At 39.8% G+C, this 46,904-nt stretch carries 38 protein-coding genes, 2 tRNA genes and 1 rRNA gene (1 of these 41 cut by a window edge); 15 read left to right on the top strand and 26 right to left on the bottom strand.

Annotated features, from left to right (window positions below; genetic code table 11):
- Window positions 1–127: ribosomal RNA gene (locus LPTSP_RS07515) — 23S ribosomal RNA — on the top strand; the annotation flags it as partial.
- 315 nt (window positions 128–442) lie between these two features.
- Here LPTSP_RS07515 and LPTSP_RS07510 read toward each other — a convergent pair.
- The 6 genes from LPTSP_RS07510 to LPTSP_RS07490 are packed head-to-tail and all read right to left on the bottom strand — an operon-like array spanning window position 443 to window position 8,694.
- Complete coding sequence (locus LPTSP_RS07510) at window positions 443–1,162, bottom strand: M48 family metallopeptidase (protein WP_282432932.1); 720 nt, start codon at window positions 1,160–1,162, stop codon at window positions 443–445.
- On the bottom strand, window positions 1,155–4,190 hold the full coding sequence (locus LPTSP_RS07505) for a type I restriction endonuclease subunit R (RefSeq protein WP_108928178.1): 3,036 nt from the start codon (window positions 4,188–4,190) through the stop codon (window positions 1,155–1,157). Before LPTSP_RS07505 ends, LPTSP_RS07510 begins: the two co-directional genes overlap by 8 nt.
- Window position 4,191: 1 nt before the next feature.
- Complete coding sequence (locus LPTSP_RS19215) at window positions 4,192–4,437, bottom strand: endonuclease NucS domain-containing protein (protein ID WP_245915501.1); 246 nt, start codon at window positions 4,435–4,437, stop codon at window positions 4,192–4,194.
- 26 nt (window positions 4,438–4,463) lie between these two features.
- Entirely contained in the window at window positions 4,464–5,117 is a 654-nt protein-coding gene (locus LPTSP_RS07500) for a restriction endonuclease (protein ID WP_217350167.1), read from the bottom strand.
- Window positions 5,114–6,298 carry a restriction endonuclease subunit S gene (locus tag LPTSP_RS07495; RefSeq protein WP_108928177.1) on the bottom strand — a complete coding sequence of 395 codons (1,185 nt, stop codon included), beginning with the start codon at window positions 6,296–6,298 and terminating at the stop codon, window positions 5,114–5,116. The genes LPTSP_RS07500 and LPTSP_RS07495 overlap by 4 nt, the downstream gene beginning before the upstream one ends.
- Window positions 6,289–8,694 carry a type I restriction-modification system subunit M gene (locus LPTSP_RS07490; RefSeq protein ID WP_108928176.1) on the bottom strand — a complete coding sequence of 802 codons (2,406 nt, stop codon included), beginning with the start codon at window positions 8,692–8,694 and terminating at the stop codon, window positions 6,289–6,291. Before LPTSP_RS07490 ends, LPTSP_RS07495 begins: the two co-directional genes overlap by 10 nt.
- A 288-nt stretch (window positions 8,695–8,982) precedes the next feature.
- On the opposite strand from LPTSP_RS07490, the gene LPTSP_RS07485 reads away from it, so the two are divergent.
- The 4 genes from LPTSP_RS07485 to LPTSP_RS07470 all read left to right on the top strand — a co-directional run bounded on the left by LPTSP_RS07485 (window position 8,983) and on the right by LPTSP_RS07470 (window position 12,004).
- Window positions 8,983–9,414 carry a type II toxin-antitoxin system RelE/ParE family toxin gene (locus LPTSP_RS07485; RefSeq protein ID WP_108928175.1) on the top strand — a complete coding sequence of 144 codons (432 nt, stop codon included), beginning with the start codon at window positions 8,983–8,985 and terminating at the stop codon, window positions 9,412–9,414.
- Window positions 9,414–9,878, top strand: coding sequence for a helix-turn-helix domain-containing protein (locus LPTSP_RS07480; RefSeq protein WP_108928174.1), 465 nt, complete (start codon window positions 9,414–9,416; stop codon window positions 9,876–9,878). The genes LPTSP_RS07485 and LPTSP_RS07480 overlap by 1 nt, the downstream gene beginning before the upstream one ends.
- A complete protein-coding gene (locus tag LPTSP_RS07475; protein ID WP_108928173.1) occupies window positions 9,875–10,309 on the top strand; it encodes a protein-export chaperone SecB in 435 nt (144 codons plus the stop codon). The genes LPTSP_RS07480 and LPTSP_RS07475 overlap by 4 nt, the downstream gene beginning before the upstream one ends.
- Before the next feature lie 270 nt (window positions 10,310–10,579).
- Window positions 10,580–12,004 (top strand): MATE family efflux transporter, encoded by a 1,425-nt coding sequence (locus LPTSP_RS07470; protein WP_108928172.1) that lies wholly within the window; start codon window positions 10,580–10,582, stop codon window positions 12,002–12,004.
- 149 nt (window positions 12,005–12,153) lie between these two features.
- Here LPTSP_RS07470 and LPTSP_RS07465 read toward each other — a convergent pair whose 3' ends face one another.
- Entirely contained in the window at window positions 12,154–12,690 is a 537-nt protein-coding gene (locus LPTSP_RS07465) for a hypothetical protein (protein WP_108928171.1), read from the bottom strand.
- 77 nt (window positions 12,691–12,767) lie between these two features.
- Between LPTSP_RS07465 and LPTSP_RS07460 the strand changes: the two genes are divergently transcribed.
- Window positions 12,768–13,493: a sterol desaturase family protein gene (locus LPTSP_RS07460; RefSeq protein ID WP_108928170.1), complete on the top strand. Its 726-nt coding sequence runs from the start codon at window positions 12,768–12,770 to the stop codon at window positions 13,491–13,493.
- Window positions 13,494–13,616: 123 nt separating this feature from the next.
- On the opposite strand, the gene LPTSP_RS07455 is transcribed toward LPTSP_RS07460, so the two are convergent.
- Both LPTSP_RS07455 and LPTSP_RS07450 read right to left on the bottom strand, forming a co-directional pair.
- Window positions 13,617–14,468: a metal-dependent hydrolase gene (locus LPTSP_RS07455; RefSeq protein WP_108928169.1), complete on the bottom strand. Its 852-nt coding sequence runs from the start codon at window positions 14,466–14,468 to the stop codon at window positions 13,617–13,619.
- Between the two features lie 296 nt (window positions 14,469–14,764).
- Entirely contained in the window at window positions 14,765–15,625 is an 861-nt protein-coding gene (locus LPTSP_RS07450; RefSeq protein WP_167396417.1) for an NmrA/HSCARG family protein, read from the bottom strand.
- A gap of 71 nt (window positions 15,626–15,696) precedes the next feature.
- Between LPTSP_RS07450 and LPTSP_RS07445 the strand changes: the two genes are divergently transcribed.
- The 3 genes from LPTSP_RS07445 to LPTSP_RS07430 all read left to right on the top strand — a co-directional run bounded on the left by LPTSP_RS07445 (window position 15,697) and on the right by LPTSP_RS07430 (window position 18,986).
- Window positions 15,697–16,284: a TetR/AcrR family transcriptional regulator gene (locus LPTSP_RS07445; RefSeq protein ID WP_167396416.1), complete on the top strand. Its 588-nt coding sequence runs from the start codon at window positions 15,697–15,699 to the stop codon at window positions 16,282–16,284.
- Window positions 16,285–16,465: 181 nt separating this feature from the next.
- The gene (locus LPTSP_RS07440; RefSeq protein WP_108928166.1) at window positions 16,466–16,873 is read left to right on the top strand and encodes a GFA family protein; all 408 of its coding nucleotides are present in this window, start codon (window positions 16,466–16,468) and stop codon (window positions 16,871–16,873) included.
- 616 nt (window positions 16,874–17,489) lie between these two features.
- The gene (locus LPTSP_RS07430) at window positions 17,490–18,986 is read left to right on the top strand and encodes an ABC-F family ATP-binding cassette domain-containing protein (RefSeq protein ID WP_108928164.1); all 1,497 of its coding nucleotides are present in this window, start codon (window positions 17,490–17,492) and stop codon (window positions 18,984–18,986) included.
- Between the two features lie 156 nt (window positions 18,987–19,142).
- Here LPTSP_RS07430 and LPTSP_RS07425 read toward each other — a convergent pair whose 3' ends face one another.
- Together LPTSP_RS07425 and LPTSP_RS07420 are read right to left on the bottom strand one after the other, a co-directional pair.
- Window positions 19,143–19,598: a DMT family transporter gene (locus tag LPTSP_RS07425; RefSeq protein ID WP_108928163.1), complete on the bottom strand. Its 456-nt coding sequence runs from the start codon at window positions 19,596–19,598 to the stop codon at window positions 19,143–19,145.
- Between the two features lie 97 nt (window positions 19,599–19,695).
- Window positions 19,696–20,829, bottom strand: coding sequence for a DNA alkylation repair protein (locus LPTSP_RS07420; protein ID WP_108928162.1), 1,134 nt, complete (start codon window positions 20,827–20,829; stop codon window positions 19,696–19,698).
- Between the two features lie 172 nt (window positions 20,830–21,001).
- Between LPTSP_RS07420 and LPTSP_RS07415 the strand changes: the two genes are divergently transcribed.
- Complete coding sequence (locus tag LPTSP_RS07415; protein WP_108928161.1) at window positions 21,002–22,075, top strand: winged helix DNA-binding domain-containing protein; 1,074 nt, start codon at window positions 21,002–21,004, stop codon at window positions 22,073–22,075.
- Here LPTSP_RS07415 and LPTSP_RS07410 read toward each other — a convergent pair.
- The 4 genes from LPTSP_RS07410 to LPTSP_RS07395 all read right to left on the bottom strand — a co-directional run bounded on the left by LPTSP_RS07410 (window position 22,072) and on the right by LPTSP_RS07395 (window position 26,834).
- The gene (locus LPTSP_RS07410; protein ID WP_108928160.1) at window positions 22,072–22,923 is read right to left on the bottom strand and encodes an alpha/beta fold hydrolase; all 852 of its coding nucleotides are present in this window, start codon (window positions 22,921–22,923) and stop codon (window positions 22,072–22,074) included. The two genes, LPTSP_RS07415 and LPTSP_RS07410, sit on opposite strands and share 4 nt — an antisense overlap.
- A gap of 64 nt (window positions 22,924–22,987) precedes the next feature.
- Window positions 22,988–23,722 carry a hypothetical protein gene (locus LPTSP_RS07405; protein ID WP_108928159.1) on the bottom strand — a complete coding sequence of 245 codons (735 nt, stop codon included), beginning with the start codon at window positions 23,720–23,722 and terminating at the stop codon, window positions 22,988–22,990.
- Between the two features lie 146 nt (window positions 23,723–23,868).
- Entirely contained in the window at window positions 23,869–25,449 is a 1,581-nt protein-coding gene (locus tag LPTSP_RS07400; protein WP_108928158.1) for an aldehyde dehydrogenase family protein, read from the bottom strand.
- Window positions 25,446–26,834 (bottom strand): proline dehydrogenase family protein, encoded by a 1,389-nt coding sequence (locus LPTSP_RS07395; RefSeq protein WP_108928157.1) that lies wholly within the window; start codon window positions 26,832–26,834, stop codon window positions 25,446–25,448. Before LPTSP_RS07395 ends, LPTSP_RS07400 begins: the two co-directional genes overlap by 4 nt.
- 126 nt (window positions 26,835–26,960) lie before the next feature.
- Here LPTSP_RS07395 and LPTSP_RS07390 point away from each other — a divergent pair, with 126 nt between their 5' ends.
- On the top strand, window positions 26,961–28,157 hold the full coding sequence (locus LPTSP_RS07390; protein WP_108928156.1) for a DUF3095 domain-containing protein: 1,197 nt from the start codon (window positions 26,961–26,963) through the stop codon (window positions 28,155–28,157).
- Window positions 28,158–28,196: 39 nt separating this feature from the next.
- Here the strand turns inward: LPTSP_RS07390 and LPTSP_RS07385 are convergent, their stop codons facing one another.
- Window positions 28,197–31,304: an efflux RND transporter permease subunit gene (locus LPTSP_RS07385; protein ID WP_108928155.1), complete on the bottom strand. Its 3,108-nt coding sequence runs from the start codon at window positions 31,302–31,304 to the stop codon at window positions 28,197–28,199.
- On the bottom strand, window positions 31,270–32,559 hold the full coding sequence (locus tag LPTSP_RS07380; RefSeq protein ID WP_108928154.1) for a TolC family protein: 1,290 nt from the start codon (window positions 32,557–32,559) through the stop codon (window positions 31,270–31,272). Before LPTSP_RS07380 ends, LPTSP_RS07385 begins: the two co-directional genes overlap by 35 nt.
- Window positions 32,560–32,628: 69 nt before the next feature.
- Here LPTSP_RS07380 and LPTSP_RS19315 point away from each other — a divergent pair, with 69 nt between their 5' ends.
- A complete protein-coding gene (locus LPTSP_RS19315) occupies window positions 32,629–32,751 on the top strand; it encodes a hypothetical protein (protein ID WP_282432931.1) in 123 nt (40 codons plus the stop codon).
- Window positions 32,752–33,056: 305 nt separating this feature from the next.
- Here the strand turns inward: LPTSP_RS19315 and LPTSP_RS07370 are convergent, their stop codons facing one another.
- Entirely contained in the window at window positions 33,057–33,572 is a 516-nt protein-coding gene (locus LPTSP_RS07370) for a TfoX/Sxy family protein (RefSeq protein WP_108928153.1), read from the bottom strand.
- Window positions 33,573–33,656: 84 nt separating this feature from the next.
- Window positions 33,657–35,927 carry an NAD(P)-binding domain-containing protein gene (locus tag LPTSP_RS07365; protein ID WP_108928152.1) on the bottom strand — a complete coding sequence of 757 codons (2,271 nt, stop codon included), beginning with the start codon at window positions 35,925–35,927 and terminating at the stop codon, window positions 33,657–33,659.
- Between the two features lie 159 nt (window positions 35,928–36,086).
- On the opposite strand from LPTSP_RS07365, the gene LPTSP_RS07360 reads away from it, so the two are divergent.
- Window positions 36,087–37,631 carry a hypothetical protein gene (locus LPTSP_RS07360; RefSeq protein WP_245915495.1) on the top strand — a complete coding sequence of 515 codons (1,545 nt, stop codon included), beginning with the start codon at window positions 36,087–36,089 and terminating at the stop codon, window positions 37,629–37,631.
- On the opposite strand, the gene LPTSP_RS07355 is transcribed toward LPTSP_RS07360, so the two are convergent.
- Window positions 37,628–38,239 (bottom strand): FMN-binding negative transcriptional regulator, encoded by a 612-nt coding sequence (locus LPTSP_RS07355; RefSeq protein ID WP_108928150.1) that lies wholly within the window; start codon window positions 38,237–38,239, stop codon window positions 37,628–37,630. The genes LPTSP_RS07360 and LPTSP_RS07355 overlap by 4 nt on opposite strands.
- Window positions 38,239–39,495: a PQQ-dependent sugar dehydrogenase gene (locus tag LPTSP_RS07350; protein WP_108928149.1), complete on the bottom strand. Its 1,257-nt coding sequence runs from the start codon at window positions 39,493–39,495 to the stop codon at window positions 38,239–38,241. Before LPTSP_RS07350 ends, LPTSP_RS07355 begins: the two co-directional genes overlap by 1 nt.
- A 103-nt stretch (window positions 39,496–39,598) precedes the next feature.
- On the opposite strand from LPTSP_RS07350, the gene LPTSP_RS07345 reads away from it, so the two are divergent.
- Window positions 39,599–41,221, top strand: a complete 1,623-nt coding sequence (locus LPTSP_RS07345) for a hypothetical protein (RefSeq protein ID WP_245915494.1) — start codon at window positions 39,599–39,601, stop codon at window positions 41,219–41,221.
- 7 nt (window positions 41,222–41,228) lie between these two features.
- Here LPTSP_RS07345 and LPTSP_RS07340 read toward each other — a convergent pair.
- A tRNA-Ala gene (locus LPTSP_RS07340) sits at window positions 41,229–41,301 on the bottom strand.
- 83 nt (window positions 41,302–41,384) lie between these two features.
- Window positions 41,385–41,458, bottom strand: a tRNA-Ile gene (locus LPTSP_RS07335).
- 104 nt (window positions 41,459–41,562) lie between these two features.
- Between LPTSP_RS07335 and LPTSP_RS07330 the strand changes: the two genes are divergently transcribed.
- The gene (locus tag LPTSP_RS07330; RefSeq protein ID WP_108928147.1) at window positions 41,563–43,893 is read left to right on the top strand and encodes a sensor histidine kinase; all 2,331 of its coding nucleotides are present in this window, start codon (window positions 41,563–41,565) and stop codon (window positions 43,891–43,893) included.
- On the opposite strand, the gene LPTSP_RS07325 is transcribed toward LPTSP_RS07330, so the two are convergent.
- From LPTSP_RS07325 to LPTSP_RS07315, 3 genes are all read right to left on the bottom strand, one after another.
- A complete protein-coding gene (locus LPTSP_RS07325; protein WP_108928206.1) occupies window positions 43,890–44,543 on the bottom strand; it encodes a response regulator in 654 nt (217 codons plus the stop codon). The genes LPTSP_RS07330 and LPTSP_RS07325 overlap by 4 nt on opposite strands.
- A gap of 91 nt (window positions 44,544–44,634) precedes the next feature.
- Window positions 44,635–45,621 carry a hypothetical protein gene (locus LPTSP_RS07320; protein WP_108928146.1) on the bottom strand — a complete coding sequence of 329 codons (987 nt, stop codon included), beginning with the start codon at window positions 45,619–45,621 and terminating at the stop codon, window positions 44,635–44,637.
- A gap of 129 nt (window positions 45,622–45,750) precedes the next feature.
- Window positions 45,751–46,904, bottom strand: partial view of an acyltransferase family protein gene (locus LPTSP_RS07315; RefSeq protein WP_108928145.1) — the 3' portion only. The gene runs 43 nt beyond the window's last position; only the last 1,154 of its 1,197 coding nucleotides appear in the window; the start codon falls outside the window, past its right edge; the stop codon is at window positions 45,751–45,753.

The raw sequence follows: 46,904 nt of genomic DNA, 5'->3' as shown, positions 1-46,904 counted from the left end.
AAGATAAGATCTCCCTGGGGGTAACCCCCTGAAGAGCCCGGGAAGATGACCCGGTTGATAGGTCACAGATGTAAGTGTGGTAACACATTGAGTCGAGTGATACTAATAGCTCGTGAGGCTTGACCATATTACGAAATTAGAACGTTATGTTCTATAGAGTAAAACCGAGAAAAGACTTACTTCTTTTTTCGGTGGTGACAACGCCAATATAGCATCCACCTTCCAAGTGGATGCTAACATGAACATCCATACAAGATGATCAGCAACAGTGTGAAATATTCGCAGTTATAACGTTTGTAGAAGTAATCTACACTTAAAGCCGATGGTGAAAGCCTTCGGCTTTTTTATTTGGTGGGGGGATGGGGATGTGTTAACGAAAATAGATTTTCGCGTGTGATACGAAGCAGAGCGATTATGTGAGTTATTTCTGTTAGAAATTTAATCAGTATTCCCAATCAATATGGCTGATCGGGAGTCGATTGAGTTTTTCTCTTAAATCTTTCCAGTTTGAGCAATACTTGCTCATCAAAGAGTTGAATCGTGGAGAATGGTTTTTTTCGAAAAAATGAAGTAGCTCATGTACGATAATATATTCAATGCATTCTTTTGGTTTTTTAACTAATTCTAAATTAAGCCAAATTTTTCGTTTTTCTCTATTACATGATCCCCATCTCGTTTTCATAATGCGGATTGAAAATTCCACGTTATTCAAATTCAATTTACGTACCCAATGATTGAAAATCGGTTCAGAAATCTGCTTAAGTTCTTTTCTATACCAATCTAGTATTAGCGTGTGCTTTTTCATTTTTGAAATTCCGGGAGGAACGCAGAGATCGATATAGGAATATTTTCTTTCAATGCTAGGTCGGGTAGAACCTTTGAAGATTCGCAATAGATATCGTCTTCCTAAGTAATAATGACTCTCTCTGGAGATGTAGTCTCTTTTCGTTTCTCTGGCTTGAGCTTTGAATTTTCTCTGTTGCTTCTTGATCCAGGAAAATTTCGAAATTGTATAGATCCGAATGGTATCCATATCCATTTCTTTGGGGGCAGAAATTCTAACCCTTCCGTTAGGCGGATATACACTTAGATGGAGATTTTGAATTTCTTTCTGGATTACTTCAATATAGACTCCACCCAATTCAAATTCGTTTTTATTCATATTCCGGCTGCTCTACCAGGATTTTAAAGATTCTTTCCACTTCTTCCGCGTTTTTGTCCAGCGCTTTGTAGAGCGCATGCTTTAGGACTCTTTCCTTTAGCTCGTTCCCTTTCCACCCGTCGGGCTTTTCAGTGAGGATTGCGGAATGAATTTTCTGAGCTAATTCTTCATTCTTTCCAAGGTTATTGTAAAGAGCTCGCAGTCCTTTTGATTTCAAACTTTTCGGAAGGTCGTCATTTTGTCCTTTGGAAACTCGCATTGCTATTGCAGCAATAGATTGAAGATACGTTTCATAGTTTAAAGCTTCAAATTTTCTTCTCTGAATCAGCGAAAATAGTAATTCACTCATCTCGCTATAGAATGCTGGATCTGACAGATGATTTTGGATGATTTTCTGGCGAATATTGTTTTCAATTGTTTCCGCCGATGCTTCATGGTCAACTTGGATTGCTTGTGGTAGAGCTTCGATGGCTTTCGCAATACCTAATTTTTCTATAATATCCAAAAGTGCCATATCATCGAAACGGGATATTTTTCTCGATTCATCGGCCTGGATATAGTGATCGATCAAGAAGTGCATATCCGCTTCATACGATTTGAGATCAATAATTTCATTACTCGCTCTTCGGATTGTTTCCCTCAAGTCGCGATAGAATTCAACTCGCTCGTGAATTCTTTCGATTTCGGTTGATGTAAAATTTGCTTCTTCGAGTTCGTTACAAATATTTGAAAAAGATCGAACTAAATTTGCAGTTAATTTGTAAAGTGAGGCTCGTCTAAATTCTGTATCTCTTAATTCTTCAGGAACTTCGGGATTTCCGCAAAAATACTGAATATAATGAAGCAGGGATTTTGGGTGTTCGACTGATTCGCAGAGTATCTCTATTTCTTCTAGTGCATTCTCTAATTTATCTTTGGCTGTCTTTAAACGATCTTTAAGGATGATTTCGCTATCTTCCCTTGTGGCATTTGTTAAATCCATTTCAGAAGTATAAACGGCGACGGCATTTTCTACTTTCTTGAATAAATCTTTATAATCTATAATATAACCGAATTGTTTCTCCTCTCCATCCAATCGATTAACCCTGCAGATTGCTTGGAAGAGTCCATGGTCCTGCATTGATTTATCTAAATAAATATAGGAGCAAGAAGGCGCATCGAAGCCGGTTAAAAGTTTATCCACCACGATTAACAATTTCATTTTCACAGGCGCCTCGATAAAGCTCTGTTTCGCATCATCTTCATAAGATTCTGTCGATTTGATCCCTAACAGATTTTTATACGTTTTATAGATAAATTCTTTTTCCGTTTCAGTATTCTCGCCGGTATCTTCCGTTCGGATATCTCCTGTAGATGGATTGTAAGAAGTAATGATAGCGGATTTATTCTTCAGTTCCGTGTTCTGAAATAGTTCGTAGTATTTACAAGCTTCATATATACTTCCTGCGACCAAAATTGCGTTTCCATACTCCGAACTTAGAATAGGTTTCGTGCTAAAATCGAAAATTATATCTTGGACGATCTTTTCCATTCTGGATTTGGAACTCAGAACCTTTTGCATCGTGCCCCATTTCTTTTTTAACTCATGTTTTTGATAATTATTGAGTCCTTTTGTCTTTGCTTGGAACCAAGTGTCCACTTTTTCCGGAGAAGAGAGTCTTTGGTCGATATCACGAGCCTCGTACATCAGATCTAATACGACTTCGTCCTCTACGGCTTCGTTGAATTTATAAGTGTGGATGTACCTTCCGAAAACTTCTAAGGTAGTTTTTTTATCTTTCTTAAGGAGCGGGGTGCCTGTAAAACCGATGAACACGGCGGTCTTTAAGATTGCCTTCATTAAAAGTTGGAGTTTTCCAGATTGGGTGCGATGGGCTTCGTCTACAAAAACGAAAAGTTCACCTTGAGGGACAACAGAGGAATTTTTGATTTCGTTTAAGAAGGCATTGAAATCATCCACATCCCTTCTTCCAAATTTATGGATCAATGAGCAGAGGAGCCTTGGTCTTGGTTGGCCTAATTGTTTTAATAGGTCCTGACCGCTACTCGTTCGATATATTTTCTCGCCTGCCTGCTCAAACACCTTTTTGATCTGCTTATCCAACTCTTCGCGGTCTGTGATGATTGCAACCCTGGCATTCGGATTGTTTTCCAAAATCCATTTTGCGAGAAATACCATCAGAATACTTTTGCCACTACCTTGGGTATGCCAGATAATCCCTCCTTCTTTTCGTTCTACAAATTTTTGGGCGGCTTTGATTGCGAAATACTGATGGGGGCGAGGAAGTTTTTTGGTACCTCCATCGAATAGAGTGAAATTATGGGTGATCTCTAAAAGTCTTTGCTTATTACAGAGTTTAAGAAAATACTTATCGATTTGGAGTCTGGATACGTCTTCGACATCTTCCTTCCATTTTAGAAAATATTTTTCTTTGGTTTCGATAGTTCCGTAACGCAAACCCTCGGTATCGTTTCCGGCAAAAATAAATTGAACTGTAGAGAAAAAATCCTGAATGAATTCTGGTCTTTGATTTAGAATGCTCTGGCGAATTCCTTCCCCGATGGAATGGGTACTGCTCTTAAGCTCGATGACTGCCAACGCAATTCCATTTACATACAATACTAAGTCCGGTCTTTTTTCTGCCCGGCCATAGACTGTCACTTCTTCTGCGATGGCAAAATCGTTCCGCGTAGGATTTTCCCAATCTATGACCGGAATGGTAAGTGTATTTTCGCCTACTTCTTCCTTGACCGGGACTCCATACCGAAGTAAAGAATAGAATTCCTTGTTTTTCTCATATAGTGTCTTTTCGTAGTTTGTAGCGGTTCTTTTCAGAATGTCCAAAGTGCGATCGATCTGAGTGTCCGGGATTTTGCATCTTTTTAAATAATCAGTCAGCAGAGTGGATTCGACATTGGAATTGCTTCGGGATTTCCAATTTCCCAGAAAAGAATATCCTAACTCTTCCTGGAAAAGGCGAACGATCCTATCCTGGGTGGTTTTCTCCGATTGTCCGATCTTGTCCATATTAACTTTTGAGCAACTTGAATTGGATTTGGTAACGATAGAATTCGATATTTTGAGTTACAGCAAGCGCTCTTTTTATTTTAGGATCATCTTCTAAAGCAATGATAATTCCTTTTACGGTCTGGTTTTCTTCGGCTAATTCTTGGAGGACAAAGCCCATATAACGTTGGATTTGTCCAACTACAGAATCGCTGGCTCTTCCTTTTTTGAGTTCGACGACCAGCAGTTCTTTTTTGTCTTTGCTAATTGCTAAAATGTCGATATTTCCACTATCTACCCGATATTGCTGGCCAACAGGCTCACTTCCTCTTCAAAAATATCGTATTTTTTCCCAAGTTCGGTTTGGCCCCAATTGGCAACGAGAAAATCTTCTAAATGTTTTTCTAATGCAAAAACATTCGGATCCTCTACAGTTTCATCTGTGGAATATAAAGTGGGGAGTTTGGGACCGACCAAAAAGGATTCGATTTCCGACGCATAACGAGAAACATCGCTCACAGTTCCGATGGATCCGGAAGAATTTCGCAATTCCTGACTCATTTCCCTACGGTCTATGACTCTTTGGTACCAATGGACTTTCCTCCGATGAGGGAGAATTGCCCCTGATTCATACCAATAATTTTCCGTCACTTCTCCAATGGCGTACCCTCCAAAGCCATTAGGAGAGAGAACGATATCTCCAATCTGGATTCCTTTGGCAATTGTATACAAGGCCCCGCAGGCGAGCCCGGCGGAAACTTTTCCTTTTTCGGGATTAGCTTGTAGATAGACTGGAATGTATTTCCGATTAAACTCTTTCCAGTTTTCCGGAAGTTTACTTGTCAGATCCTCATAGATATCGAAATCGCAACCGATGAATCCTTCACGTATGCATTGGTCTGCGTAAATACTCTTTCTTCCTAACATGATCCGGAAATATTGTTTCATACAAGGCGGATTTCTCCCGTAAGTAATTTTTGCATCATTCCTTGTTTGATCTGTTTGTATTTGGAGATCTTTTTTTCCAAGGCTTCGATTTCGGAATCTATGTCGGACAGGACTGTCGCGATGGCGGTTTGTTCTGCGAGAGTAGGGGGGAGTTTTATATCCATCTCTGAAATCGTATTCATTTTAATGTACGGAGTATTTCCAGCATTGACTTCTGTATTGATTCGATTTTTGAAGTTTGATTCCAAATATATCTTCAAATAAATCGGATTTGCTGTGAAATCGGTTAAAACATAAGTTCTTTGATAAGCGTTGAATTTCCCTTTAAAATAATGAATATAGCCCACGTTAGCTCCATTTCCAGAAATTAGTAAGGCTTCGGTATTAAAAGCGTAGTAATCGATATAATAGTATTCTTTCGCACATGTATAAAATCTATATTCGCCAGTTTCTGACATGGCATTTGCGTCTAATTTTCCTGTGGTAATTTTATTGCATACATCAGCAAGATTCTTCGTTTCCCATTCTACAGTAAACCCCGGCAATCTCCGCTTTCCTGTTAGAAGCTCTTGCATTGCTCCTTGTTTAATCTGTCGTTTTTTAGAGAGAAGAGTTTCTAATCGAGCGATCAGGGCATCGGTGTCTGAGAGGACTGTGGCAATCGCTTCTTGTTCGGCGAGAGTGGGAGGGCGCGGGATTGGATATTTTTTTAATTTTTGCCCATTGATATTTGCTTGGCCTACCGCAATACTTAAAACTAACCTACCGTGTTTTTTTGCAGGTTTTGTATTAAGGAAATAATTTAAGTATTCAGCATTAAGTAGGGAATCTGAAACTTTTATGCGAATCAGATATCCCGCGAAAATTGCGGGACGTTCGCCATTATAAATCGCTGTTTTTCCTACAAGGTCAATTGTATTGGTCCTATTGAAAAGTACATTGCCTTTATTTAATAAATACTTTTGAATCTCTGTTTCATTGTCTGTGAAGACAAGATTATCCCAATCGATCTTCCCGTCTTGGATATTGCCCATTCGCAATACTGGAATTTTACCAACGAATTTCGATTTGGTCGAAGACCCATACTCGATATTATTTATGAGGTTTCCAAGCGTTGCTACCTCCCAATCTTCCGGAATGATCCCCACTTCCGTTTGCTTATATCCCTTCCTCACTTCCATACGAACCCCATTTTTTCCAGATGGGAATTTACCTTGGATTCTAAGGATTCCACTTCGGAAAGGATATCTTTCACGGGTGTTTCATAACGTTCCGCCAGTTCTTGGATGCGTCCGGTAAGTCTTTGGCTGATCCGATTTTGTTCGGACTGGACGTCTTCGGAAAGTTGTCGGAACCATTTTTCTTCTACTACCAAAGTTTTGATTTCTTCGGTTTTTAAGGATTTGTACTTTGCTAAGATCTTGGTTTCTAATTCTTTTTCTGCATTTTTGATCTTACGGTTGGACTCGCTTTCTTTATCGGCAAACTGTAGATATGTTTCTATGGCATGTTTTTCTTCCTTGGCATCCGGATCGGAATGTATTGTTTTGAGTCGGGCCAAGGCGAGCTTAGGGGAAAGGCTGTCTTTCTCCGTCTTGCATTCAGCAAGCAGCCCTTCTTCTCCTCCTTGCTCTTCTTCCAGTTCTTCTAATTTTTGAACCAAAGTGTCCCGTTCTGATTCTAAGATTTCTATGTGACTGAGTTCTTCTTGGAAAAAAATTCGGCCGATAATCGATTTTGGGATCAGCTTTCCATCCTGACGGAGGATTTTGCCTTTTTTGTCTAACTCGGTTTCTATTTCGGTGCCGACCTTCCAACCATCTTCTACAATGAGATACACGTCATCCTGCATGGATTCCAACCAATGAGTCATGAGGTGTTGGTAGACATCATATTTATCGAGTAAAGGAATGGAGCTAAAAGTATCTAAAAGAGATTCGGAAAGTTCTTGGATAAAGAGTTTTGGTTTTGTGGTCTTTCCGATCGATTTGCAGAATTCCAGATACTCTTCTTTCCATTTCGAAAAGATTGTTCCCACTCGTTTTCCGAACTCCAGAAATTCAGGATTGGCAAAAATCGTTTTTTTGATTTCTTCTTTCGGAATCTTTAATTTCATATACCCTTTTCGGTCCTCCACAAATAGTGAATAGGAGAGACCGGGACAAATTTCCCAATAAGAATGCAACGCATCTATATCCGATTTTGGGATTCCTCCCTGGAGATGTGCTTCTATATCTTGGATGTCCTCTTCTTCTTGGCTATCGATGTATCTTGGGATATTTAAATTGTATTCCTTCTCTCGGATTTCAGATACGGGAACCCTTCTGCTATATTTGGGAAGTTCGATCTGTTTATTAAAAATATCTACAATCTTGTGGATATCCTGTTCTCGGAGTCGGTTTTTGTTTCCGTCTTTAATAAATCCTTTGGAGGCATCGATGATAAAGAGCTCTTGTCTTGTTTCGGCCTTTTCTTTATCGATGACTAGGATGCATGCTGGTATTCCTGTTCCGTAAAACAAGTTAGCAGGAAGTCCAATTATTCCTTTGATGTATCCTTTTTGGATCAGATTTTTTCGAATCTCTGCTTCTGCATTTCCTCGAAACAGAACCCCATGTGGAAGAATGATCGCTCCTTTTCCTGTACTTTTCAAAGACCGGACGGCATGGAGTAAAAATGCAAAGTCTCCGTTTTTGGAAGGGGGAATTCCGAAGTTTTTGAATCTCTCATATGGATCATTGACAGGATCTACTCCATTGCTCCAAGACTTAAAAGAAAAAGGAGGGTTGGATACAAAATAGTCGAATTGTTTTAAAGAACCTTTATCCGATAAAAAAAGCGGATTAGAAAGTGTGTTCCCTTGTCTGATGAGAGCTGATGGATTGTCGTGGAGAATCATATTCATCCTAGCTAACGACGCAGTTGCGACATCCATCTCTTGGCCATAGAGCGTTAGTTTTTTTCCCGCTTCGTCTGCGACTTTGAGGAGCAGGGAACCGGATCCAGCGGTTGGATCATACGCAGTAATATCGGAACGATTGCTGGCCGAAACTCCGATTACTTTTGCCATAATGCGACTCACTTCGGAAGGAGTATAGAATTGCCCCTTACTCTTTCCACTCTCCGTAGCAAAATGGCGCATCAGATACTCGTATGCATCCCCTAGGATATCGTCCCCATCCGCTCGATTGTTAGAAAAGTTTAAGGCTGGATTCTCGAAAATGCCAATCAGATTGGTGAGCTTATCCACCATATCTTGACCGCTTCCTAATTTGTTTACGTCATTAAAATCAGGGAAATCGGAGATTTGATTGGCCTCTCCAATGGGTCCTAGGATTTTTTTATTAATATCATCCCCAATGGTCTTTTTGCCTTTGAGAGCGATCATATCTTGAAAACTAGCTCCCTTTGGGATAACAATCGGAGAGAATTTTTCGCCTGAATAACGGTCGCTGATGTATTTCACAAAAAGCATTACAAGAACGTAATCCTTGTATTGGGACGCGTCCATTCCTCCTCGTAATTCGTCGCAGCTTGCCCAAAGAGATGAATATAATTCTGATTTTTTAATTGCCATAAGCCTGAGCTTCGATTCCCAAAAGTTTCTTTCTAGAATAGTTATAATTTCTTCGTAAGATAGACTCGCAAGGCTTTATTAAGTTTTCCTTACAAAGCGTTTCGTCCTCGTCAATTTGTGTCATTAATCATTATCATCCCTGGCCCGGACAAATTTTTGAATGTAGATTCCGGACTTCGGCGGTTAAAAAAGTAGAGACTAGGAAGGCGGTCATTTTCAAAAATTGACATAATTCAGGAGTAGGCTTGATTAAAAAAGCTTGTTTACCTATAAGTAAAGTCTAAGATTGTGGAAGCCAAGAATAGAAAAGAACATGGTGGCTGGTTAATCCAAAAAGGAAAGAGGTTCAGTATAATAGCTGCAATTGCGGAAAACGGAGATTCACCGTTCTTTGAATATTTTTCGGATTTGAAAAAGCGACTGGAAGAGCTTTCCGGCAAATCTGCCGAACTCATGAACTTTCGGAGATTAGATCACTATTTCCGAAGATTCTCTGAATCTGGACCTTGGTTTATTAATACCCAGATTAAAAAGTTAGGAGGTGAGTTATTCGAATTTAAAATTATAGAAACTGGGCTAAGGGTCTTCTTCTTTTACGATCCTGATAACCAAGCTGTAATCGTTCTTACGCACCAGTTCGTAAAAAAGCAGCAGAGAACGAAAAAGGAAGAGATAGAGAGAGCGGAGAAAATCCGTGCTTCTTTTTTAAGGAATAGATAATGATCGATAGATATGACTTCGTGTCTGATGGTTTAAGCGAATCCACTACGGCTAAGTTGGATTTGATGCGCGTGGAGACTGATGCGGTCATGCAGACCGCCGAGCTGATTTTCAATGCGATGCAGGGGGCCGGATGGAACCAAAAACAATTGGCCGCCTCTTTAGAGGTCACTCCTGGATACGTATCTCGTTTATTGAGTGGAGCTGAAAATATAACAGTAAAACAAATCTCCAGGGTATTATTTAAATTAGGAAGACATTATATACAAGAGAGTTGTCCAATCGGAACAGATTATTTTCGGCATATAAAGTTTGGATCTCAGTATAAATTTGAAAAACGAGAGCATACCCAAGAAGGACAAATTGAGAATAACGGATGGGCAATTTTACGATTTGATAAGGATAATATTGTAAAAGACCAGTCAAATGGCAATTCTTCCGATTGGATTGGTAAAGCTGTATGAATCAATCAGAAGACAAGTCTGTCAATAAAGTTCGGTTCAATTATGCCGTAATGGTTGCTTGCGAATTCCGGAGAGCTCCAATCTTAAAAGAGAATAGCAGCATAAATTTTTTCCCCACAATTTTTACGGAATCAAATGTCGAAGATGGAGTTTCCGCCCGACATTTTGGGATCCGATTGACGAATGACGATCAAACTATGGAATGTTACGTGGAATATGTTGGCGTTTTTCAAAACATAGGTGCTGGACAAACTGAGTTTGAAAGGTTCTTAAAATATAACGCTGTTGCTGTGCTAATTCCTTACGTTCGAGAAACCATCCAGGCAATTCTGCAAAGATCTGGTGTTCAATCTTCACCCTTTCCTATTATCAATGTATTTGAATTTGTAGATCAATATGAGAAGGAGCTGGAAGAAGGAAAGGTAGTATAATAGATAACTGAGTTCTTCTATTTTTCTCTCCCCCCGCTGCGTTAGTATGCAATGTGTTGATTCGGACTTTTGGAGTCCGTTTGAAATTTTGCTTCACTATCTTCAGTAGCCCGGCCCGCGAGTTTTCAACAAAAGTGCTATTATTGGTGTTTTACTCGCGGGAACGCCAAGCTGAACGAGGGTGCAAACTTCGGCTTTTTGGTTTTAAGGTGCAAAATGTTTTGTCTTTTCCAGTGAGAGGAATGAGTATGATCGCCACAGGCTATATTTATGGAAGCTATACAAAAAGATCCAAAGTTAGAACCCAAAGGAACTTCCCTTTGGAGAGAATTAAGAAAAGCGCTTACGGGAACGGAAGCGGATTACACACAGATTTCGCTCGGCAAGGCCGTTTTCCTACTATCTGTTCCGATGGTTTTGGAATTGGTCATGGAGTCTGCATTTGCAGTTGTTGATATTTATTTTGTGGGCGCTTTAGGTCCTTCTGCAGTTGCCGCAGTCGGGCTTACCGAGACATATTTGTTTCTTCTGTATTCTCTCGCCATTGGGATGTCCACTGCAGTGACCGCGATCATCGCTAGAAGGATCGGAGAAGGGGATAAGGAACAAGCCGGGATTGCCGCTGTTCAATCCGTTTTTCTCTCCATACTTGTTTCGTTACCTTTTGCTATCTTCGGAGTTTGGTTTGCGAAAGATCTTCTTTCACTCATGGGTGGAGATCCTTGGGTTGTGGAGCATGGATCTCGTTATACTCAATGGATCTTTGGCGGAAATATCGTAATCATGCTTTTGTTCGGACTCAATGCGGTTTTTAGAGGTGCGGGAGACGCAGCAATCGCAATGAGAGTTTTATGGATTTCTAATGGTCTTAATATGATCCTGGATCCGATCTTTATCTTCGGCTTTGGTCCAGTCCCGGCTATGGGCATCGAAGGTGCCGCCATCGCTACGAATATCGGAAGAGGGGTCGGAGTTCTTTTTCAAATCTATCTGCTTCTAAAAGGTGGAAAACATATCCGAGTGCTTCGTTCCCAAATTAGTATTCACTGGAAAATCATCTCAGATATAGTTCGCACTTCTCTTGGTGGGATCGGACAAACTATTATCGGAATGACTTCTTGGATCTTTCTTGTTAGGATTATTTCTGAATTTGGGAGTGAGGCGGTAGCAGGAGCTACGATCGCTCTTCGGATCATGATGTTTACTCTAATGCCTTCTTGGGGAATGTCGAACGCAGTTGCGACGTTAGTTGGCCAGAATTTAGGAGCGGGGAAACCGGATCGTGCAGAAAGGTCTGTTTGGATTGTTGGGGTATGGAATATGGTCTTTCTAATCGGAGTTTCCATCTGCTATTTTATTTTCAGAGAATCTCTTATGTCGATCTTTTCTGATGACGCGAAAGTGATCTCTATCGGTTCTGAGTGGTTAGGGATAGTTTCCTATTCCTATTTTGTATATGCTTGGTGGATGGTCAGTGTTCAGGCCTTTAACGGGGCGGGAGATACTACCACTCCTACGTTAATCAATCTTGTCTTTTTTTGGATGCTTCAAATTCCTTTTGCTTACGTTTTGGCGAAGGTTCTTTCTTTCGGATACTCTGGAGTATTTTGGGCAAGTATGATCACGGAAACTTCTGTGGGATTGTTCACTCTTTGGTTATTCCGAAAAGGTGGATGGAAGACTTCGAAGGTTTGAATTCAATTACTTGAACATCGTTGTAGTGTATGAGGCGGTAACGTGAGCATTGATTTCCGATAGGAAAATTGAAGTGACCGAAACCGCTTTTTGAATAATTAATAATACTTCATTTATAGTATTATTTTATTCCGAAGCCGGCCTATTTGCTAATCGGCTGTTATGGTCACATTTACGACACCGATAATTTGTCCCGCCTTTAAATCCGGGAACCATCCGTTATATACATTATTAAAAACTCTATAGACTACTCGAGCCTTTCCAGGAGTTGAACCGCTAATATTAAAACTATCTGAGTAGTTGGGAAAACAGTCATCTAAATCGAGGGTGCCCCAGTTGCCACCATTTGAGCCACTTGAAATTGTAACATTCGTACCTTCTTTACTTCCAAGGAAGGTTATGTTTACTATATTACAACCGGGTCCGTATGGAAGAGTACCTGAAACCGAGTAACTCCCGCTATTCCCCGCTGTAAAGATTACTGGCTCGCTAGGAAAGCTCATCCAACTGATTGGTTCTACATTTAAAGGGGGTAGACCATTTGATTCTAATAATGAGAGCAGAGGAAATAGATCTGTATCGTCGCCTTTTGCCTTTTTTTCGTATGAATCGAAAAGCAAATAAGTCCCGCATTGGACTTGTAAGAATATAAGTAAAATGTAGAAGAAGCTAGATACTCGTTTCACTTTTAATTTCCGGGATAGAATAGTTTAACATTTTCGACTATTTGCTGCAAGGTGGATTTTTAAATTCGATAAAACTTATGTATAATTTTGGAAACGAAGTAATTCTATTTCTCCAAGAAATTTCTTATACTTGGGCTGCTTTATTATTCTTGATTGAAAATCTTCTGATCTTCGCTTGTTCGGTGTATATTGGAAATCTGCTGGTTAAACGTTATGCTCATCGCCGTATTGTTCCGACCCCTCCCAAAATCGAGTCTAAGGAGATCTTATTCGCGATCTCTACTATACTCCTTAATACTATTGTTACATTGATCGGGCTTTGGCTTTGGAGAACAGGTTCTATTCGATTCCGGAATGATATTGGGGGCCTTGCGTTATTTGATATTTTGATCCTTTTTTTGCTTATGGATATAGGCATGTATGCACTGCATAGGATTGCTCATATTCGGTTTATTTATCCATTCGCTCATAGAACTCACCATGATTATGATAAACCTCGTCCTTTGACTCTATTCGTTCTCAATCCTCTGGAGGCTCTTGGTTTCGGCGCCCTTTGGTTATTGGTGATCTGCGCTTATGATTTTTCTTGGGCGGGGATGATTATTTATTTAGGATTGAATGTAGTATTCGGAGCGATCGGTCATTTAGGGGTAGAACCTTTGTCTGAAAAATGGCTTAGGTCTTCTTTGTTCAAAGTGCTGACCACTAGCACATTTCATGCAAGACATCATCAGGATGAAGATCATAATTTCGGTTTTTATACCTCTATTTGGGACCGGATATTCGATACTTATTCTCCATAGAGAATCTAGGATCGAGTTAGGGGACGTAAGGAGCGAGGCGGACCATGTAGTCCGGGCCCGCGAGATTTTTTAAAAGGTTCCATTATTGGGGTTCCTGCTCGCGGGAACGCACTAGAGTATCGATTAATATCCGTGAGCCGTCATGACCTTTTCAAATTTTTCCAGAAGTTTGTGATCGTCTTGGTCGTTTGGATGGAAACCTGGAATATAATATTCTAATATATAAAAGATCACCGCCCAGGCAAAACCAGGAATGCCAAAGAAGAAGCGAAGATCTCTAATGATTTGGCTCGGATTCGGAATCCCAAAATAGAATAATGCCCTGATCGTGCCCACGATCGCTAAAAGACCGAGAAGTTGCACTGCAATCGTCATTCCCAGTATCCGAGTGAAATATCCTCCGCCGGAAGCCTTATACACGTCATACGCTACAGCCTTATGTTCTAATTCTTCCAATGCATGCCATTCGATCACTTTCCAACTGGTAGGATCGATCCAAGAGACGCGTTGTTCAGGCAAAGAAAGTAAAAATCTTCCGAGAGTAGCGGTGAAATGTTCCGCAGCTGCAGTGATTGCAAGAGCAAGTCGTTTGCCCCAAACTGGAAAGAGCTTCAAAATATTTTTTTCTAATATGTCGAAGAATAACCAGCAGAATATTTTTTCGTGACTGCGGAAATCCAAACCGATCTCTACGAATCTTTCGTTCATTTTATCATGAACGTTTCCGTGGACAGCTTCTTGTCCTGCGAATGCTTTGATCTCGCTTCTTAAGGCTGGATCGACTTCTTCGCTGAATGCTTTTACGGAACGGATGAAGAAACGTTCTCCTTCTGGAAACAATACACTTAAGCTAGAAAGGAATGCCGTAAAGAATGGGATCTTTTTACCGAAACCTCTTTCTTTGGCGATGTCTTCCAGAGGGAATTTCGGTTTACGTATTTTTGGTTGGACTCTTGTAGATGTCGCTTGGCCCATAATATTCTCCTAATATAGAATCGGTTGGATTTTCGATTTTTCTTTCTCCATCCTTTGGATTTTCACCGCTCATTAGGGAATATAAAAGATATATTGATTCGGACCTTTTATCTATTCCTTGAGCTTTGTCCGATCTCGCAGGGAATAGTTACCTTTTGGATCATTGTAACGATTGCTACAATATTCGGTCAATCCCAATCCTGGAAAAATAAATGACCAAATTGAATTTAGAGCTTGTAAGGACGAGGAAAGGAGAGAAGAAGATAGAAACAAACACTGCTCGGAGGCCGCAATGTCTAAGGTTTGAGAGATGCCTCTTCTATCTTTACCTTTCCGGTTTTTTCTAACCACTGCGGGAAATTCTGAAGACCGGGATGTTCTCTTCGCAAAGAGTCTAGATCCACTTTCGGATAACCTTCTCGATTGATCCACTCTGTCAATAAACCCAAAATTTTGTTATGAGAATATACCGTTTCGAGCGGTATCCTCATATATTCTATTCTTCTGTCCAAATACATGGAAAGTATATCTACAATTTGTAATGAAGTTAGACTATCTCCTACGAGGTCGATCGTTCTCCCTGAATATTTTTCCGGATTTTCGAAGGCTAATCCAGCAAAGACTCCAATATCTTCAACAGAGATTAAATGTATGCGACTGTCCGGAGATACTGTTTCGTACAAAAGTCCGCCAGGTATACCTGAGCGAGAATGGATCAAGTTTTCCATAAAACCTGTCGGTCTTAGGATCGTAAAAGGTATGCCTAAGCTATGTATGTATTTTTCTATCTCCCATTTATGGGTCCGGAAGCTGGCTTGTCTTTCTGCTCCAATTACTGAAGAGTAAACTAAATGAGAAACTTTTGCCTTCTTACACGAATCAGCGACTAACTTACCTACTTTAATTTCGTTTGCATCTGTAGATTCATTCGGTTCCCATTCAGGGGGTTGAACGCTGAATACCCCATATACGTCCCGCATTGCAAAATCAAGGGAAGAAGGATCTTCCATAGCACCTTGGAAGATTTCCGCTCCAAGCTTTTTCAACCTTAAGGAATTTTCTGAAGAAGGGTTTATAGTGAAAGCTCTTACCTTCCAGCGGTTTCTGAGTAAATACTTTGTAGTCTCTCCGCCTTGTTGCCCGGTTGCTCCTAACACCAATGAAGGTCCGCAAGATCAGAACGGGACGCCCTCCCAAGAAAGTATCTGAGGGTATATCCGACAGGATATTGGATATTGCTTTAGGGCTTTTTACGACCCAAGGATTTACCGCCACTTCTATTGAGCAGGTTGCTTTAGCTTGCAGTGCGGGCAAACATACGATTTACAGGCGATTTAAATCGAAATCGGACCTGTTCTTAGCTGTGATGGAATTTCAAAAGAAGAAATTTATCGATCTACTCGTTCGGATCGAGTGCAAGAAGGAAAGTCCTCTCGAAACTTTAAAGGAATCTTGTAGAAGGTTACTAGAGTTAATCGTTTCGGATCAGATTGCAAACTTATATAGGATTACCATTTCCGAAGTGGAACATATGCCCGAGATCGCATCTAACTTGCAATGCGAAGAAAGTCCTTCTTTTCTTAGGATCCTTGATCTTGTAATTGCAGCGCAAAAATCCAATGAGTTGGATCCTATAGATCCAAAATTTTTGACTACTCAGTTGCTTCAAGTCATGACAGGATATCCTTTGAACGAAGTTCTTTTGGGGAGTAAAGAATTCCGTTCTCAATCTAAACGTTCCAAATATTTTGAGAAGGCTTGGATCCTATTTATGAGAGGGGCAAAAAAGAAGAAGGTCCGTAAACGATCTGTTTGATCTTTTTACCGTCACTTTCGCTCAAAACGGACAAGAAAGCCTGAATTTAAAGCGAAGATATTTTTACTTTTTTCTAAACTCGATTTCTAAATATGACAGAATTTGTCATATTTATATTGTAATATTCTATATACGGATCCGAAAATTCGATCCACTTTTAAGATCCGAAAAGGAGTTATCTATGAGCATGAGAAAATATTCTGGAAGTTGTCATTGCGGCGCGGTCCGTTACGAAGCGGATTTAGATTTGAGCGCAGGCACAGGTAGATGCAACTGTTCTTTTTGCAGAAAAGTCCGAAACTGGTCCATCATCGTTAAACCGGACGCCTTTCATTTATTAAGCGGAGAAGACAGCCTTAGCTTTTACGAATTTAATTCAAAAAGTAGCAAACATCATTTTTGCAAGAATTGCGGAGTAAGAACCTTCTCGAAAGGGTATATTGAAGAAATCGGCGGAGCATTCGTAAGCGTTGCCATTTCAACTTTAGATAATGCCGATCTGAATGATTTAATCGAAGCGCCAGTATGGTATGCAGACGGTTTGAATAATAATTGGCATAACCAACCCGCTGAGATCAGACATTTATAGTTTTGAGGTTCTATAAGGAGCCTTAGAATTTTAAACTTAAGAATTTTTATGAGTGAAATTTATGATCACCTCGGATTATCGATCGGATTTATTAAATTTTTAAATTAAATTAATATATCGAATGAAAATTGATTTTTCTGTAAGAAGATTTCTATTGTTCTGCATCCCATCAAATTCGTAAATTTTTTGGATCTCATTGGCGGACAAAAGTGATTTCGGGATCGCGAATATATTTCTGCGAAGGAAGGGAGAGTAGCGGTTGATTTTTATTATTTTTTCCATAATTGAAAATCTCCTCTCTTCTCGTTGATTAGCAACCAACAAACATGAAATATTTTTTTTCTCAAGTTACAAAAAAAAGAACAAATGAGCCGTTTATGGTTTGGATTTTATCGCCAAACGGAAGGCGAACCAGTCCCATTTTCGTTTAAAATCCTTGTCGGGTATAGGATCCCTAAACATTTTTGCGTGAAATCTAACCCTTTTCTATAAGTTTGGTTAAAGGAGACTCCGGACTGACGTTAACGTCTTAGGAATAAGGAAATCGATCGAGTGTAATACGATTTGGTCTCCTTTAGAATTTCCGCCATAGAGAAACCGCGAGTGCTTACCATACATGATCAAAATTTCTAATCTTCATAAATCTTATACTTCTAACTTGTTGTTCGATGATCTGAATCTGAGTTTAAATCGGGGCGAAAAGTTGGGTCTTGTCGGGAGGAACGGTCACGGTAAGTCCACTTTGTTTCAGATGATTTTGGGGAATGTGGAGCCGGATTCCGGTTCAATTACTGTCCCGAAAGGTTATAAGATCGGGCATTTACAACAGCATTTGAAATTTACTAAGCCTACAGTGTTGGAAGAATGTGCGCTCGGTCTTCCTGAGGGTGAGGAATACGAGACTTGGCAGGTTGAAAAGGTTTTGTCCGGTTTGGGTTTTTCCGAAGCGGATCTGGAAAGAAGCCCGGAGGAGTTTTCGGGTGGTTATCAGATCCGGATGAATTTGGCAAAACTTCTGGTTTCCGGTCCCGACTTACTCATGTTAGACGAGCCGAATAACTATCTGGATATTGTTACCATCCGTTGGTTGGAGGAATTCCTACGGGAGTGGGAAGGTGAGATCATTTTAGTCACTCACGATAGAAGTTTTATGGATAGTGTGGTGACTCATACTGCTGCGATCCATCGCACGAAAGCGATCAAGGTCCAAGGTGATACGGATAAACTTTATAATCAGATCAATCAGGCCGAAGAAATTTATGAAAGGACTCGTTTGAACGAGGCGAAAAAAAGAAAACAAGAAGAGATCTTTATCGCTCGTTTTAAAGCCAAGGCGAGTTTTGCAAGTCGTGCCCAATCTAGAGTAAAAAAATTAGAGAAGCAAGGCGAGATGAAGGCATTGGAAGAGATCGAAAGTCTGGAATTGTATTTTAATGCAGCACCTTTCGCCGCGAGCCAAATGTTGTCTGCAGAAAATATTTCTTTCTCTTATTCAGGACAGGAACCTTATTTGATTTCAGATTTTTCTTTGAGTGTTGGAAAGAGAGATCGGATTTGTATTATCGGTAAGAATGGTAAGGGTAAATCCACTCTTTTGAAACTTCTTGCCGGGGAACTCCAACCAAGTTCAGGAAGGATACAAAAACATCCTGTATTGAAGGAAGGTTATTTCGGTCAGACGAATAAATTGAATCTGAACGAGAATGCAACTGTCACTGAAGAGATCATGAGTGCGGATAAATCTTGTACTGAATGGCTCGCGAGAACTATCGCCGGTGGCTTAATGTTTTCCGACGATATGTCTTTGAAAAAGATCAAGGTACTTTCGGGTGGTGAGAAGAGTAGGGTGATGCTTGGAAAAATTTTAGTTACTCCTTGCCATCTACTATTTTTGGATGAGCCTACCAACCACTTGGACATGCAATCCTGCGATGCATTGATCGAAGCCATCGACGAGTTCGAAGGTTCCGTCATCATGGTCACTCACAACGAAATGCATCTTAGAGCTGTTGCCACCAAATTGATCGTTTTTGACAATGATACGATCCGGATTTTCGACGGTTCTTACGAAGACTTCCTCAAAGACGTTGGTTGGTCCGACGAGGACTATTAGGAAAAGTTAATTTTCTTTTTTACGATTTACTTGGGCGGTCCTCCCGCTTTGCGGGAGTCGTGCTGCTACGGATTCGCGCATTCGCGCTCATCCGGGCGGAGCCCGGACTAAAGTCCTTCGCATCACTACCGCGGTACTACTGAATGTTGATTTCAATCATCCTTTTTTGACCAGCCAAGCGCTTAGAACCAATAATCCTAGGCCGATCATCTTTTGGACTGAGATCGGTTTTTCAGGAAATCCTAATATACCCCATTTTTCCAATAAGATTGAAGTGACTACTTGGCCTAATAAGAATAAGGCAATCCAGCTCGTAGCTCCTATTTTGGGTGCAAAAACTAAGGAGGAAGTAACTACGATAGCTCCTAAAAATCCTCCGGTCCAGATCCACCAGGGTTGTTCTTTGATTGTTTGCACTAAGAACGAAGTGGATTTCATTTCTCCTAAAGCAAAAGTTATGATCCCTAACGCTATGGTCCCAACGAAAAAGGAAATGGTGGAAGCAAGCCAAGGACTTTCTATGTTTTTGCCTAATATGGAATTGATACCGGGTTGTATGGACATAGCAAGTCCAGAAAGAAGCGCAAAGACTATAGGTAATAATAGATTCATACGTTGATCTTGGATCGACCGTATTTTTTTACGAGTTGTTTGGAAATTTGAAACGAAAGAATTTTTAAAATATAAATGGCAAATTCAGGAAAAGTAGTTAACGTTTATATTTTTTTAGGACTTTGGGAAGAGAAACGTTGAAGTCTGCCTTTGCCTTTGTTTCTCCGTTTACAATGATTTCCAGTTTATGGATCCCGGCAGAGTGTATTCTAGTGGTCATTTGTTGGAAAGATTGTTTTCTTTCGTAAACTTTTGTCTCTTTGGGAGAAAATTCTCTTTCTTCTATCTGAAACACCTTTGTGGAAAATTTCCCGGAAGGTTTTAGATAATGGATCTTAGATTCTAATCTGTAAAGTGTGGGCTCTTTTGCCTCCGATCTCAATTCAAAACGATATACTAAATGTTTTCCGATCTCTACAATTTTAGGTTGGAGGTCCAACTTTGAAATTTTAACAGATGTACTTTTAGCAAATCCGAAGATAGAAAGTGTATCCGAATTACCTTGTTTTAATAAACCTCTAAGCGCATGTTTTAATAAAAGATCCGTATTTTCCGATTTACCCATCCATTTTTTTGCGATCGAGATCACTAAGTCTGGATGATCTTTAGAAATATCGTTTAGATGATTGGCGACACTTCTGCGGACCACTTCATCTGGATCGTTTTTCAAGTTTTCTAAAATGGAGAGAGTTCTTTCAGGATCTTTTTTTAATCCTGGGATCCCTTTTCCCCATGGCAATCTTGGTCGGGAACCTTCACTGGCTAATCTTCTGGTTCCTGGATGAGAATGTTTGGACCATTCTAACATTTTTTTCCAAGCGATATCCGGATATCTGATCAAAAACTCTCGGATAGAAAATTCACAAGAAATAATTTGAGTGATCTTTTCCATGCAGTATAAGGATTCTTCTGGATAATCGATACCTGAGATCTCAACTGTTTCCCCTAAAAAAATGATATAGAACCTTTGTGTACCGGAGAATTTTTTCTCCAGAACTTTCGAAATTTTTAATAAAGGTGAAACAGCTTTTGGAAATGGTTTTGGAAGAGAGTTTGATAGGACTTCTGCAATTCTGTTGATCCTTTGTTTGAGCTCCAACTTCTTCCAATCTTTACGTTTGATCTCTTGGACCCAATCTTCCGGTCGTTTATGAGATAACACTGTGGAGAATTCGGTCCCTAGCTCTAATAGAGCCTTGTCATTGTAAAAGTTTTTAAGCGCTTCCGCCATAAACTTTGGTATAATCCATTTCCCAGTTGGAGTAGGTAGTATTTTTCGATATTTGGTTCGGAAAAGTCTTGCTGATCGCAAAAAATATTAAATAGGATACTTGCGTCGGTTTGCTTTAAGTAATAAAAAATGATTCGCGGAAATCTATATTTTATAGATTAGATACACTTACGTGAATATCGCATTGACAAGATTGAAACATTTACATGTTTCGGAACCTCAATATTCAACTCCGGAAAAGGTGGTAGAAGCTTTAGGCGCCATCCAAGGTCAGGACTATGCCGCCTCTAAATGGGCGATTGGACTCAGGGCTCCTAGTTTAAAGGAAGAAGATATCGAGTCTGCATTTTTGGATAAAAAGATCATTAGATCTTGGCCTCTGAGAGGAACATTGCATGTGGTTTCCGCCAAAGATATATATTGGTTATTGGATTTATTAGGTCCTCCTACGGTCTCAAAATACGCAGCTCATTACAAGAAAATAGAATTAGATCCTAAAGTATTAAAAAAATGTTATTCTATTCTTTCCAAAAATCTTTCGAACCAGAACTTTCTTACTAGAAAGGAAATATCTTCCATTTTAGAAAAATCAGGAATTATCACGAATACTACCAGGTTATCTCACATTCTGCAAAGAGCAGGTTTAGAGGGATTAGTCTGTTTTGGTCCAAGAAGGGACAAAGACTTCACATATACTTTGATCGAAGAATGGCTCCCGAAGATCAAAAGAGTCAAAAAACCAAGGGAAGAAGCTCTTTATGAGATCACTAAAAGGTATTTTGATACTAGGGCGCCGGCAACCATGGCGGATTTTGTTTGGTGGTCCGGTTTGGGTATAAAGGACGCAAAAGTCGCCATAGAAAGTCTTGGATCGAAATTAACCAGCTTTCAGAAGGATGATCATATCTATTATATTCCTAAGAAGATGGATATAATAGATAAGGACTCGGATACTTTGTTCCTTCTTCCTGCATTCGATGAGTTCTTATTAGCATATACAGATCGTAAAGACTGTATGGATCCGCCTCCTAAAAGACTTTTAACTCCTGCAGACGATCTATTTAGGCCAATATTAGTTATTAATGGTTGGGTGAGTGGCATTTGGCAAAGAGAATTAAAAAAAGAAGATGTTATCCTCAAAGTAATTCCTTACAAACCACTAAGTGTAAATTTTAAAAAGAAACTTAAAAAAGCAACGGAAGAATATGCAGTATTTCTTGGAAAAAATCTGATTTTAGAAGTTTAGTCTGAGAACTCTATTAGTAATTTATGAATTAGATCGTAGTTTTTCCAGGGCAGAAAATGGCCTTCTTTTGGAAGAAGAAACGTTTTTGTTTCTCTATAAAAATTTTTTTGGATGAATTCCGGATTTTTGGGATCTACAAGTCCGTCTTCTTCTCCTTGGACTACAATTATATTAGCTTGGATTTTTTTCCATTCTGGAATTAAACTTCTTAACTGTTCTCTTAAAGGTAACATTTCAGAGTTACTGTGAGCCCATTCCTCCGGTAAGATCCAGCTTGCGATCCAAGTGTCAGCTACCTTGTTGTACCATTTTATCTCTTCTGTTTCCGGATCCATGGCTGCCGCTAATAAAAACAGATATTGAAATTTTTCGGGAGAAAGTGATGCCATTCTCGCGGCGACCGGACCTCCATAAGAATGTCCTAATATAGAGATTGATTTTTTCCCTTTTTGCATTTCGGGAAGTTTTGTCAGACTTCCTAAAATTTCTTTTGCTTGGATGTTTACATCTGCGATCGGTCCGAAAGATTTTCCGAAGCCTGGGCGGTCCACTCCAAGCATACAATACATTTTTAACAATTCAGGATCTTTTAAATATCGGAGATAATTCGACCAAGTGCCTGGGGAGCCATGAATAAAAATGAGGATCTTATTCTTTTCAGGTTTACAACCTGTGCTGATCCAATGTAAGGCTCCTTCTTCCTTTTCGTTTTGTATAAAGTGTTCTTCGTAGAATATGTCGGATTCTTTGAGTTTTTGGAACGCTTTATCTTCTTCCATACTCATTTCTTCATAACTGCTGCAATAGAAAGAAAGTAAAAGTAGAAGAAGTAATTTTAACTTTTTCATAAACGAATTCAAGAATGACTATATAATAATTCGCCCAATCTCGAAATCGTTACGAAAAATCCTTTTATACGAAAATTTTAATGAGCAAAAATATCCCGAAATTCGCTCCGAATACTATATAGAAAAATGTCGGGGGAGAAGGTTCCATTTGTTTGTCTATTGCTTTGTTCAGACTGGTTTTAATAATTTCTTCTAAGACGGAAATATCTTGGGTTCCTTTTTGCTCGTAAGCTGCAGCCACTTCTTCTGCGAATTCCGCGACTCGGATCTTTTTTAAGAAAGTTTGTAAAATGAAACGAAGGACTTTGGGCCAATTTTCCTTTTCTTGTAAAAATGTAGGCAGATCTTTTAGTTTAGAAGAGATGAACTTTCCCCAGTTCTCTATTTTTTCAGATCCGACTTTCTTTTTGATCATTTCGGAAAGTGTTTTGGAGATATTATTCGTAAACCATTCTTTGTTTTCCGAGACCAGGTTGCCTAATTCTCTTCCTAAAAGATATTTTTTGATTCCGAGGAAATAAAGAAAAGGAAACAAAAAGGCAAACCCAATAACCAGAAGAACGATTGGCCATAACTCTAGAACTATTACGATCAATGCAAGTACTGCCCCGATCCCTCCTGCTCTTGCGATAGGCATTGGCCCCAGGTCGGATGCAATACTTTTCATTTCAGGAAAACAGAATGCTAATAAAAATAGATTAAAAATAAATCCCAGAAAGAGCGCTATGGAAGAAAGTAGAAATATTTTTGCGGAACTTTTGACTGCAGTTTTTACGAATGCTCCAATCTCTTCTTTCATTAATATATCTCCGGATACGTATTTCTTACTAATAACGGATGATGCTCTGTCTTTTTGAGCGTTTTATTTCCGTTGCCGGAAAGGATCCAAGGGTCCTTATTGAGGGACATCTTAAGAATAGAATCAAGGAAAAAAAGAAGAAGGTCCTAAGTTTCCGGAATAAATCCTCTTCTCATAGTATTTTCAGTGATGCTAATCGGTTCTAAAAATTGTTTTAGATAATCCGGGCCACCTGCTTTTGCTCCTACTCCTGAGAGTTTATAACCTCCGAAAGGTTGTCTATCCACTACTGCTCCAGTGATCCCTCTGTTGATATATAGGTTCCCGACTTCGAACTTTTCTTTTGCATATTGTATGTTCTTTGGGTTTCTGGAGAAGATCCCTCCTGTAAGAGCATAATCCACGTTATTCGCTATTTTAATTGCGTCTTCGAAATTTTTAGCTTTGAATAAGGTAACGTAAGGTCCGAAAAATTCTGTTTGTCCTAATGGAGAAGTTGGATCCTCGCTTTCAAAAATGATAGGCTCCACAAAATGTCCTATATACTTTTGGTTTTCTTCTATTTTGAGTTTGCTTATGATCTTAGAAGAGAACTGAGAGGCTATACTATCCAGCCTTGTTTTGGATTCTGAATCTATTACAGGCCCGACTTTTACGGAAGGGTCTTCAGGTAATCCGGGTTTTAGAGATTGTAATGCGTCTATAAATCTGCTTTTGAAGGTATCGTATTTAGATTCCAAAAGTATAATGCGTGAAAGTGCGCTACATTTTTGCCCTTGGAATCCGAACGCAGACTGTATGGACGCGATCACTGCCTCGTCCAAGTCGGCGTCTTCGTCCACGATCATCGCGTTTTTACCTCCCATCTCAGCGACCACCTTTTTTACGAATTTTAGATCTTGGGAGGCGGCTTCTCGGATCATTCCTAATCCTACGGCTCTGGAACCTGTAAAATTGATCGTACGGATTTCTGGATGTTTAACTAAATAGGCTCCGATCTCTTCTCCTTTTCCTGGTAAAAAGTGAAGTGCAGAAGAAGGGATACCAGCTTCTATCAATATATTAAAAAGTTTGAATGCAATTGCGGAAGATTGTTCTGCAGGTTTCATGATCACCGGATTTCCTGCGACCAATGGAGCCACAGTCATTCCGCAGAGGATTGCCAGTGGAAAATTCCAGGGAGCGACTACCAAGGTAACACCCCTTGGTATGTATGTATAAACGTTTTCCTCTCCTAGAAGATCTCTTTTTCTAGGTTGGAAAATGTTCTCCGCTTCTTTCGCATAAAACTCACAGAAGTCGATCGCTTCCGCAATTTCTGCATCTATATCTTTTACCCCTTTTCCCACTTCTAAGGAGATCAATGCGGTGAGTTCCGCTTTTTGGGATCGCAGAATGTCTGCTGCTTTTTTTAAGAAATCGATCCGTATTTCCGGTTTCGTGCTTTTCCATGTTTCAAAAAATTTGAGCGATTCTTTGGTAGCTTCTTCTGCGTCTGCGACGGAAGCATAATGTATATCTGCGATCTTTTCATTGGTATTCGCGGGATTGAAAACCGGAACCACTAAAGATGATTTTTTTGTTTTTCCGGAGATGATCGGGAATACTTGTATCGGGAATTCATTTCGAATAGAAGTGAATCCTTTGTTTAAGATGGATCTTTCTTCTTCTCTGGAAAAGTCTCTTAGGGTTTCATTTTGAAAATTGGAATTATGGTGAAGGCTCATTTTTGTTTCGTATTCTCCAAATACAATAATCTTTCCCTATCTTTGCTGTTTGCGTTAATGTTTTTTAGAAAGCCTTCGTTTGTGGAATTTTCGAGTAACCTTCTTACCAAGTAAGCCATTCCAGGGATCACTTCTCCGATGGGAGAATATTCTCTTACTGAAATCCCTAAACTTCGAATTGCCTGTTTGTAGGAGTTCCCCATTCCGTACAACATTTGTACTTCGAAAAAGTTTTCCGGGACGGAATATTCTGCCGCTCTCACAAATGCGGAGGAAAGACTTCTTATATTATGAGAACCGAATGCGGGTCGAATATGAGGGTAGGACTTGAGCAGGAGCACTGAACATTCTTCGTAATTTTTATCCGTATCAGATTTTCTCAGAAAGACCGGAGGTTCCCAACCTTTTTGAGCGGATTGGGTCATCTCGTATTCCCAATACGCACCCTTTACCAAACGGACAGTCAATGGGTATTTTCGTTTTTTAGAATATTCTATTACTTTTTGTAGATCTTGCTGAGAAGCCTTCAGATAAGCTTGGACTACGATCCCGAAATGAGGATAGTTTTCGAATTCAGGCTCAGAAAAGATCCGAAACGCAGTATCCATTATGATATCCTTGGTCTCGTACTGTTCCATATCTAGATTGATAAAAATATTTTTGGAAACGGCAGAATGGAGGATCGGCCTCAACTTCTCCATTAAATGAGTCACAGAAGATTCATGCGCAAGCGGATCTAGTTGGGAATAGAGTGAAGAACATTTTACGGAAACGTTTCCAGTAGGTTCTCCAGGAAATTGAGAGTTTCGTATTTCCGAAAGTTCTTTGTCCTTGGAAACTTCTTCCAATAAAAGTAAATACTCTGAGATATAACGTTCTGCTTCTTTTTCGGAAAGTACGGCTTCTCCTAATATATCTATTGTAGAGCAAATGCCGTTTTTATATCTGTCTATGATCTTTTTGCGATCGGAGCCGTAGGTCCTTCCTAAGATGAAAAATTTTGCGGTAAGCCTGATCCCGAATTTAGCGCCTAATGCAACAACTACCGAACTGAGGCGATTGGATAAAAATATCGAAAGAAGTAGTAAGATCCATTTAGGAAGTTCCGTAGGAGTTTCGACAAAATAGATTCGGATATAACGAGAGATAGAGGAAAGAGAGCTAAGGCTCGGAAAAAGGTCTGCGAATCTAAATGCCTGTAGTTTTAAAAGAGGGCGGTTTTCCAAAAACAAAAGACTTTTGGAGAACAATCTGTAAGTGCTAAAAAAGCCATCTTCGAAGGAATCGCTCAAACGAAACAATTCTCTTCCTTTTTCCAAGATCCTTTCTTGAAGATCTAAGGAAGAAGTGACTGCTTTGGGTTCGTTTTCTTCTGTCGCCTTCATTCTGTTTTGCCATGCGAACCTTTCTGAAAGGCTTTTGCATCCACTATTCCCGAATCAAATATTACGAGTTGGAAAAAAGGATGACCTTTTAGGACAAAAATCAGTCAAAGTTCGGTAGGTCTCCATATGAATATCCTATCACATTCTACCAAAAACTTTTATAAGGAACTTCCTGAGATTTCCCAATTTTCAGAAGTTACTGACAGTAAACATTATAGAAAGGTTCCGGAAGATTGGATCGTGATCGTTACGGATATAATAAAATCCATGGAAGCGATCCTGGAAGGCAGATACAAAGATGTGAATATGGCTGGGGGATTGACCTTAATGGGGATCACGAATCTTCTCAAGGATATGGAGTTCCCGTTTTTCTTTGGAGGAGATGGAGTGACCATCTTGCTTCCTGGTTCTAGATTAAATGAGATCCAGGACATTCTTGCGGATACAAGAGAATTCGTGAGAGACTATTTTAAGTTGGATCTTCGTATCGGGTTTGTACCAGTTTCCGATATTTATGAAGCAGGTTATAGTCTTACTATGGCCAAACTTAGGATCTCTAAACATTATACTCAGGCTGTTTTAGGTGGAACAGGTGTGGCTTATGCAGAGAATAAGATCAAAGAACCGCATTCCAAATATCTAACAGATAATTCTTATATTCCGAATATTCGCGCAGATTTCTCAGGTTTTACTTGCAGATGGAAAGATATCCAAAGTCCGAAAGGGGAAATGGTCGCACTTATCGTTAAGATCAATTCAGATTCCGACTCGGAAGCCGCAAAAACTCTTTCCGGTCTATTGTCCTTGATCGACTCATTGTACGGTTCCGAAAGGGAATATCATCCATTGAGAGAGGAAAATCTGATCATAGAACATTCTTCTTCCGTTCTGAATAAGGAGGCGACTGCATCTTCTAAAGGAAATAGTATATTAAGAAAACTGTATCTTTGGAAAATTAAATTCGAAACTTACGGTGCTGAACTTGCTATCCGTTGGAATCTTCCTTTAAAAGCATTTCATTATAAGCTAAATAAGCTAAAGAACTACCAGATCATCTCTTCCGATTTTAGGAAATTCGACGGAACTTTCAAAATGGTATTTGCAACGGATACTATCGATAGGAAAAAATTGGAGCATAGTTTAGGAGAGGCGGAGAAGTCCGGCAAATTACTTTTTGGGATACATATCTCTGATCGTGCTCTGATGACCTGTCTGTTACATGCAGGAACAGAAAGAGAAGTACATTTTATAGACGGGGCAGGCGGAGGTTATGCTTTGGCCGCCACTGTGCTTAAGAAGAAATTACAGACTGTCGGTGTTTAATCTTTTCATTCAGATGAAGGAAAAATTTTGATCTTAGGGTTACTCTTTTTCTAACCAATAGTAGAAGGCAGGCAGTAAAATTAGAGTCAGGATCGTAGAAGAAAAAATCCCTCCGATCACTACCGTGGCCAGAGGTTTTTGGACCTCCGCTCCTAATCCTGTTCCGAACGCCATTGGAATAAATCCAAAAGAAGCGACTAATGCCGTCATGACGACCGGACGAATGCGGCTGACTGCACCTTCTAATACTGCTTCTCTTACGCTAAGTTTGGTTTCTGCTCGGATCCGATCGATTGTGAATAGTTTTACGAGTCCGTTCAAGACTGCGATCCCGGAAAGAGCGATACATCCTACGAATGCGGACACACTTAGGTCCATTCCTCTTAAGAATAAAAACCAAATCCCTCCCGTTAAAGCAAATGGAACACAGAAGAATACTAACAGTGCCTGTTTAATAGATCTGAGTCCCAGATAGAGAACAGTAAAGATCATGAATAATGTTGCGGGCACAATCATGGAAAGTTTTTCTTTTGCTTGGGAAAGGTTTTCTATTTGTCCTCCCCAGAAAATGGAATATCCATTAGGGATCTGTAATTTAGAAACCTGAGAGATCGCTTCCTTATAAAATCCTTCCAAGTCCCTTCCTCTTAAGTTTACGGAAACTGCAACGAATCTTCTGGATTTGTTTCTGGAGATGGTCATGACTTTTTCTCTTTTTTGGATAGAAGCCAAAAGTCGGATTGGTACAGTGCCTCCGTCTTCCGTTCCTACATTGATATTTCCTATTTCAGATTCCCTGTTCCTAAATTCTTCTGAGAGCCGGATCTTAATGGGAAATCTGACTTCTTCTTCGTAAAACCCTCCCAATTCAAATCCACTCATGGAACTTTCCAATACTGAGTTAAATAAAGGTAAGGAGATATTATAGTATTTGAGTTTTGTGCTGTCGGGGATCACATCGATCACATTCGATTTTCTTAATGCCATGATCGGATCTAATTCCACTTCTGCTGCGCCCGGGATCTTTTCTAATGTGTTTTTTAATTCTTCTTGGAGTTGAAGAAGGACGTTCAGGTCCTTTCCTAAGATCCTTACGCTTATATCCGCTCTACTTCCTTCTAATAGTTCGTTAAATCTGGCTTCTAACGGTTGGCTTAAAGTAAGTTCCGATTCAGGGAATTTTTCTTTTACGGATGTTTCTATCTTGTCTAAAAATTTTTCCCAGGTATTTTTTTCCAGAAGATCCGGAAGTATATCCTTTTTCAGAATAATGAATGTGTCCGCATTGAACGGCCCCATTGGATCGTTTGCAACTGAGCTTGTTCCTATTCTAGAAAATACACTTTCTACTTCAGGCATTTGTCCAAGGAAGACTTCTAATTCTTTTTGTTCTCTTAAACTTTCTTCTAATCCTGTGTTCCCATTTCTAACTATGACCAACATTAGATCTCCTTCCGTCAATTTAGGAAGGAATACCGTTCCCATTCTGAAATAGATCAGAAGAGTTGCCGCGAAGAATATTAAAGAATATAGAATGATCCTACGAGGTTGGTCTAAGATCTTCGGTAATTTTTCAGCATACCAATTTACGATCTTACTATCTTTTTTCCGGCTATGCGCTCCTAAGTTTTTGGGCGATACGAAGAAGTATAAAAGGGGAGGAAGAAGGAAAACTGCTAAGAATAAACTGAACCCTAACGCGAGAAGTACAGTCTCCGCCATAGGTCGGAACATTCTTCCAGGGATCCCGTCCAGTGTGAGGATGGGGACATAAACTAACATGATCACTAAGATCCCGAAAGATACCGGCTTTAGTACTTCTAAAGAAGAATCCAAGATCACTTTCCGTTTTTCTTCTTTGTTTGTGAATTTTCCAGTCTCGAATTTTGAGAGAACATTTTCTGTGATTACGATCGAAGCATCGACTAGTAATCCAAAGTCGATTGCACCGAGGCTCATTAAGTTGGCGGAGATCCCGAAAAATCTCATACAAACAGATGCAAGCAGCATGGAACCTGGAATGATCAAGGCAACGATCAAAGAAGCTCTTAGATTGAACAATATTAGGAAAAGTGTAAGTATGACTAAGATTGCACCTTCCCCCAAGTTTTTTAGGACCGTTTTGATGGTAGATTGTATCAAGAAAGATCTTTCCAATAAGATCCTCACTCTTACATTTTCCGGTAAACTTAGATTCGATACTGCTTTATGGAGAGCTTCGTTTACTTTGTAACTATTTTCTCCTCTTAACATTAAGGCGGTGCCGAGTACGATCTCTTTTCCGTTGGAGCTTGCTCCTCCCAATCTCGGCGTGCCATGTTCGTTTACGTCCGCTATATCCGAAACTTTTACGGACGCACCTGTAAGAGTTCTTCGGACGGAAATTGCAGAGATCTCGTTTAGGTTTTTCTTAAGACCATAAGCTCTTACGATCGAGATTTTTCCTGAATTTTCTATAAATCCACCGCCGAAACTTTCTCCAATGGTAGAAATATCTCGGATGATCTGATCTATAGAAAGTCCCCAACGTTTCATTCGGTTCGGATCCACATCTATATGAATCTCTTTTTCGTAACCTCCGTTGGAATCCACTTCTACGATCCCGGGAACCATTGCTTTGATCTGAGGCCGGACTATGTAATCTTGAACTGTTCTTAAAAACAAAAGTTTTTTCTCTTCAGGAAGTTTGTCCAATTCCGAATCCGGAACAGCTTCTACTGAGTAAAAAAATATTTCTCCAAGGCCTGTAGTATTCGGAACGATTGTAGGAGTGGCACCAGGTGGAAGTTTTTTCTTAGCGCTTGAAATCCTTTCCGCTACCATGGCTCTCGCCTGATAGATATCTGTGGTTTCCTTAAAGATAAGAGATATATTAGATAAACCGAATTTAGATACGGAACGAACGTCTATCAGATTCGGTAGACCTAAAAGTTCCGTTTCTAATGGAAAGGTTATCACCTTCTCCACTTGTTCCGGATCCAAGGATCCCGTATCGGTTGTGACGATCACCTGCACATTGGTGATATCCGGCACCGCATCTATAGGAACTTCGTTTAAAGTATAAAATGAGAATATTAATAAAAACGAAACCAGTCCTACGGATAAGAATGGGTTACTTAGGCTGGTATTCAAAAGTCTGGCTAGCATTGCCCATTACTCCTAAAATATCTTTTTCGTTCGTGATATAAATCAGGTTCAGAAGACTTTCCAAATGGGAAATTTGTGCGTCTAGGACCGCGTGATGTGTTTCGTGTAGCTGGTTTTCCAACTCCAGATAACTGATAAGTTGTATTCTTCCCCGCTTGAACTCCATATCTGCAAAGTTCAGGTCCCTATCGATCCGATCCAATTGGGTTAGGTCGTAAAGTTTCAGGTTCAATTTGGATTGCTCGTAATCCAAAAACGATTGGTTAAAGGAGGTTTGTATTAAGTTTTCTTGATAAACCAGCCTATCTTGTTTGGACCTCATATTGGTCTCCGCAGAGGCTACCTTATTTTGGAATTGGTCCCAAACTGGGATCCTGAATTTCAATCCGAAATCGTAAAACCGGTTGGCAACCCCGGACTTATCCTCTCCGATCTGGCTAGTGATGGAATAATCCGGATATTTTTCTAAGTTTGCCAATCTAAGCTCTGTTCTGGCCCTATCCAGTTCTCCTTTGGCTGCAAGGATAGAAGGGTTTTGGGAGACTGCTCTTTTTTCCAATTCTTTACGATCGAATTTTACTCCGGATCTGAAATAAGGGATCTTTAGATTCGGGACGAATTCTTGTCTTAGATACAAGTTTAAAGATTCGTAATCTTTTGCGGCTCCCAGTTCTAGATCGTTAAAATGTTTTCGCAGAGCCAAAATTTTAGTTTCTATTATGAATAGATCCGTTTTTGCCTGAGGGGTGAAGAATGGCCTGGCTTTGATGTAACTTTCTATCAGGGAAAGTCTTTTGAGTCTTTCTTTTACGTGATTCTTCTTATCCGCCGCAACTAAATAACGATAAGCGAATTTGATCGAACTGAGCCGTATTGAATTATAAGCTTCAATTTGTTGGACTTCCTTGATCTTGGAATCGTTATCCACCAAAAGTTGTTTGAGTTCCTTCCTTCCCGGAAAATAGACAGGCTGCTCGAACTGGACCGCATATTCTGCACCGGATTCGTCGGCCGCCTTTCTTTGACCGTAATCGATATAAACGGAAGGGTTTTGGGTCCTACCTTCCTGCCTTCTTTTATAAAAAAGGCTTTCCAGGTCGGAATGGATCGCGGTGAGCAATGGAGAATTTTTCTCCGCGATTGCCATAATGGAATTTAAGTCTAATTCTTTTCCTGTATCATTCTCAGATGCCTGTGTAGGAAGAAATAATACCCAAAAAAAAGATAAAAATACGAGTGTATATGAAAAACGCACGATAACCTCACATTATAAAAACAGAAAATTATAATGTGGGATCTAAATTAGAATTCTGATGAATGATAGATGAGTAAGCGTTTCCGAGTTGGAAATTTTTTGGAATTCGATCTGGAAAGGGGAGAAGGAGGAAATCCGAACCAGATCCTCTATACCCATTCTAAAATGTTCAAAAACTTGGACAGGAAATGATAGAATGGAGCGGGAATCCTCTATTTCCTTTTTGATAGAGACTAGATCCCAATCGCATACAGGTCCGCTATCTCTGTTTTGATCTTGATGACACGGGGAAGACTCGGAAGTGCCAGCTTCAATTTCGCAAAAAGGCCCACAATTAAATGCGGGCACGAGAATAGAAAGTAAGGCGCAAGCTACCAGAACTTTCAAAGATCTCGATTTCATTCTTCCAGAGTAACAGTTAGCCCGGGAATGTAAATTGAAAAAAGAGAGAATGGGGCCTGTACTACCTACTTGATTTTTCTCAAGAAGCGGCGGTCTTAACGAGAACGGACCTTCTTCTTTTTTGCAGCAACTTTACGTTTAGCTGCGGTTTTCTTAACCAGTCGTCTGACGGATTTTTTACGGGCTGCTTTTTTCTTTGCAACCGCCTTCTTGGAAGAAGATATTTTGGATTTTGTGACCTTCTTCTTTGCGATACTTTTCTTTTTGGGGATGGTCTTTTTCTTTAAAGAAGAAGCCTTATTCGCTTCTGCCAAAGATTTTCGGAACCAGAATACAAGGTCTTCATCGTCTTCTAAAACTTCTTCCGGTACTTCCCAATAAGAAATTCGGACTGATTTTCCATCTTTGCCGGCGTAAGTAAATGGGGCCATCCCTGCAGATTCATACTCTGCTTGGTTGGACTGTCCTACTCGGAAATACAATCGGTCCTTGATGACCATCGCAAAGATTTGAGATCCGGAATAGATCCCGAAACCTCCGAACATATTTTTATAAGATAAGGGACCGCAGACTTTTAATCTGTCTTGGACATGTGTAAGAAAAGAACTCATAAGCAGGGGATTGTCTCTCAGTACAATAAATTGACAAGAACAAATCCTGTTACGGAAGTTTTAGGAAGAAAAATCTGATAATATTTATAATACAGCTTTTAGCCTATCTAATACCTGTCCGTTCTTTTCTAATTTTCCGAAAGAAAGGACTTGGGTAGGACAATTTACCACGCAAGCCGAACATCTGACGCATTGAACGCTATCCATTGGCCTTCCCTTGTTGGCGTAATTCATGACGTCTATCCCTTGGTGGCAAACGGAGGTGCAAATATTACAAGAGATACATCTTTTTTTCTCCGAGAAGATCCGGAACTTACTGAACTTAGCGTAGATATGCATGAGCGCGGAAAGTGGACAGAACATTCTACACCAGATCCTTCCGGAGAACATGAAGTAAGCTCCAACACCAACGACCCCGCCTAACCCCAAGTCCACAATTAAATCATAATATATTTTGACCGAGTCCGCGCCGAATTCCAAAGGCCAGAAAAATTGCCCGGAACTTCCGATCAGCTTGGCTATAGTGAGAATTGCTGCAATGAGTAAGATCCATTGGCCCGAATGCTCCAGCTTGTATGCCAATTTTCCGTGAGGCATTCTGTTCCTGTATTCGTCTCCCAAGGTTTCCGCCAAGCCACCGCAGGAACAGATCCATCCGCAATAGGCTCCTTTTCCGAATTTGTAGACAAGATACGGTATAAGACCGAAGCTCATTAGAAATCCATAAACTAACCAGAAGGTGGTGATCCCTCCGTCGTATAGGACTCCCATATTCAATGGCCAGGCCAAAACGAATCCGTAAGCTTTCCAATAGGCTCCGTCCGGGAAAACCTGCGTGAGCAAAAATCCATTAGAAGGTCCTAATAGACCTTTGTCTCCCAAGAACGGAAGGATAATCTCGGGCAATAGGAATAACGGGAAAATTTGAATTAGAATCAGTGTAATGGTTTGTAATTTTATATACTGTGTCGGTCTGACCCACATCCTTCTGATCCCGAAAAATAAAATGGTCGTGGAATACAGAACAGTATAGTGGAAGCTAGGATATTTTCCGAATAAATAAAATCCAAGGTATTTGGCGCTTAAATACACTATGGAGAAATAGAGTGCAGCCAAAACTAAATAAAGATTTTTGAATGTTCTCCATCTCCAGGTGAAAAATGTTTCTTTTGCGAATAAAAATCTGAGGGAAGAAAGTGCAAATATGATCCCGGAACCTAAGGCCACCCAGGAATACCAATATGAGGCATAGAAGGATGCCTTTCCGAAATATAGAAATAATGCGAAAGAGAATAAGGAAACAAATCCAAGGAGTTCTTTAGAATTGAATGAGTTTCCGATCTTAATCCCTAATTTTTTCAGAAAAGAGATCGGGGCTTCGGAGCCGATCAGAACCAAGGATGAATCTATTTTTTCCGTTCTTGTTTTGGGTCCTTGTTTCAGACGAACTTGTTTGGATTCGAATTTTTCAAGGGTAGAATTCGGTAAAAATTGGATCTTATTCTCTTGGACTGACTTTCGGAACTTTAGTTTATTCTCTTCTTTCGGCCGGGAAATTTCGGATTCTCTATATGATAGAGTAACGGAAGAAGAAACATCTACTAAGGAAAGAGCAGCTTCTATCGCACTGTCTCCACCGCCTACTACCAATGTACTTTGGCCTTGAAAGTCCTGCGGGTCGATCAATCTATGGAAAACGTTTTCTTGTTCTTCTCCCGGGACTCCTAAACGCCTGCTGTCTCCTGATTTTCCTATGGCAAGTAATAAATAAGAAGAATTGAATTTTTTCCCGGACTCTGTTCGGATCTCGAAACCGGGCTCAGATCCTTTGGATGGAAGAATGGATTCTACCTTCTCTCCGTTTAAGATAGGAAGTTTATGTTTTTTTAATACTGATCCTAAGTATTCTAGAAGATCTTCTTTGGTTGTATCTTTGATCTGAATGGGAGAGTCCACTGTCAGTTCGAAAGGTTCCGCAAAGATAGGTTTGCCCTTTGGGTAACTTGTAATCGTATGAAAGGGTTGGTTTGCTTCTATAATAAGAAAGTCCAGACCATTCTTCTTTGCTTCGATACCTGCTGCAACACCTGAAGGCCCGGCGCCAACGATCAAAACATCTAGGAGGCCTTTTGTTTTCTTTTTGTGCTTTTGAAGAATACTGCGGATCGCGAAAACACCGCTCTGCACGGAATATTTGAGAAGAGGAATGCCAGTTAAATCTCCCGAGATATAGATGCCAGGAACAGAACTCTCGAATTCCGAATTTGTTTCCGGATATTTTTCGGCCTCGCCTTGAGGAGCGTTATTGTTCAACCAATCAAAATACTTAGGAACGATGGATAATAGGCCTTTCATAACTCTTACAGATGTTTAGAAATCGGCTTGCCTGTTCCGATCTAAAAAGAAAACTCCTGCTAGGTGGATTTTTTGCAAAGACTATACACAAAAAACCGACTTTTCTTTTTTATCACCGCTACACTCGGCCTTATTGGACTTTGCATTTCTTTAGGAAGAGTGGCAGTCGATCCGAGGCTTGCTGATTTCTTTTATAACTCTGATTCTCTTTTCTTTTCCGTAATTTACCAGGAACTTTTTCTAAAACCCGGAGCAAACTTATTAAATTCTCTGAATGGTTTCGGTTGGACCCCTGCCTTATATTTTTTCCCCGATTTAGTTCAGTATTTTGCACTTAGGACCATTTTTTTATCACTGGAGAATGGTGGCTGGGAGCTTACCCATTTATCTTATTCCGCATTCCAATGGATCTTACTTTTGTTGGGGATCTTATTCCTTTTACAGAAGTTCAGTAAAGAAACAATTTCTTATGAAAAGGGGAGTCTTGTTCTTTCATTCGGTTTTTTGACCGGGATGATATTACTTTTATTTAAACAAGATCTGTTTGTATTTTTACCAGGATTTCACGGGGGAAATTTAGTAGTTCTCTGTTGGGCCTGGGGATTTTTCTACCAATGGGAAGAAAGTAACTCCAAAAAGGACTTTGTTCTTGTTTCCGGGACAGTGTTCCTATTTTCTTTAAGCGATCTGCTTTTTATTCCTTATTTTCTGATCACCTCTTTAGGTTTGCATTGTTACGATTGGTTGTTTAGAGAAAGAACGATCCATAGAATACAAAGGATCGTTTATATATACTTCCCTGTGTTCTTAGGGATTGTAGCTTCCAGGATCGTTTTTCAAGTTTTACGCAAAAACAGTTTTGTATTCTTTCCCGGGACCGCAGCGCCTAAAAAATTAGGAGAAGCGATCGCCATTTGGAAATCGGAAAGTTTTTTTCATTCTCTCTCTTATTTATTCAAGGAGAATTGGATCTATCTTCTTCTGATCATTTTATTCTTTTGTATCTTGAAGTTCTTATCTAAAAAAGAAGATGGAGCAAATTCAAATAAGCCGGTCTATTTATTTCTAATTCTTGGGATTTTGGTTCCTTTCGTTTTTCTGATCTATGGATTTATTTTTGGACTAACAGGAAAGACAGGGATCCAAGGAATAGATAGATATTTCGGAGAGATCCTTTTGGGATTTTTAGGTATCGGAGCGGTTCTTATTTTAAGCATTTCAGATATTCCGGTCGTGAGATTCGGGCTCGGCGTTTTCTTTTCACTTGGAATACTTCTCGGGATCTATTCTTCTTATTCCAAGGGTTTAGGACTGACTCATTATCCAACAAAGGTCGCCTGCTTAGATAGGCTTGCGGAGAAGAATCACTGGAAACGCGGGATCGCCAGTTTTTGGTATGTGAGGCCAATGAGGATCTTTTCTAAAAAAGGTTTGGAGCCTGACGATTATCTTTATGATCTGATGTTATTCTATTGGCAGAATAATTTGAGCTGGTTTGAAAGAGAAAATCCACCTTATACTTTTGCGATCATAGATGGTGTGGATGAAAAGATCGTAAGACAAAAATTGGGAGAACCGATTTCAATATCTTATTGTGATAAGATACCCATCTATACATTTGCAAATCCGGAAAAGAGTTCGGATTTTGTAAAAGAAAATCGAGGTAAGATCGATTTATGGAAATTTTCCACTTCTAGATATTAAGATTTTTGGATATCGTTTATCCTTCTCATCCATTCTGCCAATTCCAACTCCTGCTCTTGTTCAGAAAGTTCCAAGGTATCGATCACTCTTTTTCTTCTTTCTAAAGAATGGTTCTGGCTGAGTTTTAATTTTGCTTCGTAAGTCAAATTGCGGATCTCAAATCCTTTTATCTTTCCTAAAAGAGAATTTCTGACTTCCGGTTTTGGTGTTTGGTATCCGTATCCTGAATTTTCCGATTCGAAATACTGAATGGAATCTTGTAAAACTATTTCAGTCTCTTCTCTATCTAGAAAATGTAATATTCCTTTTACATGTACTGAGATGTAATTCCAAGTAGGCACAGTTTGCCCCGATTCGTACCAGCTGGGAGAAATATAGGCGTGAGGACCGTGAAATACGCATAAAACCTGGGAGTTTTCTTGTAAGAGAGGATTTCCGGACGCCATATGCCCGACTAAACTGGCTTTGTCTTTGGAGAGAAGGATGGGAAGGTGAGTAGCCTCCAGTCCTTCTGCAGTTGTGGAGATCAAAACGGCAAAGGGGTATTTGCCGATGATCTCGTGAATTATATCAAGATTTTCTAATTTAAAATGTTCAGGAGTATACATTATTTACCGGGATCTATCCTAAGGATCTGTCCGGCTCCAAAGTCCGCTATATAAACGGAGCCTCTTGCGTCTTTTCCAAAACTGGAGATTAATACGGGCCATTTTCCGAGAGAGTAGGCTTCTTTTACGGAGCTTCCGTCTTTCGGAAGATCGATTGCCCAAATCCTTCCGGATACGAAATCTCCGAAAACATATTTACCATGCAGGTCTGAAATCCGGTCGTTAGTGACGACGTAACCTCCAGTAATGGAACTTCCGTCTTCTCTTCCGTATTCATAGATCGGATCAGTTAAACCTTTTTTATCGCAGTCTGTTTTAGGTTCGAAACAATGAGTAGCTTCCATTTTGTTCCAGCCGTAATTTTTTCCTGCTTCTACTATATCAATTTCTTCGAATAGATCTTGGCCCACATCCGCAATGATCAATCTTCCGGAAGGATCGAAAGAATATCTCCATGGATTCCTAAAGCCGTAAGCGAATGTTTCCGGTTTGAAGGAAGGATCTTTTAAAAAAGGATTATCTTTCGGAACGGAATATTCTTTGCCAGGATCTTTTGAATTTACATCTACTCTAAGGACGGAACCTAAAAATGTGGAAGGATTTTGTCCGTTACCTTTAGGATCTCCCATCCATCCTCCGTCTCCCCAAGCGATGTAGAGTTTACCGTCTTTTCCGAATGCCAATTGTCCTGCGTTATGATTTCCGTAAGGTTGTTTGACCTCCATCAAGATCCTTTCTTTGGAAAGTTTTGCTTTTTTAGGGTCTTTAGGAAGATCTATCGTCCATTCGGAAACTCTGCTTGTTTCTCCATTCTTCTTTGCAACATAGTTCAGATAAAGAAGTGGTTTTTCAGGAAATTCTGGATGGAGCACTACTCCCAGAAGTCCTTGTTCGGAATCGGTGGAAATTCCATCAAGTTTTAATAATATACCTGAACTTCCGTCTTTTGGATCCAACCATTTCAAGGCTCCGGTTTTTTCCGCCACCAAGAAGATATCCGGTCCAGGGATCATGAGTAAATCCACGGGCTGTTCGAAACCTTTTCCGATCGTGGTAAGACTGATCTTGATCTTCTTTCTTTTCTCGTCGTTTTGATTGAAGACTGCAACCAAGCCGGATTCTTTTCCTTCCGCTTTATATTTTGCCATATCGTCTACATTGGCCACGAGGAGTCGTCGAATATCGTCGCAGGAAATTGTGAAGAATATTAGAGAAATCGCCGGGATTAGAAAGGATCTATAGAAGGAAAGTTTCATGATCCGAATTCTTGCTTCGAGGCGGATTATATCCAGTCTTTTTCTGGGTGGAATCAGCTTGACCGGTCCAATTTAGATCGGAAGTCTTTCTGAAGTGAATTTAATGAATATAGTATTGGGTCGTAAGGAAACTCAACTTTCCTTTCTTCTTATTTCCTTTTTACTTTTTTTGATAAGTCTTGGGACAATCTCCGGCTCCGGATCAACAGGAAAAACATTTTATTCAACCGATTCTTTATTCTTTGCAAACGTATTTTCGGAACTTATCAAAGGATACAAAGAAGGTAACGTACTATATGGATTGAAAGATTGGACCTGGACTCCTTCGGTTTATTTATTTCCGGATCTGTTTTTTTATTTTTTACTTCGACTACTTGCAATTCCAATCAATGTTTGTCTTGAAGTTGTTCATTTGGGTTATGCAATTCTACAGTGGACCCTATTGTTTTTTTCTTGGAATATTTTATTCAGAAAATTTCTTCCGGAAGAATCCGAAATTAGCATTCTTTATAGGATCTCTATTTGGTTTGTCTTAGGCGAGCTTTTCATTTCCCAGAACAGTTTTTTGCCTTTATTTCTTCCTGGATTTCATACTGGGACCTGGTGTTTGCTTCCGATCTCTTGGGCTCTGTTTATTACTCCTAAAAAGAATAAGTATCATTATTTATTGGAGTTCTCTCTGGCTTTTATAGCCGTTCTTTCGGATCCATTATTTCTGCCATCTTTTTTGATCCCTATTCTTTTATATGAATCATTTACAAACCTAATTCGGATATTTAAGGAACCCAAATTTTTCATTTCTTACTCGGTGAAATGGGGCCCGATGGTTTTGGGACTATTTTCGGGAGTTAAAGCTTATTCGCTACTCGTAAGAAATCATTTTGTATTTTTCCCTTATCGATACTTTGAAAAAAGTATATTTGAAAATTATAAAATGATCTTCGGATCTTCTTTTTGGAAAAGTATTTACATCTTTTTCGATTCTTTAACGGGAATACTCTGGGGGCTTATTGTTATATGTAGCGTAGCGTTCTTTATCTTAAAAAAATTCAGGAAAGATGATGTCCGTTTCGTAAATCTGAATATGTTTTATTTTTTTTCCGGAGTCGTTTTACCATTCTTCCTTATTTTAATCGCTTATATTTCGGAAGATATTCTTCCGGAAAAGGTCCCATTTCGTTATCTGGGGATTTTGGTCCCAAGTATATTTGGGCTTACATGTATTCTAATTAGAGGCAGAGCATTAAGTATAATTACCTTCTTCATTATCATCTATGGAGGTAGTTATTTATCTTCTTATTTAATAAAAAATAAACCTCTAAAGATTGAATACTATCCGGACTGGATAGCTTGTTTAGATGATTTGGGAAGAAAGAATCATTGGCAAAGAGGAATGGGAGGTTTTTGGACTTCTGCTCCGGTTAGAAATTTTTCCAGAGCCGGATTAGTATCCGATTATTATCAGCCGGATCTAAGTATTCGTCCATGGCAAAATACATTCAGATGGTATCAGCTAGATGAGAATTATTCTTTTGCGATCTTAACCGAACTAGATGAGGAAGTTATATCAAAAACATTTGGGTCCGGAGGTCGCACCGAAGAATGCCGTGGAACAAAAATTTATGTATTTTCTAAGAAGAACGAAAGATTGATCAAAGACTTTGTCCTTCTCAAGAAAACAGAGATCAACGCTTGGAAAAAATTTACGGGAAGGGAATCTTTGTAAAGAAGATTGGAGCGTATCGGGATCGAACCGATGACCTTCTGAATGCAAATCAGATGCTCTCCCAGCTGAGCTAACGCCCCTTTTATCAGGGATGAGTGGAAAAGAAACCGGTTTGGAAATCTGCCGGAAGTCCGACTACCACTCTTTCTAAACCGTTTTTACCTGGGCCTGATAAGACTTGAACTTATGACCCCGCGCTTATCAAGCGCGTGCTCTAACCAACTGAGCTACAGGCCCGGTAAGAGACATGATTTTTATTCGAGATTCTCTGGCAAGGGATTTTTAGAATAACAGACAGGTTTTGCATTTGCGGATTTCAAGATTCACCTTAGATTTGCCGCGTGAGATTCGGAAAAACTAGCTTCTTTGCCCTTCTGATCTCTTTCTTTCTTTCTCACTGCTCTCTTGTCGGCTCTGGATCTGAAGATTCTTCTGCGAAGAATGGAATCTTAGACTTGAGCAACCATTCTTTTGAAGATAGCAAGATCGTTCCGTTAGATGGAGAATGGGAATTTTATTGGGAAGAATGGATCTCTCCTAGTGAATTCTCCGATCCAAAGTTCAAATCCAAAAAAAAGTTCGTAACTGTTCCTTCTGTTTGGACGGAGAGTTTTTCTAAGGATCCTGAGGCAGTAGGTCATGGTTACGCTACTTATAGACTCAAGGTAAAGTTGGGAAAAAGAAAACGTTCCTTAGCTCTCAAGATCCCGGACCTAGGAACTTCTTACGTACTCTATGCAAACGGGAAGGAGATCGCAAGTGTAGGTTCTATTGGAAAATCCAAATCAGAATCTAAAGCAAGATATGAGCTAAAAATTTCCTTAGTTCCGGACTCTGAAAATCTGGACTTGGTATTTCATGTTTCCAATTTTCAAAACAGATGGGGTGGTGTTTGGAATTCCATTCAGTTGGGGGAATTCGAAAGTATTTTGGAGAATGTCCGAAATCGAAGGGATGTAGAATGGGCCTTGGTCTTGATCGCGGCCACGATGTCTTTTTATAACGTATTTTTTTATTTCTTTAGAAGGAACGAATCCGCTCACTTATTATTTGCATTTCATGCTTTTCTAATAATGGTTCGTTCTTTAACAATCGGCGATTCCAGGCTTGCTTACGAGTTTTTACAGGGGATTTCCTGGGAACTTCCGAACCGTTTGGAATATATTAGTGTATATGCTTCCGGTCCGACTTTGTATGCATTCTTGTACAGATATTGTAAGACTGATTTTTGGAGAAGATTCGGTCGATACTTCGTTATTCCTTATTACCTAGCATGCTTTATCGTATTATTTTTTCCGAATAAGTACTACACGCTCACGCTTCTACCGATCGCGTTGTATATGCCTTTTGTTACGATGCCTATTTGGATAGTTTTGCTTGGCCTTGGTCTGAAAAGAAGAATAGAAGGTGGATTTAGTTTATTTGCGGGCTATATAGTGCTCAGCTTATGCACTTTGAATGATATCGGTCTATTTTTTGGATTTTGGAAGAGTATCTATCTCATTCAATATGGGGAAGTCGTAATGATACTAGGTTATTCCATTTTGATCTCTAAAATTTTCTCGGAAGCGTTCCAACGTTCCGATACCTTAGGAATTAAAATGAAATCCTTGGTATTCTCTACTAGGGAGATCATGCAATCTTATTCATATGATAAGGCGGCAGATACCGCTTTAAAGATGCTGCATGAGGATGGAAAAGAACAAACAGTCTTTGTGTATCTGGAAGAACCGAATTCGTCCGTGTGGAAAAGATACTCAATTTCTTCTTTAGGAGATCTGGAAACTGTAGAAGTATATAAATACGATGTGCAGGATCTTTTGGGTTTGGAACCTTCTTCTCTTACGGAACCCATAGTCAAAAATAATAGACTGATCGTTTCCGTCCAAGATGAGCAGCTCTACAAATTGATCTTTGATCTTCCATTTGAAAGTTATTCCGATGATTCTCAGGTGGATTGGGTAAGAGGAATTGCCGATGCACTTGCATTTTCCGTTCGTAATATTGCAAGACAGGACAGAGAGAAGCTAGCAATTATAGGAGAACTTTCCGCAGAGATCGTTCATGATCTGGGACATCCGATTGCGATGATCCGTCAAAATCTGAAAAATCTGGGATCCCAAAGAGGTAAATCCAAAACAAATCTACTTTTTCAAGCGGAGAAGGAGGTAGATGCACTTACAAACCTTACTTTAGATATATTAGATTTTTCTAAAAATAGGATCATTTTGGATCTGCAGATCCTAGATATAAAAACCTACTTTAAGGAAATTTTCGAGGACCTTGGGACCTTCTTTCAATCCACTAAGATGAAACTGGTATCCAAGATAAATGCAAAAGGAAGTATTCGTCTGGATCCGCTCCGTATCCGTAGATTGATCTTCAATCTGGCAAAAAACGCTGCCGAGGCTACGGATGAGAAAGGGACTTTTTCTATTCGGATTGAAAGGGAAGAGAATGTCGTCTATCTGATCTTCGAAGATAATGGAGAAGGTTTCAGTAAGGAAATGGAAAGATATATTTTCGATTCAGGATTCGGAAGTAAGAAACCTTACGGAACAGGGCTTGGACTTTCTATCATCCGTAAAATTGTATCCGCTCATGGAGGAGAGATACTTGTTTCTTCCGAAGAAGGTAAGGGGACCAGGTTTACCATTTTGCTTCGTTCTTAATTTGCATCCAAGGATCTAAGCTGTACTAAGATCCTAGTCAATTCTACCATATTATCCACTTCTAATTTTTTGAAGATAGAGGCTCTATGGGCTTCGACAGTTCTTACGCTCAATTTCAATTCTTCCGCGATCTCCCTGTTTAATTTTCCCTTGGATAAGAAGTTTAGGATCTGACCTTCTCTTTTGGTAAGTTTTTTTACGATCTCAGCTACTTCCCTGATATGTTTTTCGTCATAGCTGAAGTTTGCGATCTCTCCAGGGAATACTTTGCCCCTATTTAATACTTTTTTAATGGAAGCCATGATGGATTCCATTGGGTCGCTTTTTAAAATATAACCGTCTGCTCCTGCGGAGATCGCCTCTTGTAGGTAGGACCAATCCCGATGCATCGTCAAAAATACTATCTTCATGTCCGGGAATTTTTTGCGGATAGAATCAAGCTCTTTGATCCCATTCTCATCTTGAAGGGAGACGTCGCAGATCAGAAGGTCGGGCCGGGCGAAGCCCATCATTTTAGTTCCTTCCTTTATGGAAGAAGCTGAACCGCAATATTCATAATCTCCGCAGGCCTTGATCTCTGCTTCTAATCCGGAGCGGACGATAGGATGATCGTCTATTAAAAAAATTTTAGGACGGGTGCGGACGGACATTTTTTTGGATTTTAGAGAATATAGAGCCAATGGCAATCCTAAAAATTTCCCGGACCCGTGGAAGTATTATAAAATTATGAAAGACTTCTGTTTAGTTAAACTCGTAGATCGCCTCATATTCGTTATAGGAGCCGTAGCCTGGTTGAGTGCAGGTAGTTTCGGCATACCAAGGATCGAATCCGCCAAACCCAGTTCCGCTGGTATAATAACTTCTGGTTGTAATTCCGCTGTCAGTAGGATAAGTACATCTTCCGCTGCGAGTGTATGTGCCTCCATTTAAGCCATTACAATCGTGCGTGGCCCCTACGTATGTGGTTCCGCCTGCCAAGGTATCGTAACATCTGGCATAGTCCATTTGGTTGGAAACCGAGGTTGCCTGAATTTGACCGTTTGCGATATTCGTTCTGTAGCTTGCAGGAAAGACACCGCTGGTATATCGAACTTCTATAATATAAGTGCCGTTAGCGAGATTTGTTTTTTTAAATTGGGCTCCCGTTTTTCCGTTTTCTACGATCGTGGTTTTAGAACCGGTAGGGCTGCTGTAATAGTATAAATTCAGATTCGCTCCGAAATATCCGAATATATTAAAAAGAACATCTCCTGTACTTCCTAACGTGATCCTGAGATAACTGTTTTGATCGGAAGCACTAATAAGTCTACTGTAACTATTTGGAGCTCCTAGGGTGATGTCTATGATCGGTCTGTATCGTACTGTTTTTGCAAGAAATGGATTTCCGTTTTTGGTAATCACCATAGGAAGAGTAGTGTTCTCGGTGATCCCTGAGATAGTGGGCATGGTAAATTCTAAACTTCCATCTCCAGGAAAACTAATGCCTGTCGCAGCTTCTCCTCCGATCGTAACGGTATAATCTCCCGCTACTCCGGAAAAATTCGTTGCGGTAACAGTATTATCCGACCCGGGAAACCCTTTTTCAAATACGATATCTGCAACAGGAAGACTATTGAGCAAAGTTAAATAAACAAGAGGATCGGTGCTGCTATTGTCCTTTGTACAACCAACCAGCCCGATCGTGTAGAATACTAAAATATAGATCCAAGTTTTTCGATTGCGGTTCATGATTTCCTTGCCTTTTTGTAGGAAAATTATGACCCCTTAGTAAATAAATTTCTATTCGTAGAAGTACTAGGTTGAGGTTGTTTTTTAAGTAGAAGCCGAAGGAAGATGGTGTTAGGCGATTGTTTGGAATTACTTATTCCGCTTAAAACTGATCCCCTTATTTCCAAGTACAGTGAGCCAGAAGTCCGAATCTCGGATAATAAAATGGTATACTAAGAATGTGACAGCGTATACCGAGAATATATGAATAGAAAATTTGATCCAGATAGAAAGGCCTGTGCTCACTACTAAAAAGCCGATCCCAAGAGAAATCGGATGATGGATCAGATATACAGGCAAACTGGATTCTCTTAAATAAGAATTGAGCTTACCAGTTTTGTTAAAAAACAACTGAAAAAGTCGGATAAAAAATGCGATCCAAATCCATCCACCCAAACACTTTAGAAAAATATGAAGTATTCTCATTCCAAATCCGGCATATCCGAAATAAGACCAGTATGGATCTATCGTGCTGACCCAATAGAATAGTCCAAAAAATACGAAGGCTAAAAATCCTAATAAAATAATCTCGGAATGACTTGTTTTCCCTTTTAAGATCGTACTTTCTCTTCCGATCAAAAAACTGCCGAATAAGAAAAAGCTGAAATCATATATGAACTGGACCGGCTCAATGTTTAGATATTTTTCGTCCTTTAGAAAAAAGTAATTAATGTCGCAGGTCCAAATCGTGCACCAGATCCCTGCGATCAATAATGTTTCCCATTTTACGCTAGGTCTTTTTTCAGGTTCTTCTCCTCCATATCTGGAAGAGGGAAGTATGAATGTCCCGATCCTATGAATTACAGGACGGATACCCAAATACAAGAATGTATATAATGCCAGATATAATATGAACCAAAGGTGAGAAGGAGCCGGATTCTTGAGTAAGAATTCTTCCCATAAGAATCTGAAGTAGTTTCCTTGGTAACCTTCCTGTAAAGCGTTCACATAATATTGCATGGGTGCGAATAGTATGATTCCGGGAATCAAGGGTAGAATGATCCGCAACGCTCTTAACTTTAAAAATTCTGTTAAGGTTTTGGAAAGATAGATCCTTTCCGTAAAATAACCGGAGAGTACGAAAAACATAGGCATTCTAAAAAGATGTACCCATTCCCCGAAAACATCGAATGCGATGGATCTATCATCATTTCTTAATGGATATATAATGACAGCAGCATATACGATCGCCACATGGAATGCTAAACCTAATAGCAAGGCGAAGGATCTGAGATTGTCTAAAT

The sequence above is a fragment of the Leptospira johnsonii genome (genome assembly GCF_003112675.1).
Lineage (GTDB): Bacteria > Spirochaetota > Leptospiria > Leptospirales > Leptospiraceae > Leptospira_B > Leptospira_B johnsonii.
Note: the sequence above shows the minus strand (reverse complement) of the source record. Positions and strands in the feature narration are given on the sequence as shown.

Bases quoted from the DNA above. Each gene is read 5' to 3' on its own strand.
- LPTSP_RS07460 (WP_108928170.1), top strand. From the start codon at position 12,768: ATGTATAATTTTGGAAACGAAGTAATTCTATTTCTCCAAGAAATTTCT.
- LPTSP_RS07405 (WP_108928159.1), bottom strand. From the start codon at position 23,722: ATGAAAGAAGAGATTGGAGCATTCGTAAAAACTGCAGTCAAAAGTTCC.
- LPTSP_RS07440 (WP_108928166.1), top strand. From the start codon at position 16,466: ATGAGCATGAGAAAATATTCTGGAAGTTGTCATTGCGGCGCGGTCCGT.
- LPTSP_RS07420 (WP_108928162.1), bottom strand. From the start codon at position 20,829: ATGGCGGAAGCGCTTAAAAACTTTTACAATGACAAGGCTCTATTAGAG.
- LPTSP_RS07370 (WP_108928153.1), bottom strand. From the start codon at position 33,572: ATGAGTTCTTTTCTTACACATGTCCAAGACAGATTAAAAGTCTGCGGT.
- LPTSP_RS07350 (WP_108928149.1), bottom strand. From the start codon at position 39,495: ATGAAACTTTCCTTCTATAGATCCTTTCTAATCCCGGCGATTTCTCTA.
- LPTSP_RS07455 (WP_108928169.1), bottom strand. From the start codon at position 14,468: ATGGGCCAAGCGACATCTACAAGAGTCCAACCAAAAATACGTAAACCG.
- LPTSP_RS07510 (WP_282432932.1), bottom strand. From the start codon at position 1,162: ATGAATAAAAACGAATTTGAATTGGGTGGAGTCTATATTGAAGTAATC.
- LPTSP_RS07390 (WP_108928156.1), top strand. From the start codon at position 26,961: ATGAATATCCTATCACATTCTACCAAAAACTTTTATAAGGAACTTCCT.
- LPTSP_RS07385 (WP_108928155.1), bottom strand. From the start codon at position 31,304: ATGCTAGCCAGACTTTTGAATACCAGCCTAAGTAACCCATTCTTATCC.
- LPTSP_RS07475 (WP_108928173.1), top strand. From the start codon at position 9,875: ATGAATCAATCAGAAGACAAGTCTGTCAATAAAGTTCGGTTCAATTAT.
- LPTSP_RS07355 (WP_108928150.1), bottom strand. From the start codon at position 38,239: ATGTATACTCCTGAACATTTTAAATTAGAAAATCTTGATATAATTCAC.
- LPTSP_RS07480 (WP_108928174.1), top strand. From the start codon at position 9,414: ATGATCGATAGATATGACTTCGTGTCTGATGGTTTAAGCGAATCCACT.
- LPTSP_RS07345 (WP_245915494.1), top strand. From the start codon at position 39,599: ATGAATATAGTATTGGGTCGTAAGGAAACTCAACTTTCCTTTCTTCTT.
- LPTSP_RS07395 (WP_108928157.1), bottom strand. From the start codon at position 26,834: ATGAAGGCGACAGAAGAAAACGAACCCAAAGCAGTCACTTCTTCCTTA.
- LPTSP_RS07505 (WP_108928178.1), bottom strand. From the start codon at position 4,190: ATGGACAAGATCGGACAATCGGAGAAAACCACCCAGGATAGGATCGTT.
- LPTSP_RS07500 (WP_217350167.1), bottom strand. From the start codon at position 5,117: ATGAAACAATATTTCCGGATCATGTTAGGAAGAAAGAGTATTTACGCA.
- LPTSP_RS19315 (WP_282432931.1), top strand. From the start codon at position 32,629: ATGAGTAAGCGTTTCCGAGTTGGAAATTTTTTGGAATTCGATCTGGAA.
- LPTSP_RS07400 (WP_108928158.1), bottom strand. From the start codon at position 25,449: ATGAGCCTTCACCATAATTCCAATTTTCAAAATGAAACCCTAAGAGAC.
- LPTSP_RS07325 (WP_108928206.1), bottom strand. From the start codon at position 44,543: ATGTCCGTCCGCACCCGTCCTAAAATTTTTTTAATAGACGATCATCCT.
- LPTSP_RS07410 (WP_108928160.1), bottom strand. From the start codon at position 22,923: ATGAAAAAGTTAAAATTACTTCTTCTACTTTTACTTTCTTTCTATTGC.
- LPTSP_RS07365 (WP_108928152.1), bottom strand. From the start codon at position 35,927: ATGAAAGGCCTATTATCCATCGTTCCTAAGTATTTTGATTGGTTGAAC.
- LPTSP_RS07490 (WP_108928176.1), bottom strand. From the start codon at position 8,694: ATGGCAATTAAAAAATCAGAATTATATTCATCTCTTTGGGCAAGCTGC.
- LPTSP_RS07430 (WP_108928164.1), top strand. From the start codon at position 17,490: ATGATCAAAATTTCTAATCTTCATAAATCTTATACTTCTAACTTGTTG.
- LPTSP_RS07495 (WP_108928177.1), bottom strand. From the start codon at position 6,298: ATGGAAGTGAGGAAGGGATATAAGCAAACGGAAGTGGGGATCATTCCG.
- LPTSP_RS07470 (WP_108928172.1), top strand. From the start codon at position 10,580: ATGGAAGCTATACAAAAAGATCCAAAGTTAGAACCCAAAGGAACTTCC.
- LPTSP_RS07320 (WP_108928146.1), bottom strand. From the start codon at position 45,621: ATGAACCGCAATCGAAAAACTTGGATCTATATTTTAGTATTCTACACG.
- LPTSP_RS07425 (WP_108928163.1), bottom strand. From the start codon at position 19,598: ATGAATCTATTATTACCTATAGTCTTTGCGCTTCTTTCTGGACTTGCT.